Source organism: Rhodococcus sp. MT28 (assembly GCF_058792695.1).
Genome location: NZ_JBXAFD010000001.1, coordinates 57,672 through 114,841 on the forward strand (window position 1 = coordinate 57,672; position 57,170 = coordinate 114,841).

Annotated in this window: 57 protein-coding genes (2 of these 57 cut by a window edge); 26 read left to right on the top strand and 31 right to left on the bottom strand. The window is 63.6% G+C overall.

Going from position 1 to position 57,170, the window contains the following annotated elements; genetic code table 11:
* Positions 1-2, top strand: partial view of a glutathione S-transferase family protein gene (locus AC1Q6C_RS00225; protein WP_042450363.1) — a 2-nt sliver only. It extends 1,033 nt beyond the left edge of the window; just 2 of its 1,035 coding nucleotides fall inside the window; its start codon lies off the left edge, out of view; only part of the stop codon is in view: it crosses the left edge, with 2 bases visible at positions 1-2.
* Positions 3-13: 11 nt separating this feature from the next.
* Here the strand turns inward: AC1Q6C_RS00225 and AC1Q6C_RS00230 are convergent, their stop codons facing one another.
* On the bottom strand, positions 14-424 hold the full coding sequence (locus tag AC1Q6C_RS00230) for a VOC family protein (protein ID WP_003945129.1): 411 nt from the start codon (positions 422-424) through the stop codon (positions 14-16).
* 154 nt (positions 425-578) lie between these two features.
* Between AC1Q6C_RS00230 and AC1Q6C_RS00235 the strand changes: the two genes are divergently transcribed.
* The 5 genes from AC1Q6C_RS00235 (at position 579) to AC1Q6C_RS00255 (ending at position 10,951) form a co-directional block, all read left to right on the top strand.
* The gene (locus AC1Q6C_RS00235; RefSeq protein ID WP_003945111.1) at positions 579-1,328 is read left to right on the top strand and encodes a hypothetical protein; all 750 of its coding nucleotides are present in this window, start codon (positions 579-581) and stop codon (positions 1,326-1,328) included.
* A 68-nt stretch (positions 1,329-1,396) separates the two neighbouring features.
* A complete protein-coding gene (locus AC1Q6C_RS00240) occupies positions 1,397-2,398 on the top strand; it encodes an ABC transporter ATP-binding protein (RefSeq protein WP_007736138.1) in 1,002 nt (333 codons plus the stop codon).
* Positions 2,395-3,168 carry an ABC transporter permease gene (locus AC1Q6C_RS00245; RefSeq protein ID WP_007736136.1) on the top strand — a complete coding sequence of 258 codons (774 nt, stop codon included), beginning with the start codon at positions 2,395-2,397 and terminating at the stop codon, positions 3,166-3,168. Before AC1Q6C_RS00240 ends, AC1Q6C_RS00245 begins: the two co-directional genes overlap by 4 nt.
* 36 nt (positions 3,169-3,204) lie before the next feature.
* Positions 3,205-7,014 carry an ABC transporter ATP-binding protein gene (locus AC1Q6C_RS00250; RefSeq protein WP_030536931.1) on the top strand — a complete coding sequence of 1,270 codons (3,810 nt, stop codon included), beginning with the start codon at positions 3,205-3,207 and terminating at the stop codon, positions 7,012-7,014.
* Between the two features lie 175 nt (positions 7,015-7,189).
* On the top strand, positions 7,190-10,951 hold the full coding sequence (locus AC1Q6C_RS00255) for a multifunctional oxoglutarate decarboxylase/oxoglutarate dehydrogenase thiamine pyrophosphate-binding subunit/dihydrolipoyllysine-residue succinyltransferase subunit (RefSeq protein WP_047268983.1): 3,762 nt from the start codon (positions 7,190-7,192) through the stop codon (positions 10,949-10,951).
* A gap of 72 nt (positions 10,952-11,023) precedes the next feature.
* On the opposite strand, the gene AC1Q6C_RS00260 is transcribed toward AC1Q6C_RS00255, so the two are convergent.
* Entirely contained in the window at positions 11,024-11,653 is a 630-nt protein-coding gene (locus tag AC1Q6C_RS00260; protein ID WP_007736130.1) for a TetR/AcrR family transcriptional regulator, read from the bottom strand.
* A 71-nt stretch (positions 11,654-11,724) separates the two neighbouring features.
* Here AC1Q6C_RS00260 and AC1Q6C_RS00265 point away from each other — a divergent pair, with 71 nt between their 5' ends.
* The 3 genes from AC1Q6C_RS00265 to AC1Q6C_RS00275 all read left to right on the top strand — a co-directional run bounded on the left by AC1Q6C_RS00265 (position 11,725) and on the right by AC1Q6C_RS00275 (position 15,131).
* A complete protein-coding gene (locus AC1Q6C_RS00265; RefSeq protein ID WP_125051612.1) occupies positions 11,725-13,299 on the top strand; it encodes a flavin-containing monooxygenase in 1,575 nt (524 codons plus the stop codon).
* Positions 13,296-14,126, top strand: coding sequence for an SDR family NAD(P)-dependent oxidoreductase (locus AC1Q6C_RS00270; protein WP_007736128.1), 831 nt, complete (start codon positions 13,296-13,298; stop codon positions 14,124-14,126). The genes AC1Q6C_RS00265 and AC1Q6C_RS00270 overlap by 4 nt, the downstream gene beginning before the upstream one ends.
* A 63-nt stretch (positions 14,127-14,189) precedes the next feature.
* Positions 14,190-15,131: an alpha/beta hydrolase fold domain-containing protein gene (locus AC1Q6C_RS00275; RefSeq protein ID WP_063316844.1), complete on the top strand. Its 942-nt coding sequence runs from the start codon at positions 14,190-14,192 to the stop codon at positions 15,129-15,131.
* A 22-nt stretch (positions 15,132-15,153) separates the two neighbouring features.
* Here AC1Q6C_RS00275 and AC1Q6C_RS00280 read toward each other — a convergent pair whose 3' ends face one another.
* Positions 15,154-16,038, bottom strand: a complete 885-nt coding sequence (locus AC1Q6C_RS00280; RefSeq protein ID WP_030536932.1) for an ABC transporter substrate-binding protein — start codon at positions 16,036-16,038, stop codon at positions 15,154-15,156.
* A 203-nt stretch (positions 16,039-16,241) separates the two neighbouring features.
* Here AC1Q6C_RS00280 and AC1Q6C_RS00285 point away from each other — a divergent pair, with 203 nt between their 5' ends.
* Genes AC1Q6C_RS00285 through AC1Q6C_RS00300 form a run of 4 tightly spaced genes read left to right on the top strand, consistent with a single transcriptional unit; the run spans position 16,242 to position 19,704 of the window.
* Positions 16,242-17,180 carry an ABC transporter substrate-binding protein gene (locus AC1Q6C_RS00285; RefSeq protein ID WP_003945094.1) on the top strand — a complete coding sequence of 313 codons (939 nt, stop codon included), beginning with the start codon at positions 16,242-16,244 and terminating at the stop codon, positions 17,178-17,180.
* A 4-nt stretch (positions 17,181-17,184) separates the two neighbouring features.
* On the top strand, positions 17,185-18,330 hold the full coding sequence (locus AC1Q6C_RS00290; RefSeq protein ID WP_003945084.1) for an ABC transporter ATP-binding protein: 1,146 nt from the start codon (positions 17,185-17,187) through the stop codon (positions 18,328-18,330).
* Positions 18,331-18,334: 4 nt separating this feature from the next.
* The gene (locus tag AC1Q6C_RS00295) at positions 18,335-19,018 is read left to right on the top strand and encodes an ABC transporter permease (protein WP_054187352.1); all 684 of its coding nucleotides are present in this window, start codon (positions 18,335-18,337) and stop codon (positions 19,016-19,018) included.
* The gene (locus AC1Q6C_RS00300; protein WP_492666309.1) at positions 19,015-19,704 is read left to right on the top strand and encodes an ABC transporter permease; all 690 of its coding nucleotides are present in this window, start codon (positions 19,015-19,017) and stop codon (positions 19,702-19,704) included. The genes AC1Q6C_RS00295 and AC1Q6C_RS00300 overlap by 4 nt, the downstream gene beginning before the upstream one ends.
* A gap of 73 nt (positions 19,705-19,777) precedes the next feature.
* Here AC1Q6C_RS00300 and AC1Q6C_RS00305 read toward each other — a convergent pair whose 3' ends face one another.
* The 4 genes from AC1Q6C_RS00305 to AC1Q6C_RS00320 form a co-directional block, all read right to left on the bottom strand.
* Complete coding sequence (locus AC1Q6C_RS00305) at positions 19,778-20,971, bottom strand: NAD(P)-dependent malic enzyme (protein WP_003945072.1); 1,194 nt, start codon at positions 20,969-20,971, stop codon at positions 19,778-19,780.
* Positions 20,972-21,390: 419 nt separating this feature from the next.
* Positions 21,391-21,783, bottom strand: a complete 393-nt coding sequence (locus AC1Q6C_RS00310) for a hypothetical protein (protein WP_007736120.1) — start codon at positions 21,781-21,783, stop codon at positions 21,391-21,393.
* 3 nt (positions 21,784-21,786) lie between these two features.
* Complete coding sequence (locus AC1Q6C_RS00315; RefSeq protein ID WP_164490628.1) at positions 21,787-22,401, bottom strand: MarC family protein; 615 nt, start codon at positions 22,399-22,401, stop codon at positions 21,787-21,789.
* The gene (locus AC1Q6C_RS00320; protein ID WP_042923377.1) at positions 22,398-23,252 is read right to left on the bottom strand and encodes a PHP domain-containing protein; all 855 of its coding nucleotides are present in this window, start codon (positions 23,250-23,252) and stop codon (positions 22,398-22,400) included. Before AC1Q6C_RS00320 ends, AC1Q6C_RS00315 begins: the two co-directional genes overlap by 4 nt.
* 169 nt (positions 23,253-23,421) lie before the next feature.
* On the opposite strand from AC1Q6C_RS00320, the gene AC1Q6C_RS00325 reads away from it, so the two are divergent.
* Both AC1Q6C_RS00325 and AC1Q6C_RS00330 read left to right on the top strand, forming a co-directional pair.
* Positions 23,422-24,492: a magnesium and cobalt transport protein CorA gene (locus tag AC1Q6C_RS00325; protein ID WP_007736118.1), complete on the top strand. Its 1,071-nt coding sequence runs from the start codon at positions 23,422-23,424 to the stop codon at positions 24,490-24,492.
* Positions 24,493-24,626: 134 nt separating this feature from the next.
* Positions 24,627-25,073 (top strand): SRPBCC family protein, encoded by a 447-nt coding sequence (locus AC1Q6C_RS00330; protein WP_007736117.1) that lies wholly within the window; start codon positions 24,627-24,629, stop codon positions 25,071-25,073.
* Positions 25,074-25,098: 25 nt separating this feature from the next.
* Here AC1Q6C_RS00330 and AC1Q6C_RS00335 read toward each other — a convergent pair whose 3' ends face one another.
* Positions 25,099-25,683 (bottom strand): suppressor of fused domain protein, encoded by a 585-nt coding sequence (locus AC1Q6C_RS00335; RefSeq protein ID WP_007736116.1) that lies wholly within the window; start codon positions 25,681-25,683, stop codon positions 25,099-25,101.
* Positions 25,684-25,754: 71 nt separating this feature from the next.
* Between AC1Q6C_RS00335 and AC1Q6C_RS00340 the strand changes: the two genes are divergently transcribed.
* Positions 25,755-26,453, top strand: coding sequence for a metallophosphoesterase family protein (locus AC1Q6C_RS00340; protein WP_042450375.1), 699 nt, complete (start codon positions 25,755-25,757; stop codon positions 26,451-26,453).
* Positions 26,443-27,306, top strand: a complete 864-nt coding sequence (locus AC1Q6C_RS00345) for a hypothetical protein (protein ID WP_003945080.1) — start codon at positions 26,443-26,445, stop codon at positions 27,304-27,306. Before AC1Q6C_RS00340 ends, AC1Q6C_RS00345 begins: the two co-directional genes overlap by 11 nt.
* Here AC1Q6C_RS00345 and AC1Q6C_RS00350 read toward each other — a convergent pair.
* The gene (locus tag AC1Q6C_RS00350) at positions 27,299-28,402 is read right to left on the bottom strand and encodes a winged helix DNA-binding domain-containing protein (RefSeq protein ID WP_030536935.1); all 1,104 of its coding nucleotides are present in this window, start codon (positions 28,400-28,402) and stop codon (positions 27,299-27,301) included. The genes AC1Q6C_RS00345 and AC1Q6C_RS00350 overlap by 8 nt on opposite strands.
* 10 nt (positions 28,403-28,412) lie before the next feature.
* Entirely contained in the window at positions 28,413-29,678 is a 1,266-nt protein-coding gene (locus AC1Q6C_RS00355) for a sensor histidine kinase (RefSeq protein WP_030536936.1), read from the bottom strand.
* A 126-nt stretch (positions 29,679-29,804) separates the two neighbouring features.
* Here AC1Q6C_RS00355 and AC1Q6C_RS00360 point away from each other — a divergent pair, with 126 nt between their 5' ends.
* The gene (locus AC1Q6C_RS00360) at positions 29,805-30,041 is read left to right on the top strand and encodes a hypothetical protein (protein WP_492666310.1); all 237 of its coding nucleotides are present in this window, start codon (positions 29,805-29,807) and stop codon (positions 30,039-30,041) included.
* A gap of 3 nt (positions 30,042-30,044) precedes the next feature.
* Here AC1Q6C_RS00360 and AC1Q6C_RS00365 read toward each other — a convergent pair whose 3' ends face one another.
* From AC1Q6C_RS00365 to AC1Q6C_RS00390, 6 genes are all read right to left on the bottom strand, one after another.
* Positions 30,045-31,214, bottom strand: coding sequence for an ABC transporter ATP-binding protein (locus AC1Q6C_RS00365; protein ID WP_003945069.1), 1,170 nt, complete (start codon positions 31,212-31,214; stop codon positions 30,045-30,047).
* Between the two features lie 4 nt (positions 31,215-31,218).
* A complete protein-coding gene (locus AC1Q6C_RS00370; protein WP_003945075.1) occupies positions 31,219-32,049 on the bottom strand; it encodes a carbohydrate ABC transporter permease in 831 nt (276 codons plus the stop codon).
* Between the two features lies 1 nt (position 32,050).
* The gene (locus tag AC1Q6C_RS00375; protein WP_044480569.1) at positions 32,051-32,932 is read right to left on the bottom strand and encodes a carbohydrate ABC transporter permease; all 882 of its coding nucleotides are present in this window, start codon (positions 32,930-32,932) and stop codon (positions 32,051-32,053) included.
* A gap of 80 nt (positions 32,933-33,012) precedes the next feature.
* Entirely contained in the window at positions 33,013-34,350 is a 1,338-nt protein-coding gene (locus tag AC1Q6C_RS00380) for an ABC transporter substrate-binding protein (protein WP_030536939.1), read from the bottom strand.
* Between the two features lie 251 nt (positions 34,351-34,601).
* Positions 34,602-35,096 carry a general stress protein gene (locus tag AC1Q6C_RS00385; protein ID WP_003945065.1) on the bottom strand — a complete coding sequence of 165 codons (495 nt, stop codon included), beginning with the start codon at positions 35,094-35,096 and terminating at the stop codon, positions 34,602-34,604.
* A gap of 107 nt (positions 35,097-35,203) precedes the next feature.
* On the bottom strand, positions 35,204-36,166 hold the full coding sequence (locus tag AC1Q6C_RS00390; protein WP_020908461.1) for an HpcH/HpaI aldolase/citrate lyase family protein: 963 nt from the start codon (positions 36,164-36,166) through the stop codon (positions 35,204-35,206).
* Positions 36,167-36,238: 72 nt separating this feature from the next.
* On the opposite strand from AC1Q6C_RS00390, the gene AC1Q6C_RS00395 reads away from it, so the two are divergent.
* The 5 genes from AC1Q6C_RS00395 to AC1Q6C_RS00415 all read left to right on the top strand — a co-directional run bounded on the left by AC1Q6C_RS00395 (position 36,239) and on the right by AC1Q6C_RS00415 (position 41,779).
* Positions 36,239-37,525 (top strand): magnesium transporter MgtE N-terminal domain-containing protein, encoded by a 1,287-nt coding sequence (locus AC1Q6C_RS00395; RefSeq protein ID WP_003945077.1) that lies wholly within the window; start codon positions 36,239-36,241, stop codon positions 37,523-37,525.
* A complete protein-coding gene (locus AC1Q6C_RS00400) occupies positions 37,522-38,064 on the top strand; it encodes a DUF1003 domain-containing protein (RefSeq protein ID WP_003945067.1) in 543 nt (180 codons plus the stop codon). Before AC1Q6C_RS00395 ends, AC1Q6C_RS00400 begins: the two co-directional genes overlap by 4 nt.
* Positions 38,065-38,139: 75 nt before the next feature.
* Positions 38,140-39,609: a lytic transglycosylase domain-containing protein gene (locus tag AC1Q6C_RS00405; protein WP_492666311.1), complete on the top strand. Its 1,470-nt coding sequence runs from the start codon at positions 38,140-38,142 to the stop codon at positions 39,607-39,609.
* 145 nt (positions 39,610-39,754) lie between these two features.
* Positions 39,755-40,618 carry a lytic transglycosylase domain-containing protein gene (locus AC1Q6C_RS00410; protein WP_003945171.1) on the top strand — a complete coding sequence of 288 codons (864 nt, stop codon included), beginning with the start codon at positions 39,755-39,757 and terminating at the stop codon, positions 40,616-40,618.
* Between the two features lie 24 nt (positions 40,619-40,642).
* On the top strand, positions 40,643-41,779 hold the full coding sequence (locus tag AC1Q6C_RS00415) for an Mrp/NBP35 family ATP-binding protein (RefSeq protein ID WP_003945178.1): 1,137 nt from the start codon (positions 40,643-40,645) through the stop codon (positions 41,777-41,779).
* Between the two features lie 64 nt (positions 41,780-41,843).
* Here the strand turns inward: AC1Q6C_RS00415 and tatB are convergent, their stop codons facing one another.
* From tatB to sigE, 4 genes are all read right to left on the bottom strand, one after another.
* A complete protein-coding gene (gene tatB, locus AC1Q6C_RS00420) occupies positions 41,844-42,236 on the bottom strand; it encodes a Sec-independent protein translocase protein TatB (protein WP_482627710.1) in 393 nt (130 codons plus the stop codon).
* A gap of 74 nt (positions 42,237-42,310) precedes the next feature.
* Complete coding sequence (locus tag AC1Q6C_RS00425; RefSeq protein WP_370852746.1) at positions 42,311-43,834, bottom strand: trypsin-like peptidase domain-containing protein; 1,524 nt, start codon at positions 43,832-43,834, stop codon at positions 42,311-42,313.
* A gap of 30 nt (positions 43,835-43,864) precedes the next feature.
* Positions 43,865-44,224, bottom strand: a complete 360-nt coding sequence (locus tag AC1Q6C_RS00430; protein WP_003945180.1) for a hypothetical protein — start codon at positions 44,222-44,224, stop codon at positions 43,865-43,867.
* A 52-nt stretch (positions 44,225-44,276) separates the two neighbouring features.
* On the bottom strand, positions 44,277-44,873 hold the full coding sequence (sigE, locus tag AC1Q6C_RS00435) for an RNA polymerase sigma factor SigE (RefSeq protein ID WP_029255812.1): 597 nt from the start codon (positions 44,871-44,873) through the stop codon (positions 44,277-44,279).
* A 330-nt stretch (positions 44,874-45,203) separates the two neighbouring features.
* Here sigE and AC1Q6C_RS00440 point away from each other — a divergent pair, with 330 nt between their 5' ends.
* A complete protein-coding gene (locus AC1Q6C_RS00440) occupies positions 45,204-45,839 on the top strand; it encodes an O-methyltransferase (protein ID WP_007736091.1) in 636 nt (211 codons plus the stop codon).
* On the opposite strand, the gene glgC is transcribed toward AC1Q6C_RS00440, so the two are convergent.
* A complete protein-coding gene (gene glgC, locus AC1Q6C_RS00445; RefSeq protein ID WP_003945185.1) occupies positions 45,836-47,050 on the bottom strand; it encodes a glucose-1-phosphate adenylyltransferase in 1,215 nt (404 codons plus the stop codon). The genes AC1Q6C_RS00440 and glgC overlap by 4 nt on opposite strands.
* 132 nt (positions 47,051-47,182) lie before the next feature.
* Here glgC and glgA point away from each other — a divergent pair, with 132 nt between their 5' ends.
* The gene (gene glgA / locus AC1Q6C_RS00450) at positions 47,183-48,355 is read left to right on the top strand and encodes a glycogen synthase (RefSeq protein ID WP_003945186.1); all 1,173 of its coding nucleotides are present in this window, start codon (positions 47,183-47,185) and stop codon (positions 48,353-48,355) included.
* Between the two features lie 6 nt (positions 48,356-48,361).
* Here the strand turns inward: glgA and AC1Q6C_RS00455 are convergent, their stop codons facing one another.
* The 10 genes from AC1Q6C_RS00455 to dapE form a co-directional block, all read right to left on the bottom strand.
* Complete coding sequence (locus AC1Q6C_RS00455) at positions 48,362-49,201, bottom strand: putative RNA methyltransferase (RefSeq protein ID WP_007736089.1); 840 nt, start codon at positions 49,199-49,201, stop codon at positions 48,362-48,364.
* Between the two features lie 119 nt (positions 49,202-49,320).
* Positions 49,321-49,488, bottom strand: a complete 168-nt coding sequence (locus tag AC1Q6C_RS00460; protein ID WP_003945169.1) for a DUF3117 domain-containing protein — start codon at positions 49,486-49,488, stop codon at positions 49,321-49,323.
* Between the two features lie 151 nt (positions 49,489-49,639).
* Entirely contained in the window at positions 49,640-50,209 is a 570-nt protein-coding gene (locus AC1Q6C_RS00465; RefSeq protein ID WP_003945189.1) for a DNA-3-methyladenine glycosylase I, read from the bottom strand.
* On the bottom strand, positions 50,209-50,586 hold the full coding sequence (locus tag AC1Q6C_RS00470) for a DivIVA domain-containing protein (RefSeq protein ID WP_372024474.1): 378 nt from the start codon (positions 50,584-50,586) through the stop codon (positions 50,209-50,211). The genes AC1Q6C_RS00465 and AC1Q6C_RS00470 overlap by 1 nt, the downstream gene beginning before the upstream one ends.
* Positions 50,587-50,618: 32 nt before the next feature.
* The gene (locus AC1Q6C_RS00475) at positions 50,619-51,560 is read right to left on the bottom strand and encodes a glucosyl-3-phosphoglycerate synthase (protein WP_003945188.1); all 942 of its coding nucleotides are present in this window, start codon (positions 51,558-51,560) and stop codon (positions 50,619-50,621) included.
* Positions 51,557-52,456, bottom strand: coding sequence for a dihydropteroate synthase (gene folP, locus AC1Q6C_RS00480; protein WP_050656816.1), 900 nt, complete (start codon positions 52,454-52,456; stop codon positions 51,557-51,559). The genes AC1Q6C_RS00475 and folP overlap by 4 nt, the downstream gene beginning before the upstream one ends.
* 30 nt (positions 52,457-52,486) lie before the next feature.
* A complete protein-coding gene (locus AC1Q6C_RS00485; protein ID WP_003945170.1) occupies positions 52,487-54,259 on the bottom strand; it encodes a long-chain-acyl-CoA synthetase in 1,773 nt (590 codons plus the stop codon).
* A 112-nt stretch (positions 54,260-54,371) separates the two neighbouring features.
* Positions 54,372-54,929 (bottom strand): LOG family protein, encoded by a 558-nt coding sequence (locus AC1Q6C_RS00490; protein WP_003945191.1) that lies wholly within the window; start codon positions 54,927-54,929, stop codon positions 54,372-54,374.
* Entirely contained in the window at positions 54,923-55,726 is an 804-nt protein-coding gene (locus tag AC1Q6C_RS00495) for an LOG family protein (RefSeq protein WP_003945176.1), read from the bottom strand. Before AC1Q6C_RS00495 ends, AC1Q6C_RS00490 begins: the two co-directional genes overlap by 7 nt.
* A 16-nt stretch (positions 55,727-55,742) precedes the next feature.
* Positions 55,743-56,813, bottom strand: a complete 1,071-nt coding sequence (dapE, locus tag AC1Q6C_RS00500) for a succinyl-diaminopimelate desuccinylase (protein WP_174519520.1) — start codon at positions 56,811-56,813, stop codon at positions 55,743-55,745.
* A 49-nt stretch (positions 56,814-56,862) separates the two neighbouring features.
* Between dapE and dapD the strand changes: the two genes are divergently transcribed.
* Positions 56,863-57,170 carry the 5' portion of a 2,3,4,5-tetrahydropyridine-2,6-dicarboxylate N-succinyltransferase gene (gene dapD, locus AC1Q6C_RS00505; protein WP_492666312.1) on the top strand. Its footprint extends 646 nt past the window's final position, so 308 of the gene's 954 nt are visible here — the first part of the coding sequence; its start codon is at positions 56,863-56,865; its stop codon lies beyond the right edge, outside the window.

The window sequence follows — 57,170 nt, forward strand, 5'->3', positions numbered from 1 at the left end:
AGGTCGCGGGGGGCTACTCCCCTGCGTACGTGCCGAAACTCCAGTACACACCTTCGGGATCACGGCAGGTGAACCCCCGCGAACCGTAGTCCTCGTCGCGCAATCCCTGCGTGATCGTGGCGCCCGCCGCGACAGCGCGTTCGTGGAGTGCATCGGCGGCGTCCGCGTCGTCCACGACGATGTACACCGAACCGATTCCAGGCGGCAGGCCGGCGATCGCAGAATCGGTGCGCGGCGAACCCAACATGATGCCGCCACCGCCCGGCCAGTCGAGTTGGGCGTGGTCGACCACGTCTCCCTCTCCGTAGACGGCCTTCTCCACGAAACCGAAGGTGCTCACCAGAAAGTGGATTGCCGCACGGGCGTCGAGGTAGCGCAGCGTCGGCCAGATGGTCGTCGAACGAGATTCCGAAGTGGCGGTCATAACACTCGAACTCCTGCCTGGGAAAACTCACGAAGAAAACCGAGTCTCGTACGAGCCTATGGCCCCGGTGATCACCGCCGCCAGCGAAAACTTCACCTATTCTCGAGATACGGTCCACCTCGCTTCAGAGGAGGACAACTGTGGAGGGGCAGCAATGAGCAAGTCGACGAACAACGACAGCGGGCGTATCGAGAAGGTCCTCGTTTCCGTTCTCGACAACGGAAGCCGCCTGCAAGCGCCCGCAGTGGCCAAATACGTCAACCATGTCCGTAAGGCCCACCCCGACGAGTCACCTGCTCAGATCGTCGAGCGGATGGAGAAGATGTTCATTCTCGCCGTGACCGGCAGCGGCAGTGCCGTCGGCGCCACCGCCGCGGTGCCGGGCGTCGGAACGGTCGCGTCCATCGCTGCCGTCGGTGCGGAATCGGCTTTCTTCCTCGAGGCGTCAGCGCTGCTGACCTTGGCAATTGCGTCAGTGCATGGAATCTCCGTACAGGATCACCAGCAACGACGTGCCCTGGTCCTGGCAGTCGCCCTCGGCGAATCCGGTATGGAGATCGTGCAGAAGGCCACCGGAATCACAGCCAAGAACTGGGGAACGGCAATCACGAGCAAGATTCCCGGACCCACGATGAGGGGAATGAACAGCACCCTCGTGCGGAAATTCGTGACCAAGTACGCCGCGAAGCGCAGCGCACTGATCCTCGGCAAGCTCGTTCCGGCCGGAATCGGTGCGGTCATCGGCGGTGCGGGCAACCGTGCAATCGGCAAGGGCGTCGTCAAGAATGCGCGCGAAGCCTTCGGACCGGCACCGGCCAGGTGGACCGACCACCTGATCGTGATGCCTGCCGACGATGCCGCAGTGCTTCCCCAGACGGAGACACGCCGGGCCATCCGCAGATAGCCGTCCGGGCCGTAGGCTCGCATCACGTATTCGCCGCCGACCCGGGAGCAGCATTGACGAACACCGCAATGGGATCCTTCTCTGCCCCCATCGAGATTCGTGGGTTGACGAAGACGTTCAAGGCGGCGCGCGCGGTCAACGACCTGAGCTTCGACGTTCAGGCGGGCTCGATCACCGGGTTTCTCGGCCCGAACGGTTCGGGCAAGACGACCACGTTGCGGATGCTCCTCGGACTGGTGTCACCGACGTCGGGATCGGCCACGATCAACGGCACCCCGATGCGTTTGCTGCCCAACCCGGCTCGGACCGTCGGCGCAGTACTCGACGTCGGCAGTCTCCATCCGAAACGAACGGCGCTCGGACACCTCGAGATCTACGCGGCCGCTATCGGCATGCCGACTCAGCGCGCGGCGCAGGTGCTGGACATGGTCGGTCTGAGATCGGTCGGAGTCCACAAGACCGGCACCTTCTCGCTCGGGATGCGCCAACGCCTGATCCTTGCCACCGCGATGCTCGGTGATCCCGAGATCCTCGTGCTCGACGAACCCGCGAACGGACTCGACCCCGAGGGCATGGCGTGGCTTCGTCAGTTCCTGCAGACCTTCGCCGGTTCCGGCCGAACGGTTCTGATCTCGAGTCACGCGCTTCGTGAAGTGGAAGCGACCGTCGACAGCGTGGTCATCGTCAGCGCCGGCTCACTCGTCTACCAAGGGACCATGGACGAACTTCGCCGCTCGCAGCGCAGTCGACTGCTCGTCTCGTGTTCCAACCCAGCGCTCCTCGCCACGGCATTGGCCGCTCGCGGAATCATCGACGCCCAGATCACGCAGGACGGACGGCTCGCCGTGGGCGGCACCGACACGTCGGTGCTCCCACCGGTGGCATCCGCCGCCGGTGTCACGATCTTCGGCGTCGCAACCGAAGGCGCAGATCTCGAGCAACTGTTCCTCGCGATGACAACACCGCAGTACGCGGTTCCCCAGGTCGGATACCACCGCCCACCCGGTCCCGGTTCCGGACCGGGCTATTACGGCCCTGCCGCATACGGACCTTCCGGAGGACACCGATGACCACGCTCGTGCGCGCGGAGACACTCAAAGTTCTCACCCTGCGCTACTGGTGGGCACTGGCCATCGCACCGGTCGTCGTGGCCGTGCTGATTGCTGCCTCCACCAGGACGTTCGTCGAAGCCGTGGCCGATTCGGCAGACACCACCTTCGACGTCGATGTCGTGTCCACCGGCGTCAGCCTCGGTGTCTCCAACACGCTTGTCCTGGTGTTCGCGGCTGTCTTCGGAGCACTCACCGCCGGATCCGAATTCGGCTACAAAACTCTCACCACGACGTTCCTCACAGCTCGCGGCCGTGACGGAGTTCTCGGCGCAAAACTTGCCGTCGTCGCGGTATTCGCCGTCGGCTACGCGTTGGCGGTCGAAGTAGTCAGCATCGGCGCGATGTTGCTCTTCGGCCGGGACTTCAGCTTCACCACCGATCTCTTCGCCATCTGCGCCGCAGGCATTCTGGCGTGCGCTCTGTGGGCACTGCTCGGCGCCGGGGTGGCACTGCTCACCGGTTCGTCGATGGCCGGTGCCCTCTCGGTCATCCTGTGGTTCGTCTTCGGTGAATGGATCGTCCGCGCAGTGCTGCTCGCGATGGATCTCGGCGGGGTCGGGGCCGCGCTTCCGGTGTCGGCCACGATCGGCACGATCATCAATGCGGCCCCGTCGATCGACGTCGACGCGTTTGCGTCCTGGCCGAGCGGCCCGATGATGCTGGCAGCTTGGGTGGTTCTGTTCTGCGGGCTCGGTTGGCTGCGGACCAGGACCCGCGACATCACCTGAAAAGGCTGTCTGGGGCCGGGTCTACCGTGGATCTCGATGAACACGATCAACACGGACAGTCCGGTAGCTGGAGAGGTCGATCGAGCTCCGGGCTGGATCCGCCGCTTGGCGCACGCATGCTGGTTGCACCGAAGAGTTGCCATCGGCGCGCTTCTGGTGACCGTCATCGCTTCGGCGATCGACATCTCGTTTCCTCTTCTGACCCGCTATGCGCTCGACGCCGCAAGCCAGGAGAACCCAGGCAAGGTGATCGGGTTCGTCGCGCTGGCGATCGCGCTGCTCGCGGTCGTGCGCTTCGCGTGCCAGTACGGCCGACGGATGCTTGCCGGCCGACTCTCGCTCGATGTTCAACACGACTTGCGGCTCGCCCTGCTCGGCTCGCTGCAACGCCTCGACGGACGCGGACAGGATCAGATCCGCACAGGCCAGGTGGTATCCCGGTCCATCACCGATCTACAACTCGTCCAGGGTTTGCTCGCGATGGTGCCCATGTCCGCGGGTGCGCTCCTGCAATTCGTGCTCGCGATCGGCATCATGGCGTGGCTCTCGCCGCTGTTGACTCTCGTCGCTGTCGCCGTCATCCCCGCAGTCGGGCTGGTGGTGTTCCTGATGCGACCGATGCTCTTCGCCGCAACATGGTCCGCGCAGCAGCGGGCCGCCGACCTCGCCCAACATGTCGAGGAAACCGTCACGGGCGTGCGCGTCGTCAAGGGATTCGGGCAGGAACAACGAGCCGTCGACCAACTCGAAAAGCACAGCCGCACGCTGTATTCGGAGCGTCTTCGCGCCGCGTGGTTGAACGCGAAATTCGCGCCGACCATGGCCGCCTTGCCCCAGCTGGGGCAGGTGGGAGTGATCGCCCTCGGCGGGTATCTCGCACTGCACGACAAGATCACCGTGGGAACGTTTCTCGCGTTCGCCACCTACATCGTGACGATGACCGGCGTCACCCGAACTCTGTCGTCGGTCATCGTCATGGCGCAGCTTGCGCGCGCCGCTGTCGAGCGTGTCTACGACGTCATCAACGCTCAGCCGGACATCGCCGATCCTGACCATCCGGTGGACCTGCCCGACGGTCCGCTCGGCGTCACTTTCGAAAACGTCGCATTCGGGTTCGACACCGAACGCGACGTCCTGACCGGGCTGAACCTCCGCATAGAACCGGGCGAGACCGTCGCCGTCGTGGGGCCGGCCGCGTCGGGCAAGACCGCGTTGTCCTTGCTTCTCCCCCGGTTCTACGCCCCGACTTCGGGTGTAGTGACCGTCGATACCGCGGGCGAGACGTTCCCCATCGGCGAACTGCGCAGTGAGCAGCTTCGTGCCGCCGTCAGCCTGGTCTTCGACGAACCTTTCCTGTTCTCGGACACCATCGCCGCCAACATCGCACTGGGCCGCGAGGACGCCTCAGACGAGGACATCCGCGCCGCAGCTGCATTGGCACAGGCAGACACCTTCATCGAGGCACTCCCGGACGGATACGACACCGTTGTCGGTGAACGAGGTCTGACGCTGTCGGGAGGCCAGCGTCAGCGCATCGCGCTTGCCCGAGCCCTCCTCGTCGACCCGCGGATTTTGGTCCTCGACGACGCCACCTCCGCGGTCGATGCGGCAACCGAGGCTGCGATCTTCGACGCGTTCCGGGCCAGACGACGGCAAACCACGCTGATCCTCGCGCACCGGCGATCCACCTTGACGCTGGCAGATCGGGTCGCGGTTCTCGACGGCGGACGGATCATCGACTCCGGAACCGTGGACGAACTGGAAGCGCGATGTCCGCTCTTTCGCGCCCTGTTCTCCTCGCCGCCGGAACTACCGGCCGAACTCGACGACGTCGACTCCGATGCTTTCGGACGTGACCGCAGCGAGCCGACAACCGAGCAGTTGTGGCCGCAGGCACCGGAATCCGAAGCCGACAGCACAGCCGCTACGACGCAGGGTGCGGGCGGACCGATGGCCGGAGCGCTCAGCGGAATCGCGGTGACTCCGTCTCTGCGGGCAGCAGTCGACGCTCTCCCACCCGCACGCGAAGACCCCGGAATCGCTCCTGAGAGCCTGCGCGAATCGAATCCACAGTTCTCACTCCGACAGATCTTGAGGCCGGTCCGCTGGGTTCTACTGGCGGTTGTCGTGTGCCTTGCCCTGGACTCCGCCGCGGCGATCGCATTTCCCTCCCTCGTCAGATATGCGATCGACCACGGAGTCGTGACCGCAGACAGCACCACACTCTGGATCGCGACGGCGTTCGGCGCGCTCCTGGTCGCCGCAGACTGGGTCATCGTGGCGGTCATGACGGTGCTCACGGCCCGAGCCGGTGAACGCGTGCTGTTCGGGCTCCGCGTCCGCAGCTATGCACACTTGCAGCGCCTGGGTCTGGACTACTACGAACGGGAATTGTCCGGCCGCATCATGACGCGTATGACCACCGACGTCGACGCGCTCTCGTCGTTCATCCAAACCGGTATGTCGACGGCGATCGTGAGCGTCCTGACCGTCGGCGGAATTTCGATCGCCCTCCTGGCGACCGACGTGACGCTCGGCCTGGTGGCGCTGGCCGTCATCCCACCGCTCGTGGTCGCGACCGTGGTCTTCCGCAAGATCTCCTCGGTTGCCTACAGCCAGTCCCGCGAACGGATCTCGCTCGTCAATGCCGACTTCCAGGAGAACATCGCCGGTCTGCGAGCGGCTCAGGCCTACCGCCGCGAAGAAGGTGCTGCGCGTAGGTTCGCAGAACGCTCCGAGAGCTACCGCCGATCGCGGATGCGGTCGCAGCGAGCCATTTCGATCTACTTCCCTTTCATTTCGTTCCTGTCCGACCTCGCGTTGGCCGCGGTCGTGTTCGTCGGTGCGCACCAGATCGCCAACGGATCGACTTCGCCCGGCGTACTGATCGCTTTCGTGCTCTACCTCGGTCTGCTGTTCGGACCGATTCAGCAACTCTCACAAGTGTTCGATGGTTACCAACAGGCAAACGTCGGATTGCAACGAATCGGCGACCTGCTGCGCACTCGCAGTTCGATCGAGACTGCCGACAGCGAGGATTTGATCGCGATCTCCGGACGACTCGACGGCGCCGTCCATCTCGACGGGGTCGGGTTCCGGTACTCGGGTGCGGACGTCGACGCCCTCTCCGATTTCGATCTGCAAATCCCGCCGGGCACGACCGTCGCTCTGGTCGGCCGAACCGGTGCCGGGAAGTCGACGGTCGTGAAGTTGCTCGCCCGCTTCTACGACCCGACGTCCGGATCGGTCGACGTGGACGGAACCGACATCCGGAACTTCCACCTCTCGCAGTACCGACGTCGCCTCGGCGTGGTCCCACAAGAAGCCCATCTGTTCACCGGCACGGTCGCCGACAACATCGCGTACGGCAGGCCGTCGGCGTCGCACGCGGAGATCGAGGAAGCGGCACGTTCCGTCGGCGCACTGAATTCGATAGCCGACATGCGTGGAGGCATGAATCATCCCGTCGGCGAGCGCGGCCAGGGGCTCTCGGCGGGCCAACGCCAACTGATCGCATTGGCCCGTGCCGAACTCGTCGACCCGGACCTTCTGCTCCTCGACGAGGCGACCGCGACGCTCGATCCCGCGACCGAACGAATGGTGCTCGAAGCAAGTCGGTCGGTCACCCGGAAACGGACTTCCGTCGTCGTAGCTCACCGCCTCGCGACAGCTGCCCGAGCGGACCTCGTTGTCGTAGTTGACCGGGGACGTATCGTTGAATACGGCCCGCACGATGTTCTGCGGTATGCCGGTGGTCACTACTCGGGACTCTGGGATGCATCGCAGGCGCGTGAGGGGAATAATCTGACGTCGAGAACTGTCATCGAAGGCAACCCCGTCGCGTGACAGTCGGCACGGATTTGTACCGCCGAGAGGTAGTGCGCGATCGCAAGATCACGGACTTCCGTGAGACAGCTCACAAATTGTGTGCCGCACAATTGCTCGTCACACGCTCGGGCTAATCTCATGTATATAGGCGCTCTGATCGGGTACCGAAATAGAAACGAGGCGAACACCTGCCGTGAGCAGCAGTTCTACATCCCAATTCGGACAGAACCAGTGGCTGGTTGACGAGATGTACCAACGCTTCCAGGACGATCCGTCGTCCGTGGATCCCAGTTGGCACGAATTCTTGACCGATTACTCGCCGGACTCGGCGAACACGGGAGGTGGAAACGGGACTGCCTCGAACGGCAACGCGGCTGCACCCGCCGCTGTTGTAGCTCCGCCTGCTGCTCCCAAGGCCACGCCTCCCGCCCCCAAGACCGCACCTCCTGCGCCGGCTGCCAAGGCTGCCGCTCCGGCCCCCGCGAAGACGGCAGCGCCCGCCGCCAAGGCCGCCCCGGCCCAGCCCGCAGCAGCCAAGCCCGCGGCCGCTACTGCGAAGCCCGCCCCTGCCGGCGGAGCCGAGGAAACCAAGGTTCTCCGCGGCGCCGCAGCCGCAGTCGTCAAGAACATGTCGCTCTCGCTCGAGATCCCGACTGCAACCAGCGTGCGTGCCATCCCCGCGAAGCTGATGTTCGACAACCGCATCGTCATCAACAACCACCTCGCGCGTACCCGCGGCGGCAAGATCTCGTTCACCCACCTCTTGGGTTACGCGATCGTCCAGGCAGTCAACGCGTTCCCCAACATGAACCGGCACTTCGCCGAAATCGACGGCAAGCCGAACGCGGTCACGCCCGAGCACACCAATCTCGGACTCGCGATCGACCTTCCCGGAAAGGACGGCAACCGCTCACTGGTAGTTGCCGCCATCCGGAACACCGAGTCGATGAACTTCGTCCAGTTCCACGCGGCATACGAGGACATCGTCCGACGCGCCCGTGAAGGCAAGCTCACCGGCGAAGACTTCACCGGCGTCACCATTTCGCTGACCAACCCGGGCGGTATCGGCACGGTTCACTCCGTTCCTCGCCTGATGAAGGGCCAGGGCGCCATCATCGGTGCCGGCGCGATGGAATACCCCGCCGAGTTCCAGGGCGCCAGCGACGAGAAGCTGGCCGAGATGGGCGTCGGCAAGTTGATGACTCTCACCTCGACCTACGATCACCGCATCATCCAGGGTGCCGAGTCGGGCGATTTCCTGCGCACGATCCACAACCTGCTGATCAGCGACGAGTTCTACGACGAGATCTTCCACGCGCTCGGCAACCCGTACGAGCCGGTGCGGTGGCGCAAGGACGTGCCGGAAGGCGCTGTCGACAAGAACACCCGCGTTCTCGAACTGATCGCTGCATACCGTGACCGCGGCCACCTCATGGCCGACACGGACCCGTTGCAGTTCGTCAAGGACAAGTTCCACAGCCACCCCGACCTCGACGTCATCAGCCACGGCCTGACGCTGTGGGATCTGGACCGTGAGTTCAAGGTCGGCGGCTTCCACGGTCAAGAGAAGATGAAGCTGCGCGACGTGTTGAGCGTGCTGCGCGACGCGTACTGCCGCCACGTCGGCGTCGAGTACACGCACATCCTCGAGACGGATCAGCGTCAGTGGATCCAGGACCGCGTCGAGGGCCATCACGCCAAGCCTTCGGTCGCTCAGCAGAAGTACATCCTGAGCAAGCTCAACGCCGCCGAGGCCTTCGAGACGTTCCTGCAGACCAAGTACGTCGGCCAGAAGCGCTTCTCGCTCGAAGGCGCCGAAGCCGTCATCCCGATGATGGACGCCGTGATCGACCAGGCCGCCGAGCACCAGCTCGACGAGGTCGTCATCGGCATGCCGCACCGTGGCCGTCTCAACGTGCTTGCCAACATCGTCGGCAAGCCGTACTCCAAGATCTTCACGGAGTTCGAGGGCAACATGAACCCGGCAGCCGCTCACGGCTCCGGCGACGTGAAGTACCACTTGGGTGCCAGCGGAACGTACATCCAGATGTTCGGTGACAACGACATCGCTGTCTCCTTGACCGCAAACCCGTCGCACCTCGAGGCCGTCGACCCGGTTCTCGAAGGCCTGGTCCGCGCCAAGCAGGACATCCTCGACAAGGGTGAAGAAGGCTTCACCGTCCTGCCGCTCATGCTGCACGGTGACGCTGCATTCGCCGGTCAGGGCGTTGTCGCCGAGACGCTCAACCTTTCGCTGCTTCGCGGTTACCGCACCGGTGGCACCGTGCACATCGTCGTGAACAACCAGGTCGGCTTCACCACCGCTCCGGAACATTCACGCTCGTCCGAGTACTGCACCGACGTCGCGAAGATGATCGCCGCACCGGTCTTCCACGTCAACGGCGACGACCCCGAGGCTTGCGTCTGGGTTGCTCAGCTGGCCGTCGACTTCCGTGAGAAGTTCGGCAAGGACGTTGTCATCGACCTCATCTGCTACCGCCGTCGCGGTCACAACGAGGGCGACGACCCGTCGATGACCCAGCCGGCCATGTACGACGTCATCGACACCAAGCGCAGCGTTCGTAAGAGCTACACCGAGTCCCTCATCGGCCGCGGTGACATCTCGCTCAAGGAAGCCGAAGACGCACTTCGCGACTACCAGGGCCAGCTCGAACGGGTCTTCAACGAGGTCCGTGAACTCGAGAAGTTCCAGCCCGAACCGTCCGAGTCCGTCGAACTCGACCAGACTCCCCCGGCTCGCCTGACCACGGCTGTCGCTCCCGAGGTCCTCGAGCGCATCGGTGATGCGTTCGTCAACGTCCCCGACGGCTTCACCGTTCACCCGCGCGTCAAGCCGGTTGCCGAGAAGCGCCGCGAGATGGCCCGTGAGGGACATGTCGACTGGGCGTTCGCAGAATTGCTTGCGTTCGGCTCGTTGGCCGAGCAGGGTGCCTTGATCCGCCTCGCGGGTCAGGACTCCAAGCGAGGAACGTTCACGCAGCGTCACTCGGTCCTCATCGACCGCAAGACCGGCAACGAGTACAGCCCGATCGCCAAGATCGCTGCCGACGCCGAAAACGGCGGCAAGTTCATGGTCTACGACTCCGCACTCACCGAGTACGCAGGTCTGGGCTTCGAGTACGGCTACTCGGTCGGTAACCCCGACGCTCTGGTCCTGTGGGAAGCGCAGTTCGGTGACTTCGTCAACGGCGCGCAGACCATCATCGACGAGTTCATCTCTTCGGGTGAGGCCAAGTGGGGTCAGCTCTCCGACGTCGTGCTGCTCCTGCCGCACGGTCACGAGGGTCAGGGTCCGGACCACACCTCCGGTCGCATCGAGCGTTTCCTTCAGCTGTGTGCAGAAGGCTCGATGACCGTTGCGGTTCCGTCGACTCCGGCCAGCTACTTCCACCTGCTGCGTCGCCATCACCTCGACGGCATCCGCCGTCCGCTGGTGGTTTTCACGCCCAAGTCGATGCTGCGTAACAAGGCTGCCGTCAGCAACGTCGAGGACTTCACGACGGGCAAGTTCCGTTCGGTCTTCGAGGAGCCGGCATACGAGAGCGGCGAAAGCGCACGCGAATCGGTCAAGCGGGTTCTGCTGGTCAGCGGCAAGCTGTACTGGGAACTCCTGGCGAAGAAGCACAAGGACGAGCGTGACGACATCGCCATCGTGCGCATGGAGCAGCTCTACCCCGTGCCGAAGCGTCGCCTCAAGGAGACCCTGGACCGTTACCCGAATGCGGATCAGTTCCGTTGGGTCCAGGAAGAGCCCGCAAACCAGGGTGCGTGGCCGTTCCTCGGGCTGGCTCTGCCGGACCTTCTGCCGGAGACCTTGACCGGTATCAAGCGCATCTCGCGTCGTCCGATGTCCGCTCCCTCTTCGGGATCGAGCAAGGTCCACGCGGTGGAGCAGCAGGAGATCTTGGACGAGGCGTTCCTGCCGACCAACTGATCTCAGTAATTTGACAAGGGCCGGGCCCCACATTCCGCAAGGAGTGTGGGGCCCGGCCTTTCTGCGTTCACGTCAATTCGATTGCAGCAGACCCAGATCCGGCCCGGCATCGAAGCCGACGGCCGCCAGTGCCAACGCGGGCAACGACTGAACCGTCAGGTCGATCAGTTCCTCGCGGGTGATGGCGGGCGCTCGGAGCCAACTGATGGTGGCTTCCTCGACGAACGCGATCCAACCGCGAACGGCCAACTCCACCTGAGGTGTTCGAGTCAGGCCGATCTTCGGGAGCTGATCGAGGGTTCTCTTGGCCATGATGTCGCGAGTCTGCTCGAACACCTCACGCATCTGCGGATCCCCGCTGGCGGTCCCCCGGAGCAGCGAGACGTAGGTATTGCGGTTCTCGGTCACGTAGTCGACGTACGACGCCAGCACCGAGCGGAGGGTGAGCATCGGATCGTCCGACTCGCTCGGCTCGGTGCGCTGGAGCATCTGTTCACTGCTGTGTCGGACGATCGCCAGATGGAACTCGCTTTTCGACGCGAAGTAGTGGAACAGAAGCCCCCGCGAGACACCAGCCTGATCGGCGATGTCCTCGACGGAAATCTGTTCGAGCGGCCGTTCGGCCAGCATCCGCGCCCCGAGGTCGATGAGTTGCGCTCGGCGTTGCGCAGGGTCGAGCCGCGTTCGCTTTACTGCGTCCATGCCCAATAGACTACTGAATATTCGTCAATAAGCTATTGACCGTGACTCAATAAAGGCATATCGTTCCCTACATGAGTCTTCCAGTTACAGATACCTCAGCACCTGCCGCGGATACTCGCCACGTCGGCACACTGATCATCGGCAGTGGTTTCGCCGGTCTCGGTGCGGCGATCAAACTGGCACAGGCCGGCATCACCGACTACGTCGTTCTCGAGCGCGGCAACGACGTCGGCGGGACCTGGCGTGACAACAGCTACCCGGGCGCCGCGTGTGACGTGCCGTCGCATTTGTACTCGTACTCTTTTGCACTCAATCCGGAGTGGACGCGCTCCTTCTCCACTCAGCCCGAGATCTACAAGTACATCCAGTCGGTGGCCAACCGCCACAAGGTGCTCGACAAGCACATCTTCGACTGCGACGTTCTCTCCGCACGCTGGGACGAGGCGTCTGCTCGGTGGCACGTCAGCACCAACAAGGGCGAATTCGTCGCAAAGATCGTCGTCTCGGCCGTCGGCGCATTGTGTGAGCCTTCACTTCCGGACATCAAGGGCATCGACGGCTTCAAGGGCGAGATCTTCCACTCCTCGCGTTGGAACCACGACGCCGATCTGACCGGCAAGCGTGTGGCCGTCATCGGAACCGGCGCCTCGGCCATCCAGATCGTGCCGGCCATCGGCAAGAAGGTCTCGCATCTCGACGTGTACCAGCGCACGGCGCCGTGGATCCTGCCCCGCGCAGACCGCGAGTACACCAAGATCGAGCACCTCGCGTTCAAGTACCTCCCCGGCTTCCAGAAGTTGTGCCGCACCGGTATCTACTGGATGCGAGAGACGCAGGTCGTCGGCCTGGCCAAGGCGCCGGTCTTCATGAAGCCGTTGCAGTTCGCCGCCGAGCGTCACCTGAAGGCCCAGATCAAGGACAAGGATCTTCGCAAGAAGGTCATGCCCAACTTCCAGATCGGCTGCAAGCGCATGCTGATCTCGAACAACTACTTCCCCACCCTCGCCCAGGACAATGTCGACCTGGTGACCGAAGGCATCGAGGAGGTCACCGCCAACGGGATCGTCTCGAAGACCGGCACCACCCGTGAGATCGATGCCATCGTCGTGGCGACCGGATTCCACGTCACCGACTCCCCCACCTTCGCGGGAATCTTCGGCAAGGACGGACGCTCGCTCGCCGAGGTCTTCGAAGAGACCGGCATGCAGGGATACAAGGGCGCGGCAGTTGCCAACTTCCCCAACATGTTCTTCCTCGTCGGACCCAACACCGGCCTCGGACATTCGTCGATGGTCTTCATGATCGAGTCGCAGATCAACTACCTGGTCGACGCGATCACCACCATCGACAAGTACGACATCGGCACCATCGAGGTGCGCAAGGACAAGCAGGACAAGTACAACAAGGACCTGCAGGCAGCTATGTCCAAGAGCGTGTGGAACAACGGCGGTTGCGCCAGCTGGTACATGGACAAGCACGGAAACAACACCACCCTGTGGCCTGGCTTCACCTTCCAGTTCCGCAACGCCACCAAGCATTTCGACCTCGCGGCATACCGCAGCGTCGCCACCTCGGATCTCGGCGCCGTCGGCACCGCGACCACTTCACAGATCGACCTCGACGACGAGAAGGCAGTAGCACAATGAGTGATTTTGCAGGCAAGGTCGTAGTCATCACCGGAGCGGGATCGGGCATCGGTCGCGCACTAGCACTGAACCTGGCCGGCCAGGGCGCCAAGTTGGCAATCTCCGACGTGGACACCATCGGGCTCGCCGAGACAACGCGTCTGGTGGAAGCCATCGGCGCCGAGGTGAAGTCGGACCATCTCGACGTCACCCAGCGCGAAGCGGTTCTCGAGTACGCCGACGCGGTTGTCGCCCATTTCGGCAAGGTCAACCAGATCTACAACAACGCCGGAATCGCCTACCACGGCACTTTCGAGAAGTCCGAATTCAAGGACTTCGAACGTGTCATGGACGTCGACTTCTGGGGAGTTGTCAACGGCACCAAGGCATTCCTCCCCCACGTCATCGCCTCCGGCGACGGGCACATCGTGAACGTGTCGAGCCTCTTCGGTCTGCTGTCGATGCCGGGTCAGAGCGCATACAACTCGGCCAAGTTCGCCGTTCGCGGTTTCACCGAGTCGCTTCGCCAGGAAATGCTGATCGCCAAGCACCCGGTGAAGGTGACCTGTGTGCACCCGGGCGGAATCAAGACCGCCATCGCACGCAACGCCACCGCAGGCCCGGGTGAAGATCTTGCGGTCTTCTCCGAGTTCTTCGACCGCAAGCTCGCGCGCACCACTCCGGAAGATGCCGCCAAGACGATCGTCAACGGCGTTCGCAAGAGCAAGCCGCGAGTTCTCATCGGGATGGACGCAATCGCACTCGACGCCTGGGTTCGCCTCGTAGGATCGGGCTACCAGCGCATCGTCGCGATCGTCGCCGGCCGAATGATGCCCAAGTCCAGCTGAGTTCGTTTCACAGCGCAGTTCGTTTCACAGCGCAGTTCGCATATAGAGTCAGGAGCCCTGCCGGTGAGCACGTTCACCCTTCCGCTGCCCGTGGTCGCATTCTTGTTGAAGCCGTACTTCCGTCTGGCTTTCAACTCGCGGCTGCCGTATCGGATTCAACGTCTGTTGCTCGAGGCCGGGGCACCGCTACAGCAGGTTCCAGCGGGCGCCGTCGTGCGCCCGCTGGAGCTGGCTTGCCGACCGGCAGAGAAGATCACCGTCGGCGCAACCGAGCGCCCCACCGCAGTTCTCTACCTGCATGGCGGGGCGTACACGCTGGGTTCGCTGTCCACACACCGTTCTCTCGCAGCTCATCTCGCCCGTGAGTCGTCCAGTGCGGTCTTCACCTTGGACTACCGTCTCGCGCCGGAGAATCCGTATCCCGCCGCTCTCGACGACGCGGTCTCAGCCTTCATGCAGTTGGTCACCGAGTTCGACTATTCGGAAGACCGCGTTGCCATCGCCGGCGATTCGGCCGGTGGCGGCCTGGCCGCGGCGACCGCTATCCGTCTGATCGAGCGTCACGGCGTGACCCCCGGCGCGCTTGCCCTGATCTCACCGTGGGTCGATCCCGGCGATCGGAGTGCTACCAAAAAGGCCGACCTGGTGGTCAACACAGCGTGGTCCTTCGACGCCGCCGACGCCTACCTTGCCGGAGGCGACCGTACTGATCCCGGCTACGCACCGATGCATGGCAAGCTCGACGGGTTGCCACCCACCAGGATTCACGTCGGTTCCGAGGAAGTCCTCTACCCGCAGATCATGACGTTCACCGACAAGCTCTCCGCTGCCGGCGTCGACGTGTCCCTGGTGGAGTACGCGCGACTGTGGCACGTGGCTCACGCACAGGCGTCACTGGTGAAGGAAGCAGCAGACGCCGTTTCCGACCTCGGCCAGTTCATCGCATCGAAACTGATTCGTGCCAAGGATGATTCGAGTTCAGCAGTGGGCTCGAACAGTCACTGACGGGTGGCCCACTCCGTCCATGTCACTGACGGGTGTCCCACCAGGTGCGGGCGACTTCCGAGGCTGACGCCTTGCCGGTCCGCACCTGCTCGATCATTGCGGCGAGATCGGTGGTGGACAGTTCACCGGCAACGACGCTGAGCGCCTTGACAGCCGAATCTCCCAGTGCGCCCGCTCGAAAGAGCGGAACGACATTCTGCGCAGCCAGAACGTGATTCGAATCAGCGAGCACTGTGACGGCATCGGATTGTGCCAACGCCGACAGCGTCGTGGTTCCGAATACTTGTGCACCGGGTACGTCTGCCGGCGTTGCCTGATCGACACCGGCGAAGACACACTCGGCGCCCTCGGCCAACTGTTCCACTGCCCCGTCCTCGACGAATCTCGCGGAGACGAGCGGCCTCGCCGCGGCACACGAAGGAGCAAAGGCTTCTATCGTCTTCGCTCCCAACGACTGTGCGTATCCGGTGTCGAGTGCGAGGACCGCACGATCTTCGGCCATCGCATAGTCGGAGACCGAAAGACCCTCCGGCAGAGAGCGACTCAAGGCTTCGAAGACGTCGTCGGCCTTGCGGGCCGGGGATGACGGGTCGTAGTGATCGAGCAGCGCGCCGGTGAACTCGGGCACCAAAGTGACTCGCGCTGCGTCCAGAGCCTCGAGTGATTGGTTTCGGCCACCACCCACCGATTCGACGCGAGCCGACAGGCCGGAGGAGGAGAGCACCGTCGAATACACCTCGGCCAACACCGAACTCTCCACCGATGCGTCAGCAGCCACCACGATCTGGTCACGAGACTCCGCTTCGGCACCCTCTACCACCGAATCACCGTTTGCGCATCCGCTGAGAATCGGCAGGACCATCAGTGCTGCAACAACAGTCGAATACTTCGTGCGTGTGCTCTTCACCGAAATCCTCACATCCAATCCCATGGATCGAAAACCGTGCCATGTCGGTACCTATCGTTACACTTGTCGGGCGATGCGCGGTAACCAGTCCTGACGCAGCCACTCGGTGGCGGCGCCGTCGAAGTCACTCGGGTGGCTTCGCCACAAGGGAATGGTTTCCGACGCCCGAAACACGGGACGCCCGAAAAACCGGAAGGACGCTCATGCGCACCTCACGATTTCGTTCCAACCGTTGGCTCGTAGCCGCGGCAACCGTTGTCTCTCTGACTGCACTGACAGCGTGCGGTAGCAGCGACGGCGACTCCAACAGCGATCCCAACGCGATCGTCGTCGGCTCCGCCAACTTCACCGAATCCGAGACGATCGCCAACATCTACGCCGAAGCACTGCGTGTCAACGGGTTCGATGTGTCCACGTCGTTCAACGTCGGCAGCCGCGAGGCGTACATTCCGGCACTCAAGGACGGGTCCATCAGTGTCATTCCGGATTACACGGGAAATCTCCTGCAGTACTTGGATCCCGACAGCACGGCCACCAGCTCCGCTGACGTCCTCGCTGCTCTTCCCGCAGCTCTCGGGTCGGAATTGGCAATTGCGACGCCTGCATCCGCCGAGGACAAGGACGCCGTCGTCGTCACGAAGGAAACCGCTGACAAGTGGAACCTGAAGACGATCGCCGATCTGGCTCCGCATTCCGCCGAGGTCAAGTTCGGTGCTCCGGCCGAGTTCCAGGAACGTCCAGCCGGATTGCCCGGTTTGAAGTCCAATTACGGCCTCGACATCTCGGCAGCCAACTTCGTTCCGATCGCCGACGGCGGTGGACCGGCAACCGTGAAGGCTCTCTCCTCCGGTGACATCACCGCGGCAAACATCTTCACGACGTCGGCCTCCATCCCGGAGAACAACTTCGTGGTTCTCGAAGACCCGAAGAACAATTTCCCGGCTCAGAACGTGGTGCCGGTACTGCGCGCGTCGAAGTCTTCCGACAAGTTGAAGACAGTCCTCGATGCGGTGTCCGCCAAGCTCACCACCGAAGAGTTGTTGGCACTCAACGTCCAGGTGTCCGGCGACACCAAGACGGAGCCGGCAGCGGCGGCCAAGGCGTGGGTGACGGCGCAGGGCCTCGACAAGCCGGTCTCGTAGTCACGTGATCACCTTCGAGGGCGTCACCAAGCAGTATCCGGACGGCACCACCGCCGTCGACCGTCTCGATCTCACCATCGAGGCCGAGTCGTTCACGGTGTTCGTGGGGCCGTCCGGGTGCGGCAAGACGACGTCGATGCGCATGATCAACCGGATGATCACACCGACGTCGGGCAAGATCTTCGTCGACGGTCGTGACATCGCCCAGACCGACGCGGTGAAGCTGCGTCTCGGCATCGGGTACGTCATCCAGAACGCCGGCTTGCTTCCGCATCGCACCGTGATCGACAACGTCGCAACAGTTCCGGTACTGCGCGGTGAGTCCCGCCGCGCAGCGCGCAAAGCCGCGTTGGGGGTACTCGAACGAGTCGGTCTGGACATCTCCCTTGCCACCCGCTATCCCGGACAACTCTCGGGTGGGCAGCAACAACGTGTGGGAGTTGCGCGAGCATTGGCTGCCGATCCGCCGATCCTGTTGATGGACGAGCCCTTCAGCGCCGTCGACCCGGTGGTGCGTGAGGATCTGCAGACCGAAATGCTCCGTCTTCAAAGCGAACTGAAGAAGACGATCGTCTTTGTCACCCACGACATCGACGAGGCAGTCAAACTCGGTGATCACATTGCCGTCTTCGGTCCCGGCGGGCGGCTTCAGCAGGTTGCGGCACCTCGCGACGTGTTGGCCGCACCGGCAACGGATTTTGTCGCCGGATTCGTCGGACGCGATCGCGGCTATCGGGGATTGTCGTTCCGCGCTGCCGACGAGGTTCCGTTGCACCCTGTACGCACGGCCGTCGAGAACGAATTGAAGGCTCTGCGTCTCGAATTGGGCGAATGGGTTCTCGTGGTCACGGACAACGGAACTCCGCAGGGATGGATCGACGTGACCGGCGTCGAAGGCCTGCGCTCGGGACGAACCCTTGCTCAGTCGACGTCTGCCGGTGGTTCGCTGTTCTCCCCCGGCGGCGATCTCCGCCAAGCACTCGATGCGGCAATCTCGTCGCCTTCCGGTATCGGCGTTGCCGTCGACGGCGAGGGAGCGGTCATCGGCGGGATCCTCGGTTCCGAAGTCGTGGCGAAATTGGCAGATCAGCGTCGACGCGAGGACGAGGAACGCAACCGCGTCGCCTTCACCGAGGGATTCGGGTCGTAGCGGCATGCGCTGGCTCATCGACAATTTCTCGACGGTCGTGGATTACTCGAAGACCCATCTGTATCTGGCACTGCTTCCTTTGCTGATCGGTCTCCTGATTGCCGTTCCGGTCGGAACAGCGATCCGCAACGTCAGATGGCTGCGCCGAATCACGTTGACCCTGGCGAGCATTGCGTTCACGATTCCGTCGCTCGCGCTGTTCGTCACCATCCCCCAGTTGTTCGGACTCAAGACCCTTGATCCTCTCAACGTCGTGATCGCACTCAGCGTGTATGCGACGGCACTGCTCATCCGGGCTGTACCCGAAGCACTCGACTCGGTGCCGGACAACGTCATCGACGCCTCCACCGCCGTCGGTTTCACACCACTACGACGCGCTCTGACGGTCGAGTTGCCATTGGCGCTGCCGGTAATGATCGCGAACATCAGAGTTATTGCCGTTACCAATATTTCGCTGGTGTCAGTCGGATCTCTGATCGGAATCGGCGGGCTTGGAGTCCTGTTCAAACAAGGCTACGACCGCGACTATCCCGACCAGATCGTTGCGGGCATCGTCGCGATCGTCGTGCTGGCACTGGCGCTCGATCTGATCCTGTATCTGATCGGCCGATTCCTGACCCCGTGGACCAGAACGTCGACCTCGTCGAAGGTTCCCGCCGTCCTGTCAGCCGAGGGGGAACCCGTATGAGCATCTTCACCGGGGCCTGGGACTTCATCGTCGATCCCGGAAATTGGAGCGGCGACACCGGAATCGGCACCCGCATCCTCCAGCACCTCTGGTACAGCGTTCTGGCCGTGGCACTTTCGGCTGTGATCGCGGTGCCCATCGGATTACTCATCGGCCATCTGCGTCGCGGTGAGATCGTGGTCGTCAGTCTGGTCAACGCACTGCGGTCACTGCCCACTCTCGGCCTGCTGACCTTCCTCGTTCTTCTCATGGGTCTGGGAGTGATGCCGCCGATTCTCGCCCTCGTCATTCTTGGTATTCCCCCACTACTCGCCGGCACGTACGCCGGAATCGCCAGCGTCGACCGCGGCGTCGTCGAGGCCGCACGGGCAATGGGTATGACCGACCTCCAAGTGCTCTTCCGCGTCGAGATACCCAATGCGCTGCCATTGATTCTCGGCGGACTGCGTAACGCGACACTGCAGGTGATTGCCACGGCAACGGTCGCCGCCTACGTCAACCTCGGCGGCCTCGGCCGGTACATCTTCGACGGTCTCGCGCTCTACAAGTACGACCGAGTGGTCGTCGGCGCAATCCTGGTCGCGGTTGTGGCTCTCGTCGTGGACGGCTTACTGGCGCTGGTGGTCTGGGCATCGGTTCCCGGGACCGGCAGGCTACGCCGAACACCCGACCTCACTCGTCTGTAGCTCTCGGTACACACGAAAAAGCCCCGATCGGAACCTTGTGTGCGGGTTCCGATCGGGGCTTTCGTAGTCCCTCTTAGCTGGTCACGCCCTCAGCATGCGCTGCGGCCGCGACGGCTTCCGCTACTGCGGGTGCCACGCGAGGGTCGAGTGGGCTGGGGACGATTTTGTCCGCCGCCAACTCGTCGCCGACCACCGACAGGATTGCCTCGGCGGCAGCGAGCTTCATACCTTCGGTGATGCGACGGGCGCCGGCGTCGAGCGCGCCCTTGAAGACACCGGGGAAGGCAAGAACGTTGTTGATCTGGTTCGGGAAATCACTACGGCCCGTCGCCACGATCGCCGCGTACTTCGACGCGGTTTCGGGGTGAATCTCCGGGTCCGGGTTGGAGAGTGCGAACACGATCGACTCGGGAGCCATCGAAGCGATGAGCTCCTCGGGGATCTTGCCCGCCGAGACACCGAGGAACACGTCAGCACCTTCGAGAGCCTCGATGGCACCACCATGCAGGTCACGGGGATTGGTGCGGGCCGCGAGTTCTGCCTTCACGTCGTTGAGGTCGCTGCGCTCACCCGAGATGATGCCCTTCGAGTCCAGCACGATGACGTCGCTGATTCCGGCGGCAAGCAGGATGTTCGCGCAGGCAACACCCGCAGCGCCGGCGCCGGAGATGACGACCTTGAGTGTGGTGATGTCGCGGCTCTGGACCTTCACGGCGCCCTTGAGTGCCGCGAGGACCACGATGGCGGTTCCGTGCTGATCGTCGTGCATGACGGGGCAGTCGAGAGCTTCGATGACGCGCTTCTCGATCTCGAAGCAACGCGGCGCCGAGATGTCCTCGAGGTTGACCGCGCCAAAGCTCGGACGCAGTCGGATGAGTGTCTCGACGATCTCGTCGGGATCCTTGGTGTCGAGAACCAGCGGAATGGAGTTCAGTCCGGCAAAGTTCTTGAACAGCGCCGACTTGCCCTCCATGACGGGCAGCGACGCGCGAGGGCCGATGTCGCCGAGTCCGAGAACCGCGGTGCCGTCGCTGACCACGACGACGAGTCGGTTGGTCCACGTGTATCGATCGGCGAGGGTTTCGTCTGCAGCGATGGCGCGGCTCACCTGAGCAACACCCGGCGTGTAGGCGATCGAGAGGGCCCGCTGCGTATCGAGCGGTGCTGTGGTCTCGACCGAGAGCTTGCCACCGACGTGAGCGGCAAAGATTTCTTCGTCGGTCAACTCGACCTTGGGTACGTTGATGGCTTCAGTCACGAGGGACACGATGACACTCCTGATTAGTCCAGCCTCAAGCGGGGCTGGGTTACTGGGAAGTAATCCTTCGGACCGCTGCGAAACTACGTTCACAACGGTCAGAGATCATTTCTTCCGCGAACGACTACTGAGAAGAAGAGCATTCGGCGTGCGCGAGAAAGTGGGCCGCAATACATCCGAAGCGTCATGGTGTGGGGCGGGTGAGCCCTGGCGTATCCATGCAATCTAGGTTTCGGAGAAATTCTGACGAAACCTGCACTTCGGGGCCGGGCTGTGGCGCCGCCTCGAAGTAACTCCAGTTTGCCACCAGAGTCGGATCACAATCAAATCCTCCAAGCGGTCGGATTCCTCACCACACTCGAACCCGAGCCGTCATCCCCACCGTGTCATCCCCACCCAGTCATCCCCACCGTGTCATCCCCACCCAGTCATCCCCACCACTGCGTCACCAACAACAGCCCTGCCACCACGAGCACGACCACCGATCCGGCAACCGCCGCGATACCCCGCCTGCGGTCGCACCAGATCTGCGCGGCGAGAGCAACCACCGAGGCCGCAATGTGCGCGGTGATCGACGTTGTTCCCGGACCCGGGAATCCGCGGTTGCCGCCCAGATATGCCGAACCGATGATCACGAGTGTCAAGACCACGATTCCGGCCGCCACGGTGCCGCTCAGGGCGCGTAGAGCGCGGACCAGCAGCCATTGTCGTTTGTCGGCGGGATAGTCGTAATCGTCTTCGTACTGATAGTCCTGATATTCCTGGTACTGGTAGTCGTCCTCGTACCTGTCGTTCCGGTCGTACCTGTCGTCGTATGTCATCTCTTACGCTCCCGCGACGAATCCGCGGACTGATTCCGCAATGAGTTGAACCGCGATGGCGGCGAGCAGAAGACCGGCGATGCGTGCCAGCAGACTGATGCCACCCTCGCCCAGTATCCGGATCAGTGCGGTCGAGAAGCGCAGGACCACGAACAGCACGAGGTGGATGGACAGAATCGCCAACGCGATCGCCAGATACGACGCCGCTTCACCGTCGGCCTGGGCGACAAAGACGATGACGGCCGCTATCGCACCGGGACCGGCCATCATCGGCGTTCCCAGAGGAACGAGTGCGACGTTGACGTCGTCGGCTCCCTGCGGACGGTTGGAGGCCTTTCCGGTCAGCAGTTCGAGTGCGATGAGAAGCAGCAGCAATCCGCCGGCGCCCTGCAACGCCGGAATGCCGATGTGGAGGTAGTTGAGGATCGCCTGACCGCCGATGGCAAAGACCGAGATGACCGCCAGGGAGACGGCGGGGGCCTGCCATGCCGCTCGATTGCGATCTTCACGGCTTTTACGTCCGACGAGTGACAAGAACACCGGGATGACTCCGGGCGGGTCCATGATCACGAACAGCGTGATGAACACGGTGAGGTAGAGCGTGGTGTCGAGCATCAGCGCCCCAGTACCTCCACGCCGGTGGCAGCCGAGACGAGTTTGTCGAACTCGGCTTCGTCCGTGAGCTCGTCGCCGAGTCCGATCGTCTTGTTCTCGCCGTGGTAGTCAGAGGATCCGGTGACTGCCAAACCGAGGTCGACAGCCAGGCGGCGCAGGACGTCACGATCGTCGCTGCGATGGTCCGGGTGATCGACTTCGAGGCCCCCGAGACCCAAATCGGCCAGATCGCGGATGTGGTCGAGCGCAAGCAATCCGCCGCGCGAACGGGCCCGTCCATGCGCAAGGACGGTCACTCCCCCGGCGGCTGCCACCAGTTCGACGGCGTACTCGAGCGGAGTGTCGTACTTGGGAACGTCGTATCGTCCTCGACTGGACAACAGGTCGGAGAAGGCCTCGCTGATGCTCGACACCACACCGGCCCGCATCAGGGCCGCTGCGACGTGCGGGCGTCCGACGGACGGACCGGCGTCGGCGAGGATCTGATCGGGATCGACGGGCAGACCGTCACGCGCCATCATGGTCGTCATCACCCGGATACGTTCGACGCGTTCGGCGCGCAGTCGCTCACGTTCTTTTGCGAATTCGGGGTGCGTCGGATCGAACAGGTACGCAAGCAGATGTACAGCGACCGGCCAACCACGCTCACCTCGACCTTCGCACGACATCTCCATCCCACGAACCAGGCTGACGCCGGCCGGCAAGGCCTGCGCCGCCTCGGCCCAGCCCGAAGTCGTGTCGTGATCGGTGATGGCGACGACGTCGAGTCCGGCGTCGGCTGCGGCGCGCATGAGGGCAGCCGGGGTGTCGGTGCCGTCCGATGCGTTGGAGTGGGTGTGAAGATCTATTCGCACTGTTCCAGTGTGTCAGCAATCGGCAACTTCATCGCGCTCCGGTGGGCGAGCCGGAAGCTGACGTACGATTACGCCGCAGCGGCAGCGCAATTCGATCAGGTGTCGCTGTAGTGCCGTTCCCCTGCCGTTCCACTGCATTACAGACCGAGAAGGAGCGAGCGTGCCAACCATGCCGTCACTGCCGAATTGGTCGAACGGCAAATCGACGCAAGCCGATGCGCCCAAGATCCCCGTTCCGGCTGCCCGCGCGATCGTCGACTGCGCGGTCTACGTGGATGGCGTGCGGTTGCCGGGCAAGTACACGCACCGCGCCGCGTTGGCCGAGGTTCGTAGTCGCGACAACGCGTTCGTCTGGGTGGGCATGCACGCTCCCGACGAAGGTCAGATGCAAGATGTTGCAGCAACTTTCGGACTCCACGAGCTGATGGTCGAGGATGCCGTCCATGCACACGAGCGCCCGAAACTCGAACGCTACGACGACGTCATGTTCCTGGTGCTGCGCACGGTCGTCTACGTACCGCACGAGTCCGTCGCGACGGCGAGCGAGATCGTCGAAACCGGCGAGATCATGGTGTTCGTCGGCCCCGACTTCGTGGTGACCGTCCGGCACGGGGATCACTCCGAACTGGCAAGCGTGCGCAAGTCACTCGAGCAGAACCCCGAGCGCCTCACCATGGGCCCGTTCGCGGTGTTGCACGCGATCACCGACCACGTCGTAGACAGCTATCTCTCCGTCATCCAACTCGTCGAACAGGACGTCGACAGCATGGAAGAGTTGGTGTTCAACCCGCGGAACACCGTTGCCGTCGAGCACATCTACCTGCTCAAACGTGAAATCGTCGAACTACGACGCTCGGTCACTCCACTCGGATTGCCACTGCTCCAGCTGACCCAGCCCGCGGGCGGCCTCGTCCCGAAGGAGATCCGGCGATACTTCCGTGACGTACGAGATCACCACACGATCGTGGCCGAACGTATCTCGGAATACGACGAGGTGTTGAGTTCGCTGGTCGACGCCGCACTCGCGAAGATCGCGGTGCAGCAAAACACCGACATGCGCAAGATCTCCGCGTGGGTCGCTATCGCCGCCGTGCCGACCGGCGTTGCCGGTATCTACGGGATGAACTTCGAGAACATGCCGGAACTCGGTTACAAGTACGGCTATCAGTCCATCCTGTTCCTCATCGCGTCGGTGTGTGTCGGCTTGTTCTTTCTCTTCCGTCGCAACAACTGGCTGTGAACCTCGCACGCTGACTCCCTGTACTTGCCACCGTCGCAGGCGGACAATGGATATGGGTACGCATTTTCATTCCGTTCCCGAAATCCATTTTGCGACAAGCAAATTCAGATCCAAAGAGAAGTGGAGGAGCAACCATGCCTACAGTCGAGCAATCCGTGGAGATCGCGTTGCCACCCAAGGACGTCTGGGAGTACATCGCCGTCGCCGAGAACTGGCCCAACTGGGAGAATTCGATGGTCGAGTGCAAACAGATCACCGACGGCCCGATGGGCGTGGGAAGCCGCTGGCACGGTGTCTCGCGAATCCTGGGCAAGCGTCTCGAGTGGACATCCGAATTCACCGAGTACGACCCACCGAGATCGTCGAAATCGACGTCCGTCGAAAGTCCGGTCAGCTTCTCGCAGACCACGACCTGCGAAGAAGTCGGTGACGGCACTCGGGTCACCTACCGACTCGACAGCGAAAGCGGCCTGGGAGGAGTATTCGGCAAGATGGCCGACCCGATCGTCACGAAAGCATTTTCACGGACGGTTCGGGTAAGTCTCGAGAACTTGGCGGACATCCTCGTGCACGCCGAATGATCTGACGGACAAAGCGCCAGCGCAGCTAGAGCGAGGCAGCGGAACGGTGCGGATCGCGGATGTCGATCCCCGCCTCGGTCCACGCTTCCCTCAGTGCCTCCGCGCCGCGCAGACGCACCCAGGCGGCTTCGGTACCGGTCAGGGGGACCACACCAAGGAAGCGCACCGGGTCGAACGGCTCCGGCAGCGTCAGGTCTTCGATCCCGCTGTCACCGAGAAGCACCGCCGTGAACGCAGTGTCCTTCCACAGCGGCTCGCCCAGGTCCAACAGTGCGTCCTCGAGCAGCACGACGCCTTCGACGGACGGCGCCGCGGCCAGCACCGCGAGCGTCCTGGCCACACCTGACGCCACACCGGTGCCACCGCGCAGCGTGAGTACCAACTCGGCGCGGGGTCCGCGTGTGGGGTCTGCGACCAGTTCGTTGGGGTCGCCCATCGGATGACGCGAGCACCCCAGTGTGACGTAGCGGACCAGGCCGTCGGGTGATTCGAAACGCAGCACGTCCAGCGGTTCGACACCGAGGAACGTCACCGAGGCCGCGGTGGGGTCCGGCCCCTCGATGCTGCTGACGAGATGGGCCCGGACGGAAGATACGACGCTGTCTGACACTCGTCCATCTAAACACCGTGCCCGCGAGGTTCGCAGCGCAGATACCTCGCGGTGGCGGTAGCGTCGTCGAAATGGTCTCCGTTCTCGCTGTCAGCGACGAGACCGTCGAATTCCTGTGGAGCAGTCAGGTTCGTTCACTCGGAGTCGACGTGATCCTGGGCGCGGGCGATCTGCCGTTTGCGTATCTGGAGTACCTGTCTGACCAACTGAATGCGCCTTGCGTGTTCGTTCCCGGAAACCACGACGCCGATCTGTCCGGATATTCGAACAAGAGATCGGGTTGGACGCGGGCCGGGATGCCGGCGCAGTGGCCGGGGCCTACCGGCGCAGTCAACGCCGACGGACGCATCGTGACCGTCGCCGGTCTGCGGATCGCGGGCCTCGGTGGTTCCATCCGATACAACACGGGTCCCAATCAATGGTCCGAGCGCCAGCAGAGCCGACGCGCTCGCTCGCTCGCCTGGCGAAACGCCTGGCAATCGCGGCTTCCCGGCGGCCGGGCGGGCGTGGATGTGCTGCTCACCCACAGTCCCGCCCGCGGTGTCGGCGACGCCGAGGATCGGCCACATCGAGGGTTCGAATGCTTCACGCCTTTGATTCACAACCTCGATCCGACGGTGATGGTCCACGGACACATCCACCCGCACGGGCGAACCCCTCTCGATCTGGAGGTAGGCCGGACTATCGTGCTCAATACCGTCGGCTTCACGCTGATGGAGATTTCCCCAGGTACTCCGCCGACGATCGTGAGGCGCCGACATGGCTCGTGACACCGGATTTCCCACAGCCGACGCGGAAAACGACTTCGCTCGTCAGCGTCGACGTGCCGACGTGGCACGTCTGGTCAGTTGGCTACGACGCGAACCCGACGACGTCAACGCGATCCTGCCGTTCGACGAGGTTGTCGCAGCTCTGGGCAAGGTCGGCGAGAAGTCTCTGGGGCTGCAGGTCGTCACCATCGAATCGATCGTCGGAAGTGTCGACCGCACAGGTGATTTCGACAGGTACTTCCGTCCGACGTCCACTCACTCGCGCGCTCGTTGGGAGCGACTTGCGGTGGCGCAACGACGCGGCGAATCGGTACCACCTGTTCAGTTGTATCGCGTCGGCTCCATGCATTTCGTGATCGACGGGCACCACCGAGTGTCCATTGCGTGTGCGATGCACCAGAAGACAATCGACGCGTACGTCACCGAGATCATCACGCGTATCTCGCCGGAAGGCATCACTCAGCGCGCTGATCTGCTCATCAAGGATCATCGTCGACTCTTCCTCACCCGCGTTCCGCTGCAGGGTTCACAACGCGAAGCCGTCCAGGTCACCGACCCGTGGGAGTACGCCGAACTCAGTGAGTGTGTGGAGGCGTGGGGTTTTCGGCTCATGCAGGAGAAGGGTGAGTTCCTCGGCCGAGACACCGTCGCCCGCCGCTGGTTCGGCGAGGAGTTTCTGCCCGTCGTGCGAATGCTGCGGGGTGCTGACATGTTGCCCGAGCACACCGACGCCGAGGCCTACTTGTGGATCGCCCGGGAGCGGTACCGACTGGTGCGGCGTCACATGTGGAACGACGAGATCGTGGCCGAACTACGCGATCGAGCACCGCGAAAGCACAAGCCCGCTACGTAGCGACAGCGAACCGCACCTCTCGGTTCGGGATCTTCGGGTGCATGAATTTCAGCAACGCACGCGCTTCCTTCTCGATGGATGCGAGCGCGGTCTTCGGTTGCTGCGCAAACAGAGTCGCGCCCAATTCGACCGTCTCCTTGTCCGGCGTCACCGTCGCGAATCCCACCACCTTTCCGCGCACCAGGATGGCGGGCTTGACGATGCCGTTGACGGTGAAGACGCGAGTTCGGTACTGCTCGTCCATGATTCGCGAGCGGTCGGCGTGCGAGAGCAGGATGTTGTCGAACGGAGCAAGGATTCTGACCGGCGGTGTTCCGGAGGTCGGTCGTGGCGCGTCCGGCAGGTCGAACACCTCGGCCCCTTTCGCGTTGACAAAGGTGATCAAGCCGGGACGTAGCCTCTCGAAGACTTCGGCGAGTCTCGTGAGCCCTGACCACGCTTGCGCATCTTTCACACTGGCGGGCCCGAAGGCCGCCAGATAACGAAGCACCATCGCATCCGGATCCGGCGATGAACTCACTTCCGTGCCAAGCCAATTCTCCAAGGTCGTCAGTGCCGGTACTCCGGATCGTCCCCACAGGCCTCGCGGTGGGACCTGCACCATCGGCAGAAGTCCTCGAACTCCGTGCGCCAGTCCCTCGGCCGCGTGACCGGGAAAGCGCTCTGCCAGTATCGGTCTCATCTGCATCTGGGTGAGCGGCCCGTCCGCTACGAGGTCCCGTCCCGCCCGCGCCAGAGCGTCGAGATCCAACCCGGTGAGCGCCGCACGCTGTGTGCTGTTGGTGTGGAGATCGCGTTCCATGATCGTCTGAACCGTGGCCCGGAAGGGGCCCGCATCCGCGGCCGAGAGAGCAAAAACCGTGCCCCGCATGGCAACCAGCCGCACCACCTGGCGCTTCTCCACAAGGGTGGAGAGGTCTTCTGCTGCAAAGTTCTTCAGCCGCGCCCACAGTGCCAGATAGGGAGGCGTCGGCGCCTGGGCTTGCAGACCCGCCAGGTGCTCGATCGCATCCAACGCGCTGACCTCGGCCCTCCGCAGCAGGAACTGCCTCGCCAGTGTCGCCAGGTTGAGCTCGCGATCGGTGATCAGTGTCATCGACAACTCCTCAGCGCTCGTGGTCGGATTCGGTGACGATCTGGAACGGTATCTCGACTCGCGCGAGGGTTCCGGACTCTTCACCCGGCCCGACCGAGAACGAGCCACCCGCAGCAACCACCCGCAACTCGTGCGAGAGCAGCCCTATGTGGCCGGCGGCCCGTCGTTCGGCAATCCGATCGGCGCTGATCCCCCGGCCGTCGTCCGAGACCACCAGCACCGCACGGTGGTCCAGTCGTGCGAGCTCGATCCGAACATTGTGCGCACCGGCATGTTTGACGACGTTGGCCAGCAGCTCTCGTGCGGCGCCGAACAGGACGTCGTCCGCGGACGTGCGCAGATCGTCGTTCCAGCCCGAAGTGTCGACGTCGACCACTACTCCGCCGCGTCCCTGCGCCGATCGCGCGAGGTCCCCGATTGCGCGGGCAAGACCCACGTGAACAAGGACAGTGGGATGCAACTCCGAGACGGAGGATCTCAACAGCGTTGTCGCTTCACCGAGCGCTTTCCCAGCTCGCGCCAGGGCGACAGGCTCCGCGCTGTCTGCCAATTCGTCGAGATCCATCCGCGCCGCGAGGACGTACTGCAGCGCCCCGTCGTGTAATTGCTCCGACAGTTCCGTGCGCTCACGCTGCTCGAGCCCCATGAGCTCGGCAAGAAGGCTCGTGCGATGCCCGACGAGGTGCCCGATGGTCAGCACGCGTGATCTTTGAATCCGAGTCAGTCCGATTGCGCCCGCGCCTACTCCGGCCAAGGCCATGGTGCTCAGCAGGATCGACGGCCACGGCTCGGAGTTCGAAGTCATCGTTGCCCAACTGGAAACGAAGAACACCCCGATCGTGCAGGCAACGACGCCGACACACACGTCCGTCCGCAGTTGCGTACACGCCAGAACCGGAATGACGAAGAGCCCGTTGCTCAAGATGTCGGCGGTCCAACTCTGCTCGGCCGCGAGACCGGTCAGCAATGTCAGAGTTGCGAGCACGGCAAGGTCGACGAACAAGCCGAGCCAGATCATCGTCACCGGGCCGGTGCCGCCCTTGCGGATCCACAGCGCCACGGCTGCCGACCAGAGGGCATAGGCGCCCAGAATCGCGAAACACCATCCCGCGTCGTTCATCGGCGGGACGAAGATCAGTGTCAGGGCGATGAACAGCACCAGAGCGCCGCGCACCGTCAGTTGGAGGTACGCACCGCGGTAGGCGTGTTCGCGCAAGATCCGCTCGAGGTCCGGGCCGCCGGGCAGGTGCTCGGTTCGTACCGAGGATTCGTTCATCTGTCCTCCTGTGCCGCCCATCCCAGTTCCCTGTGAATGAGCTTCGCACACGAGATTTCACAATCAACCCGCAATACCGTGAATGGCACAGCATTCACCGAACCTCGAAACCACGCAGGAGTGCTCATGATCTCGACCCGAGCAAGCAAGCGCCGCATCGCCACTCGATTTGCCGTCGCCGGCGCCCTGGCAGCGGCGCCGATCGCCGTGGTCGCCGGGACAGCGCAAGCCGCCCCGGCCTCCACCCATCACGAACAATTCGGCCGCCTGGTCCCCCTACCCGAGCCGGCCGACGCAGCGCCCGGCCCCGAACAGGTACCGCTCCCCTGGGACGCGACGTATTCGGTCACCTTGCCCGGGTAAAGGTCACAGCAGCAGATTGGCTCCCGTACCGCCGTCGAACACTGCGATCTTGGCGGGATCGAACCACAGATCGACAGACCTGCCCTGGGCCACCGTGGACTCGGACGAGAGCCTGGCAACCAGTTGACCGCCACCAGCGACGGCCGTTCCCGAATCGGCGGCGAGTTCCTCGAGTTCACGAGAATTGACGGCGGGGCCACCAGCGAGGAAATACGCGTACTTGTCCGAACCCATCGATTCCAGCACGTCGACGTCGACGGTGAACGTCCCACCGTGCGGCTTCTGCGCTGCATCGACCAGCGCCACGTCCTCGAAATGTTCCGGCCTGATACCGACCACGACGTCCTTGCCCGAGCCGCTGCCCGAGATCTTCGACTGCGCCGCCGCGGGCAGGCGAACATCGCCGATCGGCGTGCTCACACCGTCGGCCGTCAACTGTCCGGGGAAGAAGTTCATGGACGGGGACCCGATGAACCCCGCCACGAACAGATTGTTCGGACGATCGTAGAGTTCCTGCGGCGCACCGATCTGTTGCACGATTCCGCCGCGCAGCACGACTACCCGATCGCCGAGCGTCATCGCCTCGGTCTGGTCGTGGGTCACGTAAATCGTTGTCGTACCGAGCCGCTGCTGCAGACGGGCGATCTCCGTCCTCATCTGCACGCGCAGTTTGGCGTCCAGGTTGGAAAGCGGCTCGTCCATGAGAAACGCCTTCGGGCTGCGCACGATTGCGCGTCCCATCGCCACACGCTGACGCTGACCGCCCGACAGGTTCGCCGGTTTGCGATCGAGATGCTGGGTGAGGTCGAGGACCCGCGCAGCGTCGTCGACCTTGGCGTTGATCTCGTCCTTGGACATCTTCGCCAAGGTCAACGGGAACGCGATGTTCTGGCGCACCGTCATGTGCGGATACAGCGCATACGACTGGAAGACCATCGCGATGTCGCGGTCCTTGGGGGCGCGTTCGTTGACGCGTTCACCCGCGATCCGCAACTCACCGGTCGAAATGTCTTCCAGCCCGGCAATCATGTTGAGAGTCGTGGATTTTCCACAACCGGACGGGCCCACGAGAATGATGAATTCTCCGTCGGCGATGGTGATGTCGACATCACTGACCGCCTTGGCTCCGTCCGGGTACAGCTTGGTCACCTTGTCCAGCACGATCTCGGCCACAGGCTTATCCCTTCACTGCGCCGGAAGTAAGCCCGGCCACGATACGACGTTGGAAGAACAGAACAAAGATGATGATCGGAATGGTGATGACCATGGCGGCCGCGGCGATCGACCCGGTGGGCTCCTCGAATTGTGAAGCGCCGGTGAAGTTTGCGATGGCCGCAGGGGCGGTGATGGAGCGTTCGGTCGACGTCAGCGAGATCGCGAACAACAGATCGTTCCAGCAGAAGATGAACACCAGAATGCCCGCCGTGACGATGCCGGGCGCGGCGAGCGGAGCTACCACCTTCCGGAACGCCTGCCCCGGCGTCGCGCCGTCCATCTGCGCCGCCTTCTCGAGTTCCCAAGGAATCTCTTTGAAGAATGCCGAGAGCGTGTAGATCGCCAACGGCAACGCAAAGGTGATGTACGGCAGGATGAGTCCGGCCCAGGTGTCGAAGAGTCCGAGCCGTCGTTCGATGTCGAACAGCGGGCTCACCAATGAAATCTGCGGGAACATCGCGATCAGCAGGGCAACAGCCACCAGCAGCTTCTTGCCCGGAAAATCCAGGCGCGCAATCGCGTAAGCAGCCATGGTTCCGATCACCACGGCGATGACCGTCGAGATGAGTCCGATGCCGATAGAGTTGATCAGAGCACTGGTGAAGGCGCTGGTGTCGAAGATTCCTCGGTAGTTGTCCAGGGTCCACTTCTCCGGAATGAACTTGCCGTCCTTGATGGTTCCGGCGGGCTTGAAGGACAGGCTCGCAATCCACAGGACGGGAACCAACGCGTACAGCAAGACCAGAAGGTTGACGACGGACCAGCTGATCTTGAGTCTGGGAGTCACGGTCATGTCAGCGTCCTTCCGTATCGGATCCGGGAGCCGAAGCACCGAAAAGTTTGATGAAGATGAACGCGATCACTGCCACACACACGAAGATCAGCACGCTGATCGCGGATCCGATACCCAAGTTGAATGCCTTGAACAGATTGTCGTAACCCAGAATCGACACCGACCCGGTGTCGTTCGCTCCCTTCGTCAGCACGTAGATGTTGTCGAAGATGCGGAACGCGTCGAGTGTGCGGAACAGCAGAGCGACGAGGATGGCGGGCTTCATCAGCGGAAGGATGATGCGTACCAACCGGGTCCACGCGCCGGCGCCGTCCACCTGAGCCGCCTTGAGAAGGTCATCGGGCACGAGCGCCAAGCCGGCGAGCAGGAGCAGCGCCATGAACGGCGTCGTCTTCCAGACCTCGGCAAGGACGATGATCGCGAGCGACGGGATCTGGTCGGTGAGCGGCGCACTGCCGTCGGGCAGGAGATTGGCGAGGTAGCCGGTCCCCGGCGTCCACGCGTAGTACCAGCTGTATGCCGCCGCGACGGTGACGATGCCGTACGGGATGAGCACAACGGTGCGGACGAGCCCCTTACCCACGATCGTTCGGTGCATCACCAGTGCGATGGTCAGTCCGAGAACGAACTCGATGACGACCGAGACAACCGTGATCGACGTCGTCACCGCGAACGCTTGCCACCAGTAACCGTCGGTCAGCACCGACACGTAGTTGTCGAACCACACGAACTTTCGTTGATCCGGGAAGCGCAGGTCGTAGCGCTGCAAACTCAGCCAAACGGCGTAGACCACCGGATACGCGGTCACCGCGATCATGAGAATCGCGGCCGGGGCCACCAGCCAGAGACCGAGTCGACGCTCAGCCGCCTTTCCGTCGGACATCTTCGACTTCGCGGAGTGCTTCGGCTCCGGCGATGGCGTCGCGACTGTTGGTGCAGCTCCCGAATTTTCGCTGTCGATCGTCACGGAATCAGCCCCTCGGAATTGACTGCCTTGCGTACCTGCTCGGCAAGATCGTTCACGGTCGATTCCGGATCGATGTTTCCCACAGGGTTCAGCGTGGCAGTGATGAGCGTCGAAATACTCTGATAGGCAGGAGAAACCGGCCGAACCGAAGCGGTGTCCAGGCTGTCGCGAACCTCACGCCACGCCGGGTACGCCTCCTGGAACGCCGGGTCGTCGTACAGGCTCTCGAGAGTCGGCGGAACGCCACCGGCTACCGCGTTGTTGCGCTGATTCTCCTCGTTACGCAGACAGGTCAGCGCATCGAAAGCGAGGTCCGGATGCTGGCTGGTCTTGGCCACCGCCACGTTGAAGCCGCCGATCGTGACCTCGGCCGGCTTACCCTCGATCACCGAGGGATACGGAGCGGCAAGGAAATTCCGTTCTCCGTTCACCGTGAGCACCGTGTTTCCGGTGTTCTCACTGGTGACGTTGCCCTTGTCGTCGATGTAAGGCAGATCGCCCTTCTCGGCATTCTCCATGATGCCGGGCAGCACGAATGGCCAGTTGACCTGGAAGGCAGATTTGCCGCTCTCCATACCCAGTCGCGACGACGCTTCATCCCCCTGCGAGATCGAGGGATCCGCACCCTTGGCGGTAGCGACGCGCTTCATGACGGTCAGCGCCTGCTGGGCAGCATCACCGTCGGCCACCGTCACGGTTGTTCCGTCCGGCCCCACCACCGATCCGCCGGCACTGGCGAGAAGGGTGTTGAACCAGACCATCAATCCTTCGTACTGCTTGCCCTGCACACCGATCCAGCTGGGGCGCCCCTCCGCGGCCAGGCCTTCGGAGATGTCGATCATCTGATCCCAGGTTTGGGGTGGTTGCCCGTCCGGCATCAAATCCTTTCGATACCAGAGCAATTGGGTGTTGGTGTTCAATGGCGCCGCATAGAGCTGGTCCTGCCACTTCGCCGACTCCAGCGGACCCTCGAGCGTCCCGTTGCTGACCTCGGCCGCCACGTCGTCAGGAAGCGGCAATGCCCATCCCGCTTCGGCGAATTCGGCAGTCCACACCACGTCGAGCGTCATCAGATCGAGTGACTTGTCATTGCCGGTCAGACGCCGGGCCAACTGAAGTCGCTGGTCGTCGGCACCCTTGGGCAGAGTTTTCTGCTCGACCCGGTACGCGCCGTTCGACGCCGCCGAACAATTGGCGGCGGCCTCCGCATACTGCTCGGCGCCGTCGGCAGCGGTGTAGAAGGACAGCACCACGCCGTCGTCATTGTCCGATCCGCACGCACTGAGCAAGGGCGCCAACAACAATGTTGCCGCGCCGAGCAGCCCCGCCCGCAATTTCTTCTTCTGTCCCGCCCGCGATCTCTCGTTCTGCCCCGCCCGCGATCTCTTGTTCTGCACAGCCGTCCTCCTCGGGCGGCGAGACGGCGCAGTCGTTACGGCTGGCCGACGCACCACACATCGGCACTTTTGCCGGAGAAGGAACCTATTTCCTTGTCCGGCAAACGGTCACGGGAAGCGAGTACTACCTCGCCCGCGTGTACATAAAGTAACCGAGATCACACAAGTTGGCAGCCCGAGCGAGAATGTCAGATGGCGAGCTTGGCGAGCAGGTCGCGCGCCGACTCCGCCGTCTTGGGCTCACACAGTACGTCGTAACGTCCGGCGACCAACTGCATCGTCGAGGCGAAGTCCCGCTGCCCACGCGTCGCGGCGTACGGAATCGTCGTGGAGATGACACCGAAGATGATGCCGCCCACGATGCCCGCGATCAGCGGAGCGAGGAAACCACCGGTGACGATTCCGAGCACCAGGCCGAAGAAGACACCGAGCCAAGCACCGGAGACGATGCCGCCACCGATCACCTTGGCCCACGTCAACCGACCGAGAACTCGCTCGACCTGCATCAGGTTCACGCCGACGATAGTGACGTCCTGAACCGGGAATTCCTGATCGGAGAGGTAATCGACTGCGCGCTGCGCCTCGGCGTAGGTGGGGTACGACCCGATGGGCCATCCCGAAGGCGGTGTCGGCAACGCTCCACGGCGCGACCCATTCGACGATTGACCGAGCGGATTGGACATGGCTGGCTGCGCTCCTCTTTTCGGGCACGTCATCCACGCGGATGACGCAAGTACATCTACCCCCTATTGTGCCCTTTACAGACCTGATTCGTTCGGCTATGCGAGCGTCAGGCGTGTTCGGGCGGCGTGAATTCCGAGGTGCGCGTCATCCCCGCGGCGCGGCCCTTGGCCGAAATCACCAGTGCCATCTTGCGACTCGCCTCGTCGATCATCTCGTCGCCGAGCATGACGGCGCCCCGCCCTCCCCCGGCAGCCGAGGTGTGGAACGCGTACGCGTCCAAGATGAGTTCCGCACGGTCGTAATCGGATTGGCGCGGACTGAACACCTCGTTGGCCGCCTCGATCTGCGTGGGGTGCAGAACCCACTTGCCGTCGAAACCGAGCGCTGCCGTTCGCGCAGCCGACCGAGTGAAAGCCTCGACGTCGCGGATCTGCAGGTACGGCCCGTCGATGGCCTGGACGCCGTGCGCCCGCGCGGCCATCAAGATGGTCATCAGGATGTGGTGATACGCGTCACCGCGGTCGTAGCCGTCCGGTTGCTCACCGACGACCAGAGTTCGCATGTTCAAGCTCGCCATGAAGTCGGCCGGGCCGAACACGAGCGCCTCGACGCGGGGACTCGCGGTGGCGATCGCGTCGATGTTGGTCAAGCCGATCGCGTTCTCGATCTGCGGTTCGATCCCGATCTTGCCGACCTCGAGACCGTTGGCCTTCTCGACCTGCGTCAACAACAAATCGAGCGCCTGGACGTGACTCGCATCGGGAACCTTGGGCAGCAGAATGGCGTCCAGATGCGCTCCGGCGCGGCCCACCACCTCCACGACGTCGGCATACGTCCATTCGGTGGTCCAGTCGTTGACCCGGACGACCTTGACCTGTTTGCCCCACCCGTCCTCGGCCAACGCGTCGCCGATCGACTCCCTGGCCGCCTGCTTCGCCAGCGGCGCCACCGCATCTTCGAGGTCGAGAAAGATCTCGTCGGCGGGCAATCCCTTCGCCTTGTCGATCATCTTCCGACTGCTGCCGGGAACTGCCAATACCGATCGACGGGAACGGTTGCGTGAAGTCATTGCGGACTGCCCTTCTCGATTTTCGGTGGCGCCGTTGCAGATTTTGACGCTGGACGAATTAGCCTTGCAATCATGGCAGCAGCAGGCAAGGTATTTGCAGCCAGGCTTGCCGGCCTGGTTGTACTCGGCCCGGACGGCGAATCGATCGGTCGTGTGCGCGACGTCGTCATCACGGTCCGTATCGGACGCCAGCAACCGCGGGTTCTCGGTCTGGTGATCGAAATGTTCACGCGCAAACGTATTTTCGTTCCGATGTTGCGTGTGACAGCAATCGAACCGAGTGCAGTCACCCTCACCACCGGCAACGTCAGTCTGCGGCGCTTCAACCAGCGCCCGGGCGAAGTGCTCGCTCTGGCGCAGGTACTCGATTCGCATGTGCGCGTGGACGACCCGGAACTCGAGGAGCTTCACGGCGTCGACACGATAGTCGTCGATCTCGGAATCGAATCGACGCGGACGCGAGACTGGGTGGTCTCCAAGGTCGCGGTTCGCGGCCATCGCGGACGCCTCGGTCGACGCGCGGCGATTCACATCGTCGACTGGCAGCACGTCGCCGGCCTCACCCAGAGCGACCTCTCACTCCCCGGCCAGGGCGTAGCTCACCTGCTTCTCCAGTACGAAGGCATGCGACCCGCCGATGTGGCCAACGCCATGCGCGAACTGCCGGAGAAGCGCCGCCACGAACTGGCCGTGGCGCTCGACGACGAACGCCTCGCCGACGTCGTGCAGGAACTGCCGGCGGACGACCAGACCGATCTGCTGATGCACCTGGAAGTCGAACGTGCCGCCGATCTACTCGAAGCGATGGATCCCGACGACGCCGCCGACCTGTTGGGCGAGCTGCCCGAAACCGAGGCCGAGTCACTGCTTCAGTTGATGGACCCGCAGGATTCCGAACCTGTTCGACGCCTGCTCGAGCATTCCCCGGACACTGCCGGTGGTCTGATGACGCCCGAACCGGTGGTACTGACGGCCTCGACGACGGTCGCGGAGGCCCTTGCCCGCGCCCGCAACTACGACGTGACCCCGGCGCTGTCGAGCATGGTCTTCGTCGTACGTCCGCCGACGGCGACTCCGACCGGGCGGTATCTCGGCTGCGTCCACTTGCAGAAGCTTCTCCGCGAGCCTCCCGCCAGCCTGGTAGGCGGACTACTCGACACCGACATGCCCCGGTTGGCCCCGGACGACTCGTTGGCGTCGGTCACCCGATATTTCGCGACGTACAACTTGGTATGCGGGCCGGTCGTGGACGACGAGAACCACCTGATCGGGGCCGTGACGGTCGACGACGTGCTCGATCACCTCCTGCCGGAAGACTGGCGTGAGGATTACTCCGACGACGAGGAACTACTCCGATGAGCGAACGGGCGTCGAGCACGACCGCACGGCAACGACTGGAAACGCCCCGCGGAAGCCGCCGGTTCAATCTCGATTTCGACGTCGAAGCTGTCGGGCGCGTCAGTGAACGCATCGCCCGCTTCCTCGGCACCGGGCGTTATCTCGCAATCCAGACGATCATCGTGATCGTCTGGATCCTGATCAACGTGTTCGCGGTGGCCCTGCAGTGGGACCCGTACCCGTTCATCCTGCTCAACCTGGCCTTCTCCACCCAGGCCGCCTACGCGGCGCCGCTGATCCTCCTGGCCCAGAACCGTCAGGAGAACCGCGACCGGGTCTCGCTCGAGGAGGACCGCTCACGCGCCGAGCAAACCAAGGCGGATACCGAATTCCTCGCCCGAGAACTCGCAGCTCTGCGTATCGCCGTCGGCGAGGTTGCCACCCGCGACTACCTGCGACGGGAGCTCGAGGAGATCAAGTCGATCCTTGCTGCCGACGGCGAACCGACCCCGAAGAAGAAGCACCGTGACTCGAATACTGCGAAACAAAGTCACAACTAGCTGAGCGTTCGCTGAGTTTTGCTGCACGCACCGTGACCGATATGTAACGTAAGTCACAGCAATATGGATATCACGGTGGGTACTCCGGAGCGGGAGCGCCAGCAAAGGGGAATCGTGCGAGTACGCGGAATGATTGCAGCATCCACACTGGTGGGGGGACTGCTCGTCGTAACAGGTCCAGCGGCCCTCACTGCCGGAAGCGCACCGACCGGAGGGTCACAGGTTCCGATCGCACTGGCGGGCTCCGCCTCGATTGCGCAGTCGGACTCTGTCGACTTCCTCCCGACGCCCCGCACGGTCCGAACGCAAAGATCGGCCCCGCCCAGCGATACGGTCGCCGGCGCCCCGGCAGCGCCTAACGCTGCGGCCGTCGTCCTCACCTCTCTGGGCATCCCCGAGATCGTCCTGAACGCGTACCGCTCCGCGGAGCTGGTGATGATGACCGAGGCACCGGGATGCGGAATCCCCTGGCATCTTCTGGCCGGCATCGGACGCATCGAATCCGGTCACGCCAACGGCGGCAAGACGACCTCGGTGGGTACGACAGTCACCCCGATCCTCGGCCCCGTCCTCGACGGACGGCTGGCAGGCAACGAAGTCATTCGGGACACCGACAAGGGCGCGATCGACGGCGACCCCACTCACGACCGCGCCGTCGGGCCGATGCAGTTCATTCCGGCCACCTGGGCCGGATATGCCAGCGACGGCAACGGGGACGGAATCAAGGACCCCAACAACGTCTTCGATGCGGCGCTCTCGGCAGCGAAGTACCTCTGCAGCGGCGGACTCAACCTGCGCGATGTCGCCCAGGAGACCAAAGCTGTTCTGCGATACAACAACTCGGCCGCTTACGCAGCAAACGTGATCATGTGGTCGACGGCATACAAGAACGGTGTCATTCCTTCCGGTCAGCTGCCGTACACCTCGGGCATCAACACCGGCAGCTCCGCGATCAACGCCGCCGCCTCGGCAGACTCCGCCGCTTCGGCCGTACTCGCCGCGGCTGCGGCTACCGATCCGGCGGCCGGCGACAAGGAATCAGCGTCGACGACGCCGACCCCGACCACCACTCCCCTCTTCCCGGGTCTGCCGGACATGCCTGCACTCTCACCCGAGATCCAGGCACTGATCCCGCCGGGCGTCATGCCGACCAGCCCCGCTCCGGGACCCAACGCCGCCCGGAATGCGGCTCCCGGTCCGATCATCCCGCTCCCCGTCCTCACCTCACGGGGTCTCGTGTGGCCGATTCTGACGGCCGAGGGATGGCGCTGGCCCGACGACATGTGTGTGATCCTTCCGGACCCCGCAGCCCTCGACGCCTTGCAGGACGGCATCCTTCTGCCGTGCACGATCCCGGGCATGGCAGTGGCCGCCACGGCACCCGCCACCACCGACGCGGCTCCCGCGGAATCCTCTCCACCCGCCGCCCCCTCTCCGGAGCCCGCACCGGCACCGGCACCCGCACCCGCACCGGAGCCCGCTCCGGCCCCGGCTCCGGCATTCGTGCCGTTCTTCCCGGGCCTGCCCGGCATGCCCGCTCTGTAACCGAAAAATCACGAAAGAACAGTGCATATGCCCCAAACTGCCCTTCTAGATCACGGTTGAATAACGGAAACGCAACAAATCAGGTAGCCTCGACTCCGTCAGTTGAACGGAAAACCTCCTCGCGGAGGTTCAGGAGGCATAAACAGTGGGTCGGCACAGCAAGAAGACAGATTCGCACATCCGTCGAAATTCGGTCATCGCGCTCACCGGACTCATCCCTATCGGACTCGTCACCGCAGCCAACACGGCCGGCGCCGCTCCCAAGGTCCCGTTCTTCAACACCAGCTCCGCCGAAACGGTGGACACCGCCGCACAAGCCACGCAGGAACCGCAGGCGCAGATTCTGCCCGCCGTCGAAGCAATCGCCGAGCCGGCTCCCGCCCCCGCGCCGGAACCCGCGCCGCTGGCTCCCGTGCAGGCAACTCCCCCGCTCCCCGCCTCGATGGCCGAGGGCGCACTCGGAATCCCGAGCGTGAGCGTCGCCGCCTACCAGAACGCCGAGCGAATCCTCGCTGTCGAGAAGCCCAACTGCAACATGCACTGGACGCTCCTCGCCGGTATCGGCCGCGTCGAATCCGGCCACGCCAACGACGGCAAGGACGCCGACGCGAACGGCAACCTCTACAAGCCCGTGATCGGCCTGCCACTCAACGGCAGCCTCCCCGGCCAGGCCGTCATCATGGACACCGACGGCGGCGCCCTCGACGGCGACACCGTCTACGACCGCGCAGTCGGCCCGATGCAGTTCATCCCGTCCACGTGGAACCAATACGCCGGTGACGGCAACGGTGACGGAATCGCCGACCCGCAGAACCTTTTCGACTCCGCACTGACCACCGGCAAGTACCTGTGCGACGGCGGACTCAACATGCAGGACGTCACGCAGGTTGCCTCCGCGATCCACCGCTACAACAACTCGGCCGCCTACGTCGCCAACGTTCTGGCCTGGTCGCTCGGGTACTCCACCGGCATCGTGCCCGCCGCATCGGACCTGCCGCGCATCCACTGACCTACCTGGACTTACCATGGAGTCATGTCTGTACTGACCGAGTCCGACGTTCGCTCCGCGCTCGCGCGAGTTCTGGACCCAGAGATCCGCAAACCCATCACCGAACTGGGGATGGTCAAGGGGATCTCCCTCTCCAGTGACAACAGCGTCGACATCGGCATCTATCTCACGACCGCCGGCTGCCCGATGCGCACCGAGATCACCGAACGCGTCACCAAGGCCGTCGCCGATGTCGCCGGGGTCGGCGCGATTCGCGTCGAACTCGACGTCATGGACGACGCTCAGCGGACCGAGCTCCGCAAGTCGCTTCGCGGCGATTCCGCCGAACCCGTCATCCCGTTCGCCCAGCCGGGTTCACTCACCCGCGTCTACGCCGTGGCCTCCGGCAAGGGGGGCGTCGGAAAGTCCAGTGTGACAGTCAATCTCGCGGCAGCAATGGCCGCGCGCGGACTGTCTGTCGGCGTACTCGACGCGGATATCTACGGTCACTCGATCCCCCGCATGCTCGGCACCGACGCCAAGCCCACTCAGGTCGAGCGCATGATCATGCCGCCGGTTGCACACGACGTGAAGATGATCTCCATCGCGCAGTTCACCCAGGGCAACACTCCTGTCGTCTGGCGCGGACCGATGCTTCACCGCGCACTCCAGCAGTTCCTCGCCGACGTGTTCTGGGGCGATCTGGACGTGCTGCTGCTCGATCTGCCGCCCGGCACCGGTGACATCGCCATCTCGGTGGCTCAGCTCATCCCGAGCGCCGAGATCCTGGTCGTCACCACACCGCAGCAGGCCGCTGCCGAGGTCGCCGAGCGAGCGGGCGCCATCGCCCTGCAGACCCGCCAGCGCGTCGCCGGCGTCGTCGAGAACATGTCGTGGCTCGAACTTCCCGACGGCACCCGTATGGACGTCTTCGGCGAAGGCGGCGGGCAGACCGTCTCCGATCGCCTCACGAAGGCCGTCGGCGCCAAGGTTCCGCTTCTCGGACAGATCCCGCTGGATCCGTCCGTCCGCGAGGCAGGCGACGCCGGGACGCCGATCGTCCTCAGCGCTCCCGATTCACCCGCAGCCATCGCACTCAAGGACATCGCCGACAAGTTGGCCGTCCGTCAGCGCGGGCTGGCCGGAATGTCGCTCGGTATCAACACGGTTCGCAACCTGTAGAACCCCCTCATACGGAAGGGCGCCTGTCACCGATCGGTGACAGGCGCCCTTGCGTATGTCGAATCTAGGTTGCGTCGAAGTCCACAGGAGGACGTTCGCCGGCGGTGAGTGGCTTGTCCTTCGACATCGTCTTCGGCTCCTGCACTCCGCTCTGCGGCTTCTTGTCGAAGTTGCCCGTGAAGATGGAGTCGTCGCCGTCGAGGAGGTGCTGGGTGATCACAGCGCGCGGCGTCATTCCGCGCAGCTTGTTCAGATCTGCGAGCGGTTTACGCAGATCCTCGAAATCGGTGCCCAGTTCTTCCTTGAGCTGATTGGAAGCGCCCGAAGCATATTCGCGCACCTGCCTCAGGGATTTCGTGACCCAGGAGACCGCACCAGGAAGCCGCTCAGGTCCCAAGATGACCAGAGCCGCTACGAGGAGGATCATGAACTCGCCCCAACCGATGTTGCCAAACACAGGGTCAGCCTACTGTGTGCTCGCTCGGTGCGCGCATGTCCGGATCAACCTCACAGGAAGATCGCAGGGGCCGATCAGTCCGACACCGGCGTGACCGAAATGTCGACCTGCCGTCCGTCGCGGATCAACTGAACGTTGACGGGTTGGTCGACGGTCGTCGCGTTGACCGCAACCACCAATTCGTCGGCGCTTGTCACCGGTCGGTCACCGACCTTGACGATGACGTCCCCCTCGACGATCCCCGCACGTTGAGCGGGGCTGCCGTCGCGGACATTGGCCACTGCCGCACCACTGGTCGCGTCGTTGACCGCGGTGCGGGCATTCACGCCGATGTCGGGGTGATGAACCTTGCCGTCGCGGATGATGGTCTGCGCCACCTCGGTCACCGTGTCGATCGGAATCGCGAAGCCGAGCCCGACCGAACCGCCGGACTCACTGAGCATTGCGGTGTTGATGCCGATGACGCGGGCTTCGTCGTCGACGAGCGCACCACCGGAGTTGCCGTGGTTGATCGCCGCGTCGGTCTGGACGGCGTCGATGACGGCGTTGGTGTCGGTGCCTTCACCCGACAACCGCAGAGGCCGGTTCAGTGCACTGACGATTCCGCGGGTGACGGTCTTGCTCAATCCGAGCGGTGAGCCGACGGCGACGACGTCGTCGCCCACCTGAACATCCTCGGATTTTCCGAGCTGAGCGACCGTCAGATTGTTCGCCGACACCTTGAGCACTGCGAGGTCTGTCTTGACGTCACGTCCGACGATCTGGGCGTCGGTCTTGGTTCCGTCGGAGAAGATCACCTGGATCTTCGCGTCCTGAGCGGGCGGAACGGCCGAGGAGATCACGTGGTTGTTGGTGACGATGTATCCGGCGCCGTCGATGACCACACCGGAACCCGTGCTGCCCTGGTCGCCGACGGCGACCTGAATCGACACCACTGATGGCAGTACCGCGTCGGCGACCTTCGCCACCTGAGACTCCGGCTGTTCCCCACCGCCGGATTGAACGAGCGTGACACGTGAGCTGGTGAGTGAACTGCGATCGGCAGTGATGACAGTGGCAAGCAACCCACCGACGAGAGCGATGACAAGCGCCATGCCCGCAAGCGCGGCCAGTGCCGAGGGGGCGACCTTGCGACCGAACAACAGCTCACGCACGTCGAGTTTCTGGGCGGGAGGCAACTGCACCGGCGCCTCGGACTCTGCGGGCTTGCCCAGCGAGACGGCGGATTCAGGATCACGCCACGGATCACGCGGCGGTTCTTCGTCGGGCGTGTTGTTCGCCGTCGCATCGGGATCGCGACCGATCGACTCGGTGGCGTCTGCGGGTCGTCCGAACGCTTCGGCCAGAACCGGGTCCGGAGTCCCGATCACGACATCGGAGGACGGAGTCGATCGCGCGGCCACCGGAGTGAACGAGCCCTCGACTCCACTCGGCCGACCGAACACCTGGCGCGAGGCCGGATCGATCTGGGGTCGATAGACCGGACGGGGGTCGAGAACCGGCGCATCTGCCGGTCTGTCCACCGAACCGTTTGCCGAAGAATCCGAACTCACTCCGGAGTGCCCCCTTTTTCCGTCAGTCACATGGTCCAGTATCACTGATCCGCGCCGGGAAGCTGGCGCGCGGCGTCATTTGCGCCAGCGACGGGACAACCTCTTGCTGATGGTGGAGAAGCCGGCGGGTTGATTACCGACGGAACTGTCGGCGTTTTCCGAATTCGGCCCGGTAGTCGGACTGTTGCACGAAGGAATCTGGCTGAGAAGTCCCACCAGGGACAACGGCATCGTCATCTCGCCGCTTCGACGCAGCGCACCACGTGCCTGCTGCTGAGCATCGACGGCCGCAGCGCACTCGGCACAGATCGAGATGTGATGCGAGGCCCGCAAGTAGGCCTGCATTCGGAGTTCTCCGTCGACGTAGGCAGCGATTGCCTCGCTGGCCAGATGTTCGGTCGAACCGAACTGGCGATGTGCCCGCGCCTCCGTCATTCGTCCCTCCAGGTGATTGACCACGTCCCGCTCTGTAGCTCGAACCCGACCGTCAGAAACCGACGAGTTCGGATTCGGCTGCGCGCTGCGCTGCCAGATGATCACGAATCGCCTGTCGCCCACGATGGATACGGCTACGAACCGTTCCGAGCTTCACTCCCAGTGTGGCACCGATTTCCTCGTACGACAGACCTTCGATGTCACAGAGCACGACAGCGGCACGAAATTCAGGTGCGAGCGAGTCCAGTGCGGCTTGCAGACCTGCGTCGAGGCGCGCGTCGTGGTAGATCTGCTCGGGGTCGGGACCGGGCGAGGGAACGCGGTCGTAGTCCTCGGGCAGCGCTTCCATACGGATGCGATTGCGTCGGCGAACCATGTCGAGGAACAGGTTTGTGGTGATGCGGTGCAACCAGCCCTCGAAAGTTCCGGGCTGATAATCGGAGAGCGAGCGGAACACCCGGATGAAGGTGTCCTGCGTCAAGTCCTCGGCATCCTGGGCATCGCCTGACAACCGGTAGGCCAGGCGGTACACCCGGTCACCGTGCTGACGCACGAGTTCGTCCCAAGACGGCATGGAGGACTTCTCACCAGTTGCATCGAACACAGCAGTGCCGATCAATTCGGAATCCACAGCCGATTCCGTCGTCAAAACTTCCGACTCTCGAGGGCGAGGCTCGTCGTTGACCTGGTAAATAAGTTGATCCTCCTGCTCGGGATCGCGTAGTTCGATCACCGCGTTGTCCGAATCACGTGATGCGCGATATTCGGGAGAACCAGCCGATGCTGTGATTTGTTCCCGATCACCGAGCTGCGAAAGATCAACTTGGTAGAAATCGATACCGCCGTGCGATCTTCGATCCGGCGATGTATACACCTTTTCTCATCGCGGTGTGCACGCCATATGAGGAGCCTGAGGGATTCCTGAGAATCCTGGTGACTGCGCGCCTTGCAGCGACAATCCGAACCGCCCGATAACCTCATGAGCGTGACCCACGCCGAACAGATACTCCGCCACGTCGAGGACGTAGTTTCCGAGGACGAGATTTTGACCGCGGCGCGAGATCGAGCGCTGGATCTCGGAGCCCATCCGGTGACGCCCGCCGTCGGTGCGACGCTCGCGATGTTCGCGAGGATGCTCGACGCGAAGACGGCCGTCGAGGTGGGTACCGGAGCCGGCGTGAGCAGCCTGTGGCTTCTGCACGGAATGCGCGACGACGGCGTCCTGACCACGATCGACAGCGAACCCGAACATCAGCGGGCCGCCAAGCTGACCTTCCGCGAAAGCGGAATCGCTCCGGCACGCACTCGCCTGATCAACGGACGGGCTCTCGACGTGCTTCCCCGGCTCGCCGACGGCGGCTACGACCTGGTATTCGTCGACTGCGCCGCGATCGACCACCCGCACTACGTCCGCGAAGGTGTCCGCCTGCTGCGCTCCGGCGGTGTCATCGTTCTGCACAACGCCCTGGCCGACGGCCGCGTTGCCGACAGCTCCGCACGCGACGCGACAACGGTTGCGGTCCGAGAAGCGGCAAAGGCCGTGACCGAGGACGAGCGACTCATTCGAGTCCTCCTCCCCCTCGGTGACGGCCTCCTCTGCGCGAGCAAGCTCTAGATCCAGACGCCCTTACCGATGGCGACGACGCCACCCTGACTGACGGCAAATCGTTCGCGGTCACGTTCGAGATCGACGCCGATGATTTCGCCGTCACCGACGACGACGTTCTTGTCGAGGATCGCTCGCCGTACGACGGCACCCTTGCCGATGCGCACACCCGGCATCAGCACGCTGCCCTCGACGGTCGCACCGTCCTCGATCATCACGTTGGAACTGAGTACCGAATTGCGCACGGTCGCCGCGGACAGGATCGACCCAGCACCGACCACCGATTCCTGCGCGAGTCCGCCCTTCACGAACTTTGCGGGCGCGAGATTCTCGGTGGCGCCGCGGATGGGCCAGCGACGGTTGTAGAGATTGAAGATCGGGTGCACCGACACCAGGTCCATGTGAGCGTCGTAGAAGGCGTCGAGGGTACCGACGTCACGCCAGTAGCCGCGGTCTCGATCGGTGGCACCGGGAACGACGTTGTCCTTGAAGTCGTAGACCGACGCCTCACCCGCGGCGACCAAGGCGGGAATGATGTCTCCGCCCATGTCGTGATCGGAATCGGAATTCTCTGAATCAGCGCGGATGGCGTCCACGAGCACCTTGGTGGTGAACACATAGTTACCCATGGACGCGAACGTCGAATTGGGGTCGTCCGGTGTCCCGGGAGGATGGGCGGGCTTTTCCAGGAACTGGGTGATGCGTCCGGACTCGTCACTGTCGATGCAGCCGAAAGCAAAAGCCTCACTTCGCGGTACACGAATACCCGCGACCGTCACGCCTGCCCCGGATTCGATGTGGTGCTGAACCATCTGTTCCGGATCCATCCGGTACACGTGGTCGGCACCGAAAACCACGATGTACTCGGGGTCCTCGTCGTAAACGAGATTGAGCGACTGCAGGATTGCGTCGGCACTGCCGGTGTACCAGCGCGGCCCGAGCCGCTGCTGGGCCGGGACCGGGGTGATGTACTCACCCGCGAACCCGGACAATCGCCACGTCTGCGAAATGTGGCGGTCGAGTGAATGTGACTTGTATTGCGTCAACACACAAATACGCAGATATCCCGCGTTGACAAGGTTGCTCAACACGAAGTCGATAAGTCGATATGCACCTCCGAAGGGCACTGCGGGCTTCGCTCTGTCCGCGGTCAGCGGATACAAGCGTTTGCCCTCGCCCCCGGCGAGCACGATTCCAAGCACATGCGGCTGGCTTCTCACACCGCTAACCTATCCGCACTGGTGAACTCCCGCTAGCGAAGCAGTCCGAGAGGTCCGATCGTGTCCCCCTCCGAACGGCCGGGGATAACGTGATCGGTAGCCGGATCGACCACGGGCGGTTAGGTTTAGCGCGTGCGAGTCGCGATGATGACCAAGGAATACCCGCCGGAGATCTACGGCGGCGCAGGAGTACACGTAACCGAGCTCGTCGCTCAGATGAAACGGCTGTGCGAGGTCGACGTGCACTGCATGGGCGCCCCGCGCGAAGGCGCGATCGTCCACTCTCCCGACCCCGCTCTCGCCGGATCCAACCCGGCCCTGACGACGCTCTCCACCGAACTGCGCATGGCGGACGCCGCGGCCGGTGTCGACATCGTCCACTCCCACACCTGGTACACCGGACTGGCCGGGCATCTCGCGTCGGCTCTCTACGACGTGCCGCACATCCTCACCGCGCACTCACTCGAGCCCAGACGCCCGTGGAAGGCCGAACAGCTAGGCGGCGGCTATCGGATCTCGTCGTGGTCCGAACGCAACGCCGTCGAGCACGCAGACGCGATCATCGCCGTCAGTTCCGGTATGCGACTCGACGTCCTCGACGCGTATCCCGCTGTCGATCCGAGTCGCGTTCACGTAGTGCGCAACGGAATCGACACCGAGGTATGGCATCCCGGGGGATCTGCGCCGGGAGCACAGTCCGCACTCGCGTCGATCGGCGTCGACCCGGCGAAACCCATCGTGGCCTTTGTCGGACGCATCACGAGGCAGAAGGGCGTCGGGCACCTCGTCGCGGCAGCCCACCACTTCGACCCGGAGATTCAGCTCGTGCTGTGCGCCGGCGCTCCCGATACGCCGGAGATCGCCGCCGAGACGGAGAAGGCGGTGGCCGAACTCGCCCGGCACCGGGGCAATGTCTACTGGGTGCGCGAGATGCTTCCGACCGAGCAGATCAGGGAAATACTCTCGGCAGCAACGGTATTCGTCTGCCCTTCGGTGTACGAACCCCTCGGGATCGTCAATCTCGAAGCCATGGCGTGTGAGACCGCCGTGGTCGCTTCCGACGTCGGCGGCATCCCCGAGGTGGTCGCCGACGGCGTCACCGGTCGACTCGTGCACTACAACGCCTACGAGCCGAACGCATTCGAGGAATCGCTCGCGGCCACCGTCAATGCCGTTGTCGCCGACCGAGAAGGCGCCGACGCGATGGGTCGTGCGGGCAGGATCCGTGCGATCGACGAGTTCTCCTGGGCCGAAATCGCCAAGCAGACGCTCGAGGTCTACGCGGACGCCGTCACGAGACGCTGATCCGCGTCAGATCTTGCGATAGGTCGAGACCGTCGCCGACGCGGTGACGGTGCTCGGCTGCGGCAGCTTCGCCACGGCGGCAGCCAGATCGGCGGGCGTCAGGTGTCTCGCCGACGGTCCCATCCCCACCAAGTCGAGGACGTCCTGGTGTGAGAGTGACATCGTGAACTCGACCTCGTCGCTACTCACACGCTCGAAGTATCCGGCCATCGACGATTCGAGACGTTCCACTTTGCGGTCGTCGACCCGGACCATCGCGAGAATGTCGATCAGCTCGCGCAGATGCCTGTCGGTGGGCGTCAGGACCACCAGAACTCCGTCTTCGGCGAGAACTCGATGGGACTGCGGACCGTTACGAGGAGCGAACACACAGAGCACGTGAGAGAGCGCTCCGTCGCGAATGGGTAGTGGTTGCCAGACGTCTGCGACGATCGAACCGATTCTTTCGTGGACCTTCGCGGCACGCCGGGCCGCGAACTTGGACACGTCCAACGCTATCGCCCGAGAATCAGGCAGCGAATCCACGACGTGTGCGAGGTATTGTCCTGTGCCTGCGCCGATTTCGACGATCCGCGCGGGGTCCGACCCCGCCGTCGTCGCGCAGGCCCGGGTGACGGCATCCATCAGCGGGCCGAAGTGGCCGGCGCCGAGCAATCGTGCACGCGCGGCAATCATCTCGGCACTGTCGCCGGTGAACTTCGTGGCACCGCCACTGATCAGGCTCACGTAACCCTGGCGAGCGATATCGAATCGATGTCCGCGGTCGCACTCGGCGGCGCCGTCCACCAATTCCAGATCAGCAGCACACTGCGGGCAGGACAGAAGATCGATCACGGCGGCAAGCATTGATCCGTCCTTTCGGCTACCGGCGGTGCGCACACACACTTCAGGCCCCGTACCGAAACGGATACGGAGCCTGCGTGCAATCACGTGCTGTTGTTCGTACTGCTACAACCTGGACCCGACTAGCTGGTGACGTTCGTGAGTTCCACACCGAGCGCTGCAGCTTCATCCGGGGTCAGCTCGACGACGAGGCGTCCGCCACCCTCGAGTGGAACCCGCATGACGATTCCTCGTCCCTCTTTGGTTGCTTCGAGGGGACCGTCCCCGGTCCGGGGCTTCATGGCCGCCATCCTCTGCTCCCTCCAGATCTGCGCTGCATTGCTCTGCGCCTCGACTAACGGTGCGCCCCGCCAACAATCAGCGAGGCTCGTACCCTCCATTGTTCCCTATGGATGCGGGAACCGGGAATCTGAGTCACATTTAGGGGTGTTCAGTCGACCGTCACACCTGCGCCGGAACCCAGCAATCGGCCACGTGATCATCGACCATTCCGGTGGCCTGCATGAGCGCATAAGCCGTGGTAGGACCCACAAACTTGAACCCGCGCCGCTTGAGTTCCTTAGCCATGGCAGTCGACTCGGGAGTGACCGCGGGAACCTCTGCAATTGATGTCAGTCTTCTGGTGCGTCGAGGCGGCGAGAACGACCAGAGTAACGAATCGAGGTCCAGATCGGGCGAATTCACGAGCACTCGGGCGTTGGAAATCGTCGCCTCGATCTTCGCGCGATTGCGGACGATCGCGGCATCGGAGAGCAATCTCTCGACATCCGCAACTCCGTACGCTGCGACCTTGTCCGGATCGAACCCGTCGAAGGCTTCGCGGAACGCCTCGCGTTTGCGCAGAATCGTGATCCACGAAAGTCCCGATTGGAATGCTTCGAGGGCGAGTCGTTCGAACAGTTCGTCGCGCCCGTGCAGAGGACGCCCCCACTCCTCGTCGTGATAGTCGCGGTAGAGCGTGTCGCCGGGCGTCTCGACCACCCAGCCGCACCGAACGAGTCCGTCGGCCATCAGCCCTGGGAATCCTTCGATTCGGATACGGTCTCAGGCTCCTCCTGCGATGCTTCGGCCTTGGCCGGAGCATCCGCTTTCACCAGGACCTCACACCGCTCGTCACGGCCCAGTTGTGCACGCAGAGAATCGATTTCCAACCCGAGGCGATGCAGGGCCCAATCCACTTCACTCGCCTTGTAGCCACGCAGCACCTGCTGAAAACGCAGCGCGTCGACATCCGCCCCGGTGACGTCCTCTGCCGGGAGTACGGTCGCCGTCGTGCCAGGAGGCAGCGGCGGCAGCTCTTCCGAGCGCCCGAACACAGCGCTGGCGGCGAGGAAGATCATCGCGCCGACCAGAGCCATGACAATCAGGTACAGGAGGATCGTCATCATGGACCGATACTCCCATACCCGAGTGTGAGCGGTCAGACCCCCGCGGTGCGCACTATCGAATTCATCGGGGGTCGATCGAGTAGCGAAACCTCGGTGGTCTCGGGCACGAAAGAATCGCCGTCGACCAGGAATTGGGTCAACCCGGCACCCGAATCCTCGATCCCGCACCGCCGGAGCATCGTTCCGATGATCTGCCGGCTCATCACACCGAGGTCGGCGAGCGGCCGGTTGCGATGCTTGCGCACACCGAGATTGACCTGACCGATCGCCGCCAGCCCCAACGTGTCGTACGTGTCGAGCAGCAAACCGATCTCGACGCCGTAGCCGGGCGCAAACGGGACAGCGGACAGCAGCTCACGGGTGCCCGCGTATTCACCGCCAAGCGGTTGCAGTACCGACGTGAGTTCCGGCCGCAGCGCGGCCAACATGGGCCGCGCAACCAATTCCGTGACTCGCCCGCCGCCGTTGGCATCCTCCGTGCCGCTCACGCGCAGCGGACGGCGGTAGTAGCCCTTCACCAGATGGATGCCGTCAACCGTGAGCAGTGGCCCCAGCAGTTTGGGCACGAACGCCGGATCGGGATTGATGAGATCGGAGTCGACGAATGCGATCAGATCGCCGGTCGTTGCGGCGACCGAACGCCAGAGCACCTCACCTTTGCCCGCAGTCGGCGGGATGGACGGGACCGCGCTCTCACGACTGATCACCGTTGCTCCAGCAGCGCGAGCACGCTCGGCGGTTCTGTCGGTCGAACCGGAATCGAGAACGATCAACTCGTCGACCAGGCCACCGAGCAACGGATGAATGGTGTCGACCACCGCGGCAACGGTGTCCTCTTCGTTGAGTGCGGGCAACACCACCGAGACGGTTCGGCCACCCTTCGCCCGTTCGAGCTCGGCGACCGTCCAACTCGGATGGTCCCAACTGTTGGCGTCTGCCCATACGCGGGTCGGGCCCGCACCGGTGATGCTCATGCCAGACCTCGAACCGTACGTACCGGGGCACGGCGTCCCTGGATCGCGGCCACCATGTCGACGACTCGACGGGTGGACGCCACCTCGTGAACACGGAACACCCGGGCGCCGCCCGCCGCGGCCATTGCTGTCGCTGCCAATGTTCCCTCCAACCTCTCGGAAAGCTCCACACCAAGAGTCTCCCCGATGAAGTCCTTATTACTCAGCGCCATCAGCACTGGCCACCCGGTGTTTACAAGAACGTCCACTTTCCGCAACAACTCGAGCCCGTGGAAGGTGTTCTTACCGAAATCGTGGGTGGGATCGATCAGGATCGCGTCACGCGGAACCCCGAGTGCCAGGGCGCGCTCTGCCGCCGACACGACCTCGGTGACCACATCTGCGACGACGTCGTCGTAGCGGACACGATGCGGGCGGGTGCGCGGAACCGCGCCACCCGTGTGCGAGCAGACGATCCCGGCACCAGTCTCGGCAGCAACCAGGACGAGGTCGGGATCCGCACCCGCCCACGTGTCGTTGATCAGGTCGGCGCCTTCGACGCGTGCCAACCGCGCGACGCCGCTCCGCCAGGTGTCGACGCTGATGATCAGCTCGGGGTACTTGGCTCTGATCGCGGCGACGAACGGAACGACTCGCCTGACCTCTTCGTCGGCGTCGACGAGGTCACCGGGCCCAGCTTTCACTCCCCCGATGTCCACCAGATCGGCGCCCTCGTCGACGGCCCTGTCGACGGCAGCCATCGCTGCCGAATCCGAGAACGTCGCGCCTTGGTCGTAGAAGGAATCGGGAGTGCGGTTGACGATGGCCATCACCAGTGCACGGTCGACCGCGACCGGACGCCCACACAGGGTGGGCGCCGGACCTGGCTGCGCGGTAGAACCGGGGAGTGAAGACATGCCACTCATACTGGCATGACGGAACTCGGTCTAGCCCTTGGGTACCGAGCCCGCCGCGACCTTTCCGACGTATTCGTCGTACGAGTCCACGTAACCACCCTCGCGGCCTTCGAGAACGTGCAGAGTGTCGGCGCCGACGTCGTAACCCTCGTTGCGCAATTCCACCTTGCGCGACTTGAAAGTGCTGGTGTGTTCGAGTGAGTCGACGATGCGGATGAACAGCGGGACCGCGTAGTTGGGGAGCTTGCCGTAGAGGTGTGCCGCGACTTCACTTCCCTCCAAGCTTTGACCGTCCCGCAGCTTGACTGCCGCCATGCCCGCGCGACCGTCGGTGCCCGGAATCTCGACGCCGTAGACAACTGCTTCCTCGACGGCCGGGTGCGAACTCAGCGCGCCCTCGACCTCCGTGGTGGCGACGTTCTCTCCCTTCCAACGGAAGGTGTCGCCGAGACGGTCGACGAAGGCGACGTGGCCCCATCCCTGCTTGCGCACCAGGTCTCCGGTGTCGAACCAGGTGTCGTCGTCCTTGAATCCGCCGCGTACCAGTTTGCTGTTGCTCGCCGCTTCGTCGGTGTAACCGTCGAAAGGCGCCCGGTCGGTGACCTTCGACAGCAGGAGTCCGACCTGACCCGTGGAAACCTTGCGGAGTCGACCGTCGGCTCCACGCAACGCTTTTCCGGTGTCCTCGTCGAACTCCACGACGGCGTGCGGCAACGGGCAGATGCCGGCCGTCTTGTCGACGTTGAGTGCGTTGACGAACGCAATGTTGCATTCGCTCGCACCGTAGAACTCGGCGACGCGGGGTATGCCGAACCGCTGGGTGAATTCGGCCCAGATCTCAGGGCGCAGACCGTTACCCACCATCAGCCGAACAGCATTGTCGCTGTCGGTCGGCTTGACCGGCTGGTTGAGCAGATAGCGGCACAGTTCGCCGATGTAGGTGAACGCGGTCGCCTTGTTGAGTGCGATGTCGTCCCAGAACCGCGAGGCCGAGAACTGACGTCCGATCGCGATTGTCGCACCGGACGCGAGCACCGAGGACAGCGAGACCGTCAACGCGTTGTTGTGGTAGAGCGGCAGGCAGCAGTACAGGGTGTCCGAGCCGCGCAAGCGCACGCCCATCAACCCGAGCCCCGACATCGACTTCAACCAACGGAAGTGAGTCATCAAGCTGGCCTTGGGCATTCCGGTGGTGCCCGAGGTGAAGATGTAGAACGCCTTCTCCTTTGCCAGCACCTCGGCGGTGACCGCGGGGTTGGACGGATCAGCCGTCTTCGCCAGATCCGCGAGTTCGCTGACGAGAAGTTGGTTCGGTCCGCTAAATCCGGCGGGCAACGATTCGAGGGCTTCTTCGCACTCGTCGGCGACCACCAGGACGCGCGCATCGAGAAGCGTAAGGCTGTGTGCCAGAACGTCGTCGCGCTGGTTGTAGTTCAGCATGCCCGCTGCCGCGCCGAGTTTTACCGCGGCCAAGGCGATCAGCAGCGCTTCGGGAGTGTTCTTTGCCAGCACTCCGACGACGTCTCCGCGGTCGACTCCTCGACCACGGAGAACGTCCGCGTAGCGGTTCACCAGTTCGTTGGCTTCCGCGTAACTGGTCGCGTGGCCCTCGAACCGGATGAACGGGCGCGACGGGTGCGCGTGCGCGGCCTTCTGGAAGATCAACCCGATCGATTCCTTGGCCGAAGGCTTACGGGTGAGCCCGGCGGCCCCCCGCGCCAGGATCGGCACCTCGGTGATCATCGACGGCAGTTTTGCCGCCAGATCGAGCAGGCCGACGGTCGAACGGGCTTCCGAACTCATGGCTCCCCTAACACGTATCCGGCGCCCATTCGGCCGCCCAGTCTGCGGCCACCTTACTGCACGGTAATAAAGCCCGCCATGCCCCAGGTCAGGGTTTCACGCACGCGTCTGATCAGGATTTGACGCACGCGTCGAGCGCGGCCTCGACGTCCGTCCTCACCAGCAGAGTGTCCAGCGCCTGACGCCCGACGAAGCCGGTCCCGTCGAGCTTGTTCAACCACTCGAGCAGGCCGGTGAAGTGGCCGACGGGATCGAGCATCACGACAGGTTTCTCGTGCATTCCCAGGTAGCCGGCTGTCCACGTCTCGAACAACTCTTCCAGCGTCCCGATTCCGCCGGGCAGCGTGATGAACGCGTCGGCGTGGTCTTCCATCAGCTTCTTGCGTTCGCGCATGGTGTCCGTGACGATCAGCTCGTCGGCATCGACGTCGGCAACTTCCTTGTGCACCAAGGCCTTCGGGATGACGCCGACGGTCCAGGCACCCGCCGCGCGAGCGGACTCGGCGACAGCGCCCATCATCGACACGTTGCCGCCACCCGAGACCAACTGCCATCCGCGTCGACCGATCGCGGTTCCCACCTCGGCAGCCAACGCCAGGAACGATTCGTCCACCGGACCCGACGCGCAGTAGACGCAGATCGAGTACTTCTTGTCGGAATCGGTCACCATTCTTCTTCTTTCCCCAGATCTGCGGCCTCGTCGACGCCCTTGTCGGCGTTGAGGACGATTCGTACTGCTTCTTCCACACTGTCGGTGACGTGCAGCAAGTTCACGTCACCTTCGGAAATCTTGCCGTCACGCTCGAGGGTGCCGCGGATCCAATCGACGAGTCCGGACCAGTACTCGGTACCGAACAGGACGATCGGGAAGCGCGTGACCTTGTGGGTCTGCACCAGGGTGAGTGCCTCGAACAGCTCGTCGAGTGTTCCGAAGCCACCCGGCAGGCAGATGAATGCCTGGGAGTACTTCACGAACATCGTCTTGCGTGCGAAGAAGTACCGGAAGTTGATTCCGAGATCCACCCACTCGTTGAGTCCCTGCTCGAACGGCAACTCGATGCCGAGGCCGATCGAGTACCCGCCGGCCTCACTGCAACCGCGGTTGGCAGCTTCCATCACTCCTGGCCCACCACCGGTGATGACGGCGTACCCGGCCTCGGCCAACGCCGTTCCCAGCTCGCGCCCGGATTGGTACTCGGGATGATCGACCGTGGTGCGGGCCGAACCGAACACCGTCACCGCACGCGGGACCTCGGCGAGTGCGCCGAAACCTTCGATGAATTCGCTCTGGATACGCAGCACACGCCACGGATCGGTGTGTACCCAATCCGTGGGTCCGCGCTTGTCGAGCAAGCGCTGATCCGTCGTGGTCTTCTCGTCCTTGCGCTTGCGTCGAAGCTGAACCGGCCCGCGGTGCTTGATCGACGAGCTCTGCTTCTTCGAAGCCGAATTCTTCTCTGGTGCCATGCGGCAAGGCTAACGGTCAGGCCGACAGATACTTCCTCAGCACGGCCGCGACGTCGGTGATCTGCTGCACCGGAACGTGCTCGTCGCGCTTGTGCGCGAGGTTCGGATCACCCGGTCCGTAGTTCACGGCAGGAATGCCGAGCGCCGAGAACCTGGACACGTCGGTCCACCCGTACTTCGCACGGAACTGACCACCGGCCGCCTCGATCAGGGCGGCAGCGGACGGGTTCGCCAAGCCAGGCAGCGCGCCGGGCGAGGAGTCGGTGACCTCGAATCCGAGGCCCAGACCGTCGAACACTTCGCGCACGTGCGCCTCGGCTTGTACCTCGCTGCGATCGGGCGCGAATCGGAAGTTGACGTCCATCTCGGCTTCGTCCGGGACGACGTTTCCGGCGACACCGCCGGAGATCCGCACCGCCGACAAGCCCTCGCGGTAGCCGCAACCGTCGATGTCGACCGAGCGCGGCTGGTACGCCGACAACCGCTCCAACGCTCCGCCGAACTTGTGAATGGCATTGTCCCCCAGCCAGGACCTGGCCGAATGGGCGCGAGTTCCCGAAGCCGTCAACCGCACCCGCATCGTGCCCTGACACCCGGCCTCGATGAAACCGGCCGTCGGCTCACCGAGAATTGCGACGTCCGCCGCGAGCCATTGCGGGATCTCGCGTTCGATCCGTCCCAGGCCGTTGTACGTTGCGGCGATCTCTTCGCAGTCGTAGAAGACGAGGGTCAGATCGTGGGCCAGGTTCTCGATGGTGGCCGCAAGGTGCAGGAAGACCGCGTCGCCCGACTTCATGTCCACGGTCCCGCAGCCGTGCAGGATGTCGCCGTCACGCCGCGAAGGAACGTTGTCCGCGATCGGCACCGTATCCAGATGTCCGGCGAGCATGACCCGACTGGGCAAACCACGTGACGTACGCGCCAACACGGCATTGCCGTTGCGGATGATCTCGAAGCCCGAAGTCTGCTCACGCAGCGCATCCTCGACAGCCTGCGCGATGACGGATTCGTCGTGCGAGACGCTGGGGATGTCGACCAGGGCGGCCGTCAAGTCGATGGGGTCCGAAGCAAGATCGAGGATGCTCACACGCACCAGCCTAGGCCGGTGCACCCACCACCCAGTAATCTCTAGTCCCGTGAGCGCACAGGGAGCAACAGCAGTAGGTATCGCCAACGTGACCGCGGACGGAACCGTCCTCGACACCTGGTTCCCGGCACCGGAGCTGGGAACATTCGACAAGACCGGTACCGAGAACGTCGAGGGAACAGATATTCCTTCCGATCTTGCACTGCTGGCAGGCACTGATGACGCTCGCGAGGTATCGCAGGTCGTCGTGCGCACCACCATCGCCGATCTCTCCAAGGCGCCGGTCGACGCACATGACGTCTACCTGCGCCTCCATCTCCTCTCGCACCGTCTCGTCGCACCCCACGGTATCAACCT

Coding starts and splice junctions, on each gene's coding strand:
- AC1Q6C_RS00230 (WP_003945129.1), bottom strand. CDS start 424: ATGACCGCCACTTCGGAATCTCGTTCGACGACCATCTGGCCGACGCTG.
- AC1Q6C_RS00235 (WP_003945111.1), top strand. CDS start 579: ATGAGCAAGTCGACGAACAACGACAGCGGGCGTATCGAGAAGGTCCTC.
- AC1Q6C_RS00240 (WP_007736138.1), top strand. CDS start 1,397: ATGGGATCCTTCTCTGCCCCCATCGAGATTCGTGGGTTGACGAAGACG.
- AC1Q6C_RS00245 (WP_007736136.1), top strand. CDS start 2,395: ATGACCACGCTCGTGCGCGCGGAGACACTCAAAGTTCTCACCCTGCGC.
- AC1Q6C_RS00250 (WP_030536931.1), top strand. CDS start 3,205: ATGAACACGATCAACACGGACAGTCCGGTAGCTGGAGAGGTCGATCGA.
- AC1Q6C_RS00260 (WP_007736130.1), bottom strand. CDS start 11,653: ATGGACGCAGTAAAGCGAACGCGGCTCGACCCTGCGCAACGCCGAGCG.
- AC1Q6C_RS00265 (WP_125051612.1), top strand. CDS start 11,725: ATGAGTCTTCCAGTTACAGATACCTCAGCACCTGCCGCGGATACTCGC.
- AC1Q6C_RS00270 (WP_007736128.1), top strand. CDS start 13,296: ATGAGTGATTTTGCAGGCAAGGTCGTAGTCATCACCGGAGCGGGATCG.
- AC1Q6C_RS00285 (WP_003945094.1), top strand. CDS start 16,242: ATGCGCACCTCACGATTTCGTTCCAACCGTTGGCTCGTAGCCGCGGCA.
- AC1Q6C_RS00295 (WP_054187352.1), top strand. CDS start 18,335: ATGCGCTGGCTCATCGACAATTTCTCGACGGTCGTGGATTACTCGAAG.
- AC1Q6C_RS00300 (WP_492666309.1), top strand. CDS start 19,015: ATGAGCATCTTCACCGGGGCCTGGGACTTCATCGTCGATCCCGGAAAT.
- AC1Q6C_RS00310 (WP_007736120.1), bottom strand. CDS start 21,783: ATGACATACGACGACAGGTACGACCGGAACGACAGGTACGAGGACGAC.
- AC1Q6C_RS00325 (WP_007736118.1), top strand. CDS start 23,422: ATGCCGTCACTGCCGAATTGGTCGAACGGCAAATCGACGCAAGCCGAT.
- AC1Q6C_RS00330 (WP_007736117.1), top strand. CDS start 24,627: ATGCCTACAGTCGAGCAATCCGTGGAGATCGCGTTGCCACCCAAGGAC.
- AC1Q6C_RS00340 (WP_042450375.1), top strand. CDS start 25,755: ATGGTCTCCGTTCTCGCTGTCAGCGACGAGACCGTCGAATTCCTGTGG.
- AC1Q6C_RS00345 (WP_003945080.1), top strand. CDS start 26,443: ATGGCTCGTGACACCGGATTTCCCACAGCCGACGCGGAAAACGACTTC.
- AC1Q6C_RS00350 (WP_030536935.1), bottom strand. CDS start 28,402: ATGACACTGATCACCGATCGCGAGCTCAACCTGGCGACACTGGCGAGG.
- AC1Q6C_RS00355 (WP_030536936.1), bottom strand. CDS start 29,678: ATGAACGAATCCTCGGTACGAACCGAGCACCTGCCCGGCGGCCCGGAC.
- AC1Q6C_RS00360 (WP_492666310.1), top strand. CDS start 29,805: ATGATCTCGACCCGAGCAAGCAAGCGCCGCATCGCCACTCGATTTGCC.
- AC1Q6C_RS00370 (WP_003945075.1), bottom strand. CDS start 32,049: ATGACCGTGACTCCCAGACTCAAGATCAGCTGGTCCGTCGTCAACCTT.
- AC1Q6C_RS00375 (WP_044480569.1), bottom strand. CDS start 32,932: ATGTCCGACGGAAAGGCGGCTGAGCGTCGACTCGGTCTCTGGCTGGTG.
- AC1Q6C_RS00385 (WP_003945065.1), bottom strand. CDS start 35,096: ATGTCCAATCCGCTCGGTCAATCGTCGAATGGGTCGCGCCGTGGAGCG.
- AC1Q6C_RS00390 (WP_020908461.1), bottom strand. CDS start 36,166: ATGACTTCACGCAACCGTTCCCGTCGATCGGTATTGGCAGTTCCCGGC.
- AC1Q6C_RS00395 (WP_003945077.1), top strand. CDS start 36,239: ATGGCAGCAGCAGGCAAGGTATTTGCAGCCAGGCTTGCCGGCCTGGTT.
- AC1Q6C_RS00400 (WP_003945067.1), top strand. CDS start 37,522: ATGAGCGAACGGGCGTCGAGCACGACCGCACGGCAACGACTGGAAACG.
- AC1Q6C_RS00415 (WP_003945178.1), top strand. CDS start 40,643: ATGTCTGTACTGACCGAGTCCGACGTTCGCTCCGCGCTCGCGCGAGTT.
- AC1Q6C_RS00430 (WP_003945180.1), bottom strand. CDS start 44,224: ATGACGGAGGCGCGGGCACATCGCCAGTTCGGTTCGACCGAACATCTG.
- AC1Q6C_RS00440 (WP_007736091.1), top strand. CDS start 45,204: ATGAGCGTGACCCACGCCGAACAGATACTCCGCCACGTCGAGGACGTA.
- AC1Q6C_RS00455 (WP_007736089.1), bottom strand. CDS start 49,201: ATGCTTGCCGCCGTGATCGATCTTCTGTCCTGCCCGCAGTGTGCTGCT.
- AC1Q6C_RS00460 (WP_003945169.1), bottom strand. CDS start 49,488: ATGGCGGCCATGAAGCCCCGGACCGGGGACGGTCCCCTCGAAGCAACC.
- AC1Q6C_RS00465 (WP_003945189.1), bottom strand. CDS start 50,209: ATGGCCGACGGACTCGTTCGGTGCGGCTGGGTGGTCGAGACGCCCGGC.
- AC1Q6C_RS00470 (WP_372024474.1), bottom strand. CDS start 50,586: ATGATGACGATCCTCCTGTACCTGATTGTCATGGCTCTGGTCGGCGCG.
- AC1Q6C_RS00475 (WP_003945188.1), bottom strand. CDS start 51,560: ATGAGCATCACCGGTGCGGGCCCGACCCGCGTATGGGCAGACGCCAAC.
- folP (WP_050656816.1), bottom strand. CDS start 52,456: ATGTCTTCACTCCCCGGTTCTACCGCGCAGCCAGGTCCGGCGCCCACC.
- AC1Q6C_RS00485 (WP_003945170.1), bottom strand. CDS start 54,259: ATGAGTTCGGAAGCCCGTTCGACCGTCGGCCTGCTCGATCTGGCGGCA.
- AC1Q6C_RS00490 (WP_003945191.1), bottom strand. CDS start 54,929: ATGGTGACCGATTCCGACAAGAAGTACTCGATCTGCGTCTACTGCGCG.
- AC1Q6C_RS00495 (WP_003945176.1), bottom strand. CDS start 55,726: ATGGCACCAGAGAAGAATTCGGCTTCGAAGAAGCAGAGCTCGTCGATC.